This is a genomic window from Rossellomorea sp. FM04394, from assembly GCF_041889765.1.
GTDB lineage: Bacteria > Bacillota > Bacilli > Bacillales > Bacillaceae_B > Rossellomorea > Rossellomorea aquimaris_B.
Map to the genome: position 1 here is coordinate 2483497 of NZ_CP168654.1, position 56901 is coordinate 2540397.

Annotated in this window: 68 protein-coding genes and 1 other annotated feature (1 of these 69 only partly in view); of the genes, 21 read left to right on the forward strand and 47 right to left on the reverse strand. The window is 38.8% G+C overall.

Features of this window, described 5'->3' with window-relative positions; all coding sequences use genetic code 11:
• The 5 genes from ACCB35_RS12425 to ACCB35_RS12445 all read right to left on the reverse strand — a co-directional run bounded on the left by ACCB35_RS12425 (position 1) and on the right by ACCB35_RS12445 (position 6243).
• Positions 1-1575: a cation:proton antiporter gene (locus ACCB35_RS12425; protein WP_374057012.1), complete on the reverse strand. Its 1575-nt coding sequence runs from the start codon at positions 1573-1575 to the stop codon at positions 1-3.
• 490 nt (positions 1576-2065) lie between these two features.
• Positions 2066-3985, reverse strand: coding sequence for a nitric oxide reductase activation protein NorD (locus tag ACCB35_RS12430; RefSeq protein WP_374053988.1), 1920 nt, complete (start codon positions 3983-3985; stop codon positions 2066-2068).
• Positions 3986-3995: 10 nt separating this feature from the next.
• Positions 3996-4877, reverse strand: coding sequence for an AAA family ATPase (locus tag ACCB35_RS12435; protein ID WP_374053989.1), 882 nt, complete (start codon positions 4875-4877; stop codon positions 3996-3998).
• Positions 4878-5045: 168 nt separating this feature from the next.
• Complete coding sequence (locus ACCB35_RS12440; RefSeq protein WP_374053990.1) at positions 5046-5951, reverse strand: GNAT family N-acetyltransferase; 906 nt, start codon at positions 5949-5951, stop codon at positions 5046-5048.
• A gap of 88 nt (positions 5952-6039) precedes the next feature.
• Positions 6040-6243, reverse strand: a complete 204-nt coding sequence (locus ACCB35_RS12445; protein WP_044336767.1) for a DUF6501 family protein — start codon at positions 6241-6243, stop codon at positions 6040-6042.
• A 156-nt stretch (positions 6244-6399) separates the two neighbouring features.
• On the opposite strand from ACCB35_RS12445, the gene ACCB35_RS12450 reads away from it, so the two are divergent.
• Positions 6400-6738: a hypothetical protein gene (locus ACCB35_RS12450; protein WP_374053991.1), complete on the forward strand. Its 339-nt coding sequence runs from the start codon at positions 6400-6402 to the stop codon at positions 6736-6738.
• Between the two features lie 38 nt (positions 6739-6776).
• Here the strand turns inward: ACCB35_RS12450 and ACCB35_RS12455 are convergent, their stop codons facing one another.
• The 4 genes from ACCB35_RS12455 to ACCB35_RS12470 all read right to left on the reverse strand — a co-directional run bounded on the left by ACCB35_RS12455 (position 6777) and on the right by ACCB35_RS12470 (position 11001).
• Positions 6777-7403: a DedA family protein gene (locus ACCB35_RS12455; RefSeq protein ID WP_044336763.1), complete on the reverse strand. Its 627-nt coding sequence runs from the start codon at positions 7401-7403 to the stop codon at positions 6777-6779.
• Positions 7404-7434: 31 nt separating this feature from the next.
• Positions 7435-8265: a GNAT family N-acetyltransferase gene (locus tag ACCB35_RS12460; protein ID WP_374053992.1), complete on the reverse strand. Its 831-nt coding sequence runs from the start codon at positions 8263-8265 to the stop codon at positions 7435-7437.
• Between the two features lie 39 nt (positions 8266-8304).
• Positions 8305-9174, reverse strand: coding sequence for a gamma-glutamylcyclotransferase (locus ACCB35_RS12465; RefSeq protein WP_374053993.1), 870 nt, complete (start codon positions 9172-9174; stop codon positions 8305-8307).
• 186 nt (positions 9175-9360) lie between these two features.
• Positions 9361-11001: an AMP-binding protein gene (locus tag ACCB35_RS12470; RefSeq protein WP_374057013.1), complete on the reverse strand. Its 1641-nt coding sequence runs from the start codon at positions 10999-11001 to the stop codon at positions 9361-9363.
• A gap of 403 nt (positions 11002-11404) precedes the next feature.
• Between ACCB35_RS12470 and sda the strand changes: the two genes are divergently transcribed.
• Positions 11405-11539, forward strand: a complete 135-nt coding sequence (gene sda / locus ACCB35_RS12475) for a sporulation histidine kinase inhibitor Sda (RefSeq protein ID WP_044336757.1) — start codon at positions 11405-11407, stop codon at positions 11537-11539.
• Between the two features lie 106 nt (positions 11540-11645).
• Here the strand turns inward: sda and ACCB35_RS12480 are convergent, their stop codons facing one another.
• From ACCB35_RS12480 to ACCB35_RS12490, 3 genes are all read right to left on the reverse strand, one after another.
• Complete coding sequence (locus ACCB35_RS12480) at positions 11646-11774, reverse strand: hypothetical protein (protein ID WP_374053994.1); 129 nt, start codon at positions 11772-11774, stop codon at positions 11646-11648.
• 171 nt (positions 11775-11945) lie between these two features.
• Positions 11946-13181: a 2-oxoglutarate dehydrogenase complex dihydrolipoyllysine-residue succinyltransferase gene (gene odhB, locus ACCB35_RS12485; protein WP_044336755.1), complete on the reverse strand. Its 1236-nt coding sequence runs from the start codon at positions 13179-13181 to the stop codon at positions 11946-11948.
• Positions 13182-13200: 19 nt separating this feature from the next.
• Positions 13201-16047 carry a 2-oxoglutarate dehydrogenase E1 component gene (locus ACCB35_RS12490; RefSeq protein WP_374053995.1) on the reverse strand — a complete coding sequence of 949 codons (2847 nt, stop codon included), beginning with the start codon at positions 16045-16047 and terminating at the stop codon, positions 13201-13203.
• 540 nt (positions 16048-16587) lie between these two features.
• Between ACCB35_RS12490 and ACCB35_RS12495 the strand changes: the two genes are divergently transcribed.
• Entirely contained in the window at positions 16588-17100 is a 513-nt protein-coding gene (locus ACCB35_RS12495; RefSeq protein WP_374053996.1) for an Hsp20/alpha crystallin family protein, read from the forward strand.
• Positions 17101-17125: 25 nt separating this feature from the next.
• On the opposite strand, the gene ACCB35_RS12500 is transcribed toward ACCB35_RS12495, so the two are convergent.
• The 3 genes from ACCB35_RS12500 to ACCB35_RS12510 are packed head-to-tail and all read right to left on the reverse strand — an operon-like array spanning position 17126 to position 19370.
• Positions 17126-18535 carry an ATP-binding protein gene (locus ACCB35_RS12500; RefSeq protein WP_374053997.1) on the reverse strand — a complete coding sequence of 470 codons (1410 nt, stop codon included), beginning with the start codon at positions 18533-18535 and terminating at the stop codon, positions 17126-17128.
• Positions 18532-19212 carry a response regulator transcription factor gene (locus tag ACCB35_RS12505; RefSeq protein WP_374053998.1) on the reverse strand — a complete coding sequence of 227 codons (681 nt, stop codon included), beginning with the start codon at positions 19210-19212 and terminating at the stop codon, positions 18532-18534. The genes ACCB35_RS12500 and ACCB35_RS12505 overlap by 4 nt, the downstream gene beginning before the upstream one ends.
• A gap of 32 nt (positions 19213-19244) precedes the next feature.
• The gene (locus ACCB35_RS12510) at positions 19245-19370 is read right to left on the reverse strand and encodes a hypothetical protein (protein ID WP_262481760.1); all 126 of its coding nucleotides are present in this window, start codon (positions 19368-19370) and stop codon (positions 19245-19247) included.
• Between the two features lie 197 nt (positions 19371-19567).
• Between ACCB35_RS12510 and ACCB35_RS12515 the strand changes: the two genes are divergently transcribed.
• On the forward strand, positions 19568-20788 hold the full coding sequence (locus tag ACCB35_RS12515; protein ID WP_374053999.1) for an MFS transporter: 1221 nt from the start codon (positions 19568-19570) through the stop codon (positions 20786-20788).
• Between the two features lie 169 nt (positions 20789-20957).
• Entirely contained in the window at positions 20958-21149 is a 192-nt protein-coding gene (locus ACCB35_RS12520; protein ID WP_374054000.1) for a hypothetical protein, read from the forward strand.
• A 39-nt stretch (positions 21150-21188) separates the two neighbouring features.
• On the opposite strand, the gene ACCB35_RS12525 is transcribed toward ACCB35_RS12520, so the two are convergent.
• Positions 21189-21653 (reverse strand): NUDIX hydrolase, encoded by a 465-nt coding sequence (locus tag ACCB35_RS12525; RefSeq protein WP_374054001.1) that lies wholly within the window; start codon positions 21651-21653, stop codon positions 21189-21191.
• 386 nt (positions 21654-22039) lie between these two features.
• Here ACCB35_RS12525 and ACCB35_RS12530 point away from each other — a divergent pair, with 386 nt between their 5' ends.
• The 3 genes from ACCB35_RS12530 (at position 22040) to ACCB35_RS12540 (ending at position 23752) form a co-directional block, all read left to right on the forward strand.
• Positions 22040-22765 (forward strand): LamB/YcsF family protein, encoded by a 726-nt coding sequence (locus tag ACCB35_RS12530; RefSeq protein WP_374054002.1) that lies wholly within the window; start codon positions 22040-22042, stop codon positions 22763-22765.
• Between the two features lie 81 nt (positions 22766-22846).
• The gene (locus tag ACCB35_RS12535; RefSeq protein WP_374054003.1) at positions 22847-23137 is read left to right on the forward strand and encodes a hypothetical protein; all 291 of its coding nucleotides are present in this window, start codon (positions 22847-22849) and stop codon (positions 23135-23137) included.
• Positions 23138-23341: 204 nt separating this feature from the next.
• Positions 23342-23752 carry a secondary thiamine-phosphate synthase enzyme YjbQ gene (locus ACCB35_RS12540; protein WP_374054004.1) on the forward strand — a complete coding sequence of 137 codons (411 nt, stop codon included), beginning with the start codon at positions 23342-23344 and terminating at the stop codon, positions 23750-23752.
• An 82-nt stretch (positions 23753-23834) separates the two neighbouring features.
• Here ACCB35_RS12540 and ACCB35_RS12545 read toward each other — a convergent pair whose 3' ends face one another.
• Positions 23835-24242, reverse strand: coding sequence for a thiol-disulfide oxidoreductase DCC family protein (locus ACCB35_RS12545; RefSeq protein ID WP_374054005.1), 408 nt, complete (start codon positions 24240-24242; stop codon positions 23835-23837).
• A gap of 67 nt (positions 24243-24309) precedes the next feature.
• Positions 24310-24888 (reverse strand): histidine phosphatase family protein, encoded by a 579-nt coding sequence (locus ACCB35_RS12550; protein WP_374054006.1) that lies wholly within the window; start codon positions 24886-24888, stop codon positions 24310-24312.
• Between the two features lie 125 nt (positions 24889-25013).
• Here ACCB35_RS12550 and ACCB35_RS12555 point away from each other — a divergent pair, with 125 nt between their 5' ends.
• Complete coding sequence (locus ACCB35_RS12555; protein ID WP_374054007.1) at positions 25014-25868, forward strand: STAS domain-containing protein; 855 nt, start codon at positions 25014-25016, stop codon at positions 25866-25868.
• A 57-nt stretch (positions 25869-25925) separates the two neighbouring features.
• Here the strand turns inward: ACCB35_RS12555 and ACCB35_RS12560 are convergent, their stop codons facing one another.
• Together ACCB35_RS12560 and ACCB35_RS12565 are read right to left on the reverse strand one after the other, a co-directional pair.
• The gene (locus ACCB35_RS12560; protein WP_374054008.1) at positions 25926-26417 is read right to left on the reverse strand and encodes a hypothetical protein; all 492 of its coding nucleotides are present in this window, start codon (positions 26415-26417) and stop codon (positions 25926-25928) included.
• Positions 26401-26787: a hypothetical protein gene (locus ACCB35_RS12565; protein ID WP_374054009.1), complete on the reverse strand. Its 387-nt coding sequence runs from the start codon at positions 26785-26787 to the stop codon at positions 26401-26403. The genes ACCB35_RS12560 and ACCB35_RS12565 overlap by 17 nt, the downstream gene beginning before the upstream one ends.
• A 236-nt stretch (positions 26788-27023) precedes the next feature.
• Between ACCB35_RS12565 and ACCB35_RS12570 the strand changes: the two genes are divergently transcribed.
• Both ACCB35_RS12570 and ACCB35_RS12575 read left to right on the forward strand, forming a co-directional pair.
• Positions 27024-27218: a hypothetical protein gene (locus ACCB35_RS12570; protein WP_374054010.1), complete on the forward strand. Its 195-nt coding sequence runs from the start codon at positions 27024-27026 to the stop codon at positions 27216-27218.
• A 493-nt stretch (positions 27219-27711) separates the two neighbouring features.
• Positions 27712-27903 carry a hypothetical protein gene (locus tag ACCB35_RS12575; RefSeq protein WP_044336725.1) on the forward strand — a complete coding sequence of 64 codons (192 nt, stop codon included), beginning with the start codon at positions 27712-27714 and terminating at the stop codon, positions 27901-27903.
• Positions 27904-28080: 177 nt separating this feature from the next.
• Here ACCB35_RS12575 and ACCB35_RS12580 read toward each other — a convergent pair whose 3' ends face one another.
• From ACCB35_RS12580 to ACCB35_RS12595, 4 genes are all read right to left on the reverse strand, one after another.
• Positions 28081-28551: an NUDIX hydrolase gene (locus tag ACCB35_RS12580; RefSeq protein WP_374054011.1), complete on the reverse strand. Its 471-nt coding sequence runs from the start codon at positions 28549-28551 to the stop codon at positions 28081-28083.
• A gap of 49 nt (positions 28552-28600) precedes the next feature.
• The gene (locus ACCB35_RS12585) at positions 28601-28945 is read right to left on the reverse strand and encodes a VOC family protein (RefSeq protein WP_374054012.1); all 345 of its coding nucleotides are present in this window, start codon (positions 28943-28945) and stop codon (positions 28601-28603) included.
• Positions 28946-28967: 22 nt separating this feature from the next.
• Entirely contained in the window at positions 28968-29333 is a 366-nt protein-coding gene (locus ACCB35_RS12590; protein ID WP_374054013.1) for an aminoacyl-tRNA hydrolase, read from the reverse strand.
• A gap of 67 nt (positions 29334-29400) precedes the next feature.
• Positions 29401-29706 carry a hypothetical protein gene (locus ACCB35_RS12595; protein ID WP_374054014.1) on the reverse strand — a complete coding sequence of 102 codons (306 nt, stop codon included), beginning with the start codon at positions 29704-29706 and terminating at the stop codon, positions 29401-29403.
• Positions 29707-29898: 192 nt separating this feature from the next.
• Here ACCB35_RS12595 and ACCB35_RS12600 point away from each other — a divergent pair, with 192 nt between their 5' ends.
• Genes ACCB35_RS12600 through ACCB35_RS12610 form a run of 3 tightly spaced genes read left to right on the forward strand, consistent with a single transcriptional unit; the run spans position 29899 to position 31164 of the window.
• Complete coding sequence (locus ACCB35_RS12600; RefSeq protein WP_374054015.1) at positions 29899-30501, forward strand: TetR/AcrR family transcriptional regulator; 603 nt, start codon at positions 29899-29901, stop codon at positions 30499-30501.
• 4 nt (positions 30502-30505) lie between these two features.
• The gene (locus ACCB35_RS12605) at positions 30506-30850 is read left to right on the forward strand and encodes a multidrug efflux SMR transporter (RefSeq protein ID WP_374054016.1); all 345 of its coding nucleotides are present in this window, start codon (positions 30506-30508) and stop codon (positions 30848-30850) included.
• On the forward strand, positions 30850-31164 hold the full coding sequence (locus ACCB35_RS12610) for a multidrug efflux SMR transporter (protein WP_374054017.1): 315 nt from the start codon (positions 30850-30852) through the stop codon (positions 31162-31164). Before ACCB35_RS12605 ends, ACCB35_RS12610 begins: the two co-directional genes overlap by 1 nt.
• Positions 31165-31241: 77 nt before the next feature.
• Here the strand turns inward: ACCB35_RS12610 and ACCB35_RS12615 are convergent, their stop codons facing one another.
• The 4 genes from ACCB35_RS12615 to ACCB35_RS12630 all read right to left on the reverse strand — a co-directional run bounded on the left by ACCB35_RS12615 (position 31242) and on the right by ACCB35_RS12630 (position 35810).
• Positions 31242-32348 carry a Ger(x)C family spore germination protein gene (locus ACCB35_RS12615; protein WP_374054018.1) on the reverse strand — a complete coding sequence of 369 codons (1107 nt, stop codon included), beginning with the start codon at positions 32346-32348 and terminating at the stop codon, positions 31242-31244.
• Positions 32345-33448, reverse strand: a complete 1104-nt coding sequence (locus tag ACCB35_RS12620; RefSeq protein WP_374054019.1) for a GerAB/ArcD/ProY family transporter — start codon at positions 33446-33448, stop codon at positions 32345-32347. Before ACCB35_RS12620 ends, ACCB35_RS12615 begins: the two co-directional genes overlap by 4 nt.
• A complete protein-coding gene (locus tag ACCB35_RS12625; RefSeq protein WP_374054020.1) occupies positions 33432-34955 on the reverse strand; it encodes a spore germination protein in 1524 nt (507 codons plus the stop codon). The genes ACCB35_RS12620 and ACCB35_RS12625 overlap by 17 nt, the downstream gene beginning before the upstream one ends.
• Before the next feature lie 75 nt (positions 34956-35030).
• Positions 35031-35810: a DNA polymerase beta superfamily protein gene (locus ACCB35_RS12630; RefSeq protein ID WP_374054021.1), complete on the reverse strand. Its 780-nt coding sequence runs from the start codon at positions 35808-35810 to the stop codon at positions 35031-35033.
• A 97-nt stretch (positions 35811-35907) separates the two neighbouring features.
• Between ACCB35_RS12630 and ACCB35_RS12635 the strand changes: the two genes are divergently transcribed.
• Positions 35908-37002, forward strand: coding sequence for an AI-2E family transporter (locus ACCB35_RS12635; RefSeq protein ID WP_044336704.1), 1095 nt, complete (start codon positions 35908-35910; stop codon positions 37000-37002).
• 148 nt (positions 37003-37150) lie between these two features.
• Here the strand turns inward: ACCB35_RS12635 and ACCB35_RS12640 are convergent, their stop codons facing one another.
• From ACCB35_RS12640 to ACCB35_RS12650, 3 genes are all read right to left on the reverse strand, one after another.
• Complete coding sequence (locus ACCB35_RS12640) at positions 37151-37594, reverse strand: GNAT family N-acetyltransferase (RefSeq protein ID WP_374054022.1); 444 nt, start codon at positions 37592-37594, stop codon at positions 37151-37153.
• A 33-nt stretch (positions 37595-37627) separates the two neighbouring features.
• On the reverse strand, positions 37628-38326 hold the full coding sequence (locus ACCB35_RS12645; RefSeq protein WP_374054023.1) for a Type 1 glutamine amidotransferase-like domain-containing protein: 699 nt from the start codon (positions 38324-38326) through the stop codon (positions 37628-37630).
• A gap of 171 nt (positions 38327-38497) precedes the next feature.
• Positions 38498-40003, reverse strand: coding sequence for a BCCT family transporter (locus ACCB35_RS12650; protein WP_374054024.1), 1506 nt, complete (start codon positions 40001-40003; stop codon positions 38498-38500).
• A 277-nt stretch (positions 40004-40280) separates the two neighbouring features.
• On the opposite strand from ACCB35_RS12650, the gene ACCB35_RS12655 reads away from it, so the two are divergent.
• Positions 40281-40409 carry a hypothetical protein gene (locus ACCB35_RS12655; protein WP_374054025.1) on the forward strand — a complete coding sequence of 43 codons (129 nt, stop codon included), beginning with the start codon at positions 40281-40283 and terminating at the stop codon, positions 40407-40409.
• 347 nt (positions 40410-40756) lie between these two features.
• Here ACCB35_RS12655 and ACCB35_RS12660 read toward each other — a convergent pair whose 3' ends face one another.
• From ACCB35_RS12660 to mscL, 4 genes are all read right to left on the reverse strand, one after another.
• Positions 40757-40972, reverse strand: coding sequence for a hypothetical protein (locus ACCB35_RS12660; RefSeq protein ID WP_374054026.1), 216 nt, complete (start codon positions 40970-40972; stop codon positions 40757-40759).
• Between the two features lie 154 nt (positions 40973-41126).
• Positions 41127-41324, reverse strand: coding sequence for a cold-shock protein CspD (gene cspD / locus ACCB35_RS12665; protein WP_032088076.1), 198 nt, complete (start codon positions 41322-41324; stop codon positions 41127-41129).
• Positions 41325-41509: 185 nt separating this feature from the next.
• Positions 41510-42049, reverse strand: coding sequence for a DinB family protein (locus tag ACCB35_RS12670; protein WP_374057014.1), 540 nt, complete (start codon positions 42047-42049; stop codon positions 41510-41512).
• Between the two features lie 97 nt (positions 42050-42146).
• Entirely contained in the window at positions 42147-42530 is a 384-nt protein-coding gene (gene mscL / locus ACCB35_RS12675) for a large conductance mechanosensitive channel protein MscL (RefSeq protein WP_374054027.1), read from the reverse strand.
• Positions 42531-42801: 271 nt separating this feature from the next.
• On the opposite strand from mscL, the gene ACCB35_RS12680 reads away from it, so the two are divergent.
• Positions 42802-43449: a hypothetical protein gene (locus ACCB35_RS12680; RefSeq protein WP_374054028.1), complete on the forward strand. Its 648-nt coding sequence runs from the start codon at positions 42802-42804 to the stop codon at positions 43447-43449.
• On the forward strand, positions 43406-43654 hold the full coding sequence (locus tag ACCB35_RS12685; RefSeq protein ID WP_374054029.1) for a DUF2164 domain-containing protein: 249 nt from the start codon (positions 43406-43408) through the stop codon (positions 43652-43654). The genes ACCB35_RS12680 and ACCB35_RS12685 overlap by 44 nt, the downstream gene beginning before the upstream one ends.
• A 32-nt stretch (positions 43655-43686) precedes the next feature.
• Here the strand turns inward: ACCB35_RS12685 and ACCB35_RS12690 are convergent, their stop codons facing one another.
• From ACCB35_RS12690 to ACCB35_RS12700, 3 genes are all read right to left on the reverse strand, one after another.
• Positions 43687-44136, reverse strand: coding sequence for a hypothetical protein (locus ACCB35_RS12690; protein WP_374054030.1), 450 nt, complete (start codon positions 44134-44136; stop codon positions 43687-43689).
• Between the two features lie 971 nt (positions 44137-45107).
• On the reverse strand, positions 45108-45725 hold the full coding sequence (locus ACCB35_RS12695; RefSeq protein ID WP_374054031.1) for a CoA pyrophosphatase: 618 nt from the start codon (positions 45723-45725) through the stop codon (positions 45108-45110).
• Between the two features lie 197 nt (positions 45726-45922).
• Positions 45923-46903 carry a cation diffusion facilitator family transporter gene (locus tag ACCB35_RS12700; protein ID WP_374054032.1) on the reverse strand — a complete coding sequence of 327 codons (981 nt, stop codon included), beginning with the start codon at positions 46901-46903 and terminating at the stop codon, positions 45923-45925.
• A gap of 157 nt (positions 46904-47060) precedes the next feature.
• On the opposite strand from ACCB35_RS12700, the gene ACCB35_RS12705 reads away from it, so the two are divergent.
• Both ACCB35_RS12705 and ACCB35_RS12710 read left to right on the forward strand, forming a co-directional pair.
• Positions 47061-48122 carry a DUF3900 domain-containing protein gene (locus tag ACCB35_RS12705; RefSeq protein ID WP_374054033.1) on the forward strand — a complete coding sequence of 354 codons (1062 nt, stop codon included), beginning with the start codon at positions 47061-47063 and terminating at the stop codon, positions 48120-48122.
• A 112-nt stretch (positions 48123-48234) separates the two neighbouring features.
• Positions 48235-49059: a GNAT family N-acetyltransferase gene (locus tag ACCB35_RS12710; RefSeq protein WP_374054034.1), complete on the forward strand. Its 825-nt coding sequence runs from the start codon at positions 48235-48237 to the stop codon at positions 49057-49059.
• 53 nt (positions 49060-49112) lie between these two features.
• Here ACCB35_RS12710 and ACCB35_RS12715 read toward each other — a convergent pair whose 3' ends face one another.
• On the reverse strand, positions 49113-49601 hold the full coding sequence (locus ACCB35_RS12715) for a metallophosphoesterase (protein ID WP_374054035.1): 489 nt from the start codon (positions 49599-49601) through the stop codon (positions 49113-49115).
• 18 nt (positions 49602-49619) lie between these two features.
• Positions 49620-51278, reverse strand: coding sequence for a methionine--tRNA ligase (gene metG / locus ACCB35_RS12720; RefSeq protein ID WP_374057015.1), 1659 nt, complete (start codon positions 51276-51278; stop codon positions 49620-49622).
• Between the two features lie 35 nt (positions 51279-51313).
• Positions 51314-51577, reverse strand: a binding site (T-box leader).
• A gap of 136 nt (positions 51578-51713) precedes the next feature.
• On the opposite strand from metG, the gene ACCB35_RS12725 reads away from it, so the two are divergent.
• A complete protein-coding gene (locus ACCB35_RS12725; RefSeq protein ID WP_374054036.1) occupies positions 51714-52310 on the forward strand; it encodes a class I SAM-dependent methyltransferase in 597 nt (198 codons plus the stop codon).
• Positions 52311-52391: 81 nt separating this feature from the next.
• Here ACCB35_RS12725 and ACCB35_RS12730 read toward each other — a convergent pair whose 3' ends face one another.
• The 7 genes from ACCB35_RS12730 to trpD all read right to left on the reverse strand — a co-directional run.
• Positions 52392-52757, reverse strand: a complete 366-nt coding sequence (locus ACCB35_RS12730) for a VOC family protein (RefSeq protein ID WP_374054037.1) — start codon at positions 52755-52757, stop codon at positions 52392-52394.
• A gap of 189 nt (positions 52758-52946) precedes the next feature.
• Positions 52947-53108: a hypothetical protein gene (locus ACCB35_RS12735; RefSeq protein ID WP_374054038.1), complete on the reverse strand. Its 162-nt coding sequence runs from the start codon at positions 53106-53108 to the stop codon at positions 52947-52949.
• A 149-nt stretch (positions 53109-53257) separates the two neighbouring features.
• On the reverse strand, positions 53258-54049 hold the full coding sequence (trpA, locus tag ACCB35_RS12740) for a tryptophan synthase subunit alpha (RefSeq protein ID WP_374054039.1): 792 nt from the start codon (positions 54047-54049) through the stop codon (positions 53258-53260).
• Positions 54042-55244, reverse strand: coding sequence for a tryptophan synthase subunit beta (trpB, locus tag ACCB35_RS12745; RefSeq protein ID WP_374054040.1), 1203 nt, complete (start codon positions 55242-55244; stop codon positions 54042-54044). The genes trpA and trpB overlap by 8 nt, the downstream gene beginning before the upstream one ends.
• A 36-nt stretch (positions 55245-55280) precedes the next feature.
• Positions 55281-55886: a phosphoribosylanthranilate isomerase gene (locus ACCB35_RS12750; protein WP_374054041.1), complete on the reverse strand. Its 606-nt coding sequence runs from the start codon at positions 55884-55886 to the stop codon at positions 55281-55283.
• Positions 55883-56671, reverse strand: coding sequence for an indole-3-glycerol phosphate synthase TrpC (gene trpC / locus ACCB35_RS12755; protein ID WP_374054042.1), 789 nt, complete (start codon positions 56669-56671; stop codon positions 55883-55885). Before trpC ends, ACCB35_RS12750 begins: the two co-directional genes overlap by 4 nt.
• On the reverse strand, positions 56672-56901 hold the end of the coding sequence (trpD, locus tag ACCB35_RS12760) for an anthranilate phosphoribosyltransferase (protein ID WP_374054043.1). Its footprint extends 796 nt past the window's final position; 230 of the gene's 1026 nt are visible here — the last part of the coding sequence; its start codon lies off the right edge, out of view — the gene reads right to left on this strand; its stop codon occupies positions 56672-56674.

Here is a 56901-nt window from a genome sequence, read left to right on the forward strand (position 1 = left end):
CTATTTTTCCTCATTATGAACAATGCTATCGGTTATATCATCATATTCTTTTTCAGCGATGGAGCTTGTGATGATTTCTTCTTTTTCCAGTTTTGCAACGGCCTCATATTCTGCGTATAATGCGTGTTTTCTCAGTGTCGTAAGCTGATCTGCTTTTATGACTGGATTTTGTTCAAATAAATCATCCAACTGAGCTTTTAGCATATCAATTCTTTTTGTATACGTATCGATAAGCTCATTTGATACAGGATCTGTAATATAGAGCTTTTGTTTTACCCTATGGATTTCACCAATGGCTGTTTCATATCTGTGTAGTTGACTGAGCAATTTTTCAAATTCTGCATGTCCCTCTTCCTTTGGTTTAATGCCTAATACATTGATCAGTGGTTTAATCGTTAATCCTTGAATGACAAGGCTGAATAATACCACACTGAATCCAAGAATAAGGACGTCTTCCCTGCCCGGAAAGTCTCTTGGCAGGCTAAGTACCAATGCAATGGATAGCGACCCTTTCAAACCTCCCCAATTCAAAATATGCTTCCATTTATGAGGAAAATTCCCAATGAGAGATAGACTTGTATAGACGGCAATACTTCGTGCCAAGAGTACTAAGACAATGGCTGCGAAAATATAAGGCCACTTTTCAACTAGGTCAATCCTTGTTATTTCAAGGCCGACCATTAAAAAAACGAGGGAATTGGCCAGTAATGCGGCTACATCCCAAAAGCTATTAATATTCAACTTGGTCGTAGGACTCATACCAATTTTCCCGCCATAATTACCGAATATAAGAGCAGCGATTACGACCGCGATTACACCTGATGCATGGACACTCTCTGCAAGGAGAAATGAACCATAAAACAAAATCACACTAAAAATAATTTCCAAGGGATAGTCATCGAAGTACTTCGTTAAAACGGAAAATGCATAACCGAGGGAACTTCCAATTATGACACCCAGGGAAACTACCCGGATGAACTCCCAGACGCCACTCCCAAATCCCGCCCAGCCTGCATCAATATAGGATAGTAAATAATAAGCTGATATATTGAACAATACAACGGCTAAACCGTCATTAAATAAACTTTCGCCTTCAATGACAACGGCCAACCTTTTCTTTACTCCTACACTCTTGAATATAGATAGTACACTGACAGGGTCTGTCGCACTCATCAATGCCCCAAAAACAAATGCTGCCGGAATGGGAAAGTCAAAGAGGTAATACGCTGAAAAGCCGATAATTAAGAACGAAATGAATGTTCCTCCAAAAGCCAAGGCAATAATCGGCTCCTTGTTAGCACGCAGATGAGTGAAAGGCAGCTTCAAAGCAGCTTCTCCCAAAAGCGCTGGTAAAAATAATGTGATAATGACGAAATTAAATACTTCCCCTTCTGTTATAAAATCCTTGAGGGGCTCAAGGACTGGTATATTGAACAACCCGATAAGGGCACCTACAATAACAAGTGCAATTGGATACGGCTGTTTGAATTTCTTGGCTATCGCCGTTATGCCTGCTGCGATCATCACTAAAATAAGTCCCAGTTCAAAAATATGGTGCATATCCAACTCATGCATAATCACCGTGACCTCCCTTATTCTATAAATTTTTCCTCATCTTATTATTCATTAACCTTCCCTTTGTCATGAATACAACTCGCATTTATATGATTTTCACCATACAAAAAAGAATGACCTTCTACGATAAAGTGAGAATAGTCATTCTTTTTATTATACATTTTTTTCCTATTTTTCGAACATAACGAATTTTTCACCTACAGATTTTTAGCAAACCATGGTTGTTTCTTACAGGTTCTTTTTTGCCTCCATCCTTTTAGATTTAAGATATGATTCATTCTGTGATACTCTTGAATCGCCGCATTCATATCAGAAATATTGTTCATCCTACCCATCCCCTTTAATGTTATTACTTTTAGTATATTGCAGGGAAAGGGGAACCGAATGAGATGGATGATTGATTTTGTTTCAGTCTAAGGACTGATTTGAATTGCTCCTCCCCAAAAAAAGACGACTACATGTTTCCCATGTAATCGTCTTGGTTCTTCTTCTATATACTTTTATACAGAAGCTTTCGTAATAAAGGAAACAACACCTCAGGGAGTTCTTCTACATCTGATACAATAATGCTGTAATTCCCATATATATTCTGAATGGTTTTTCTTTGCCCCTCATCTATCTCGCCGTTCGCTAAAAAGACGTTGATGACTTCTATCCCTTGTTTTCTTGCGTCTAATACAGCCTCATGGGTATCAACAATCCCGTTTTGCTCATAATCCATGGCTGCTGGCTCACCATCTGAAAAAACAAGAAGGAATTTCTGTTTTTCGTTCCGTTTAACAATCCGTTCTGTCATTAACCGAATGGCAAAGCCATCCCTATTATCTTCTTCAGGCTGGAGCTGCATGATTTCTGAACCACTGTTAGGTTTTAAGGAAGAATAGAAATCCAGTACAGGATTCATATAATTGGGTTGACTGGTCTTTGTCGCCCTGTTAGTATCTTCCCAGAATCCCACTACCTCATGTGGTACACGAACCGATTTTAATGATTCATGAAATAACGTAATCCCCTGCTTCGTTTGATCCATTTTGTCATACATCGAACCTGAACAGTCCACTAATAATGAGAAAACAGCATCTATTTCAGATGAAGGGTTTTGCTTTTTATAGAAAAGTCTTGGGTTATCATCTGTGATAAAGCGCAATAATTTTTTGTTCAGCCTGCCGAAGTGCAAATCACTTCTAGGCTGAATTCGCTTATGCTCCAATGTTTTCTCGATCATTTTCTGAAGTTTCTTTTGATAAGGAGCAATTATTCCTTTGTTTAGGTTATACAAGTGCTTGTCTTCTGAAGTAGGAACTGTTGGTGAAATAAAGTGAGGTACAGCAAACCGATTGTCCTTTCCATACTCAGCTTCCCCTCCACCAAGTTCTTCTCTTTCTTGCTCCTGTGCCTTCACATTTTGATACTGCTCCTGCTCCGTTTCTTTGGCTGAGCCCTGTACCATAGCCATTGCCTGATCCCCATCATCTCCTTCACGGACACCTTCGCCCATAAGATCGGATTGAGACCCTTGATCTAAGTCAAACTGAAGGAATGACTCCCCTTTGTCACTCGTTTCCCGGTGCCAAGTTCGGAATTCTTCATCTATCACTTCTTCCTCCCCTGTGCTCTCTTCTTCCAACACATCCTGATTAGCAAGAGGATCTTTTCTTTTTAAATCGTCAAATGTTTCAGTAAACATTTCCTCAGTGTCATATACATCTTCTGGTAGATGGAAGTATTCATTTAACATATCTTTTTTAACAATCTCATCTATTACTTCTACCATTTCCAAGCAAATTCTTACCACATCTTTTGTGTTACAGGTTTCAAAGAAGCGGGTGATTTGCCGATGCAAAAAGGGCATTGCTAAATCAATATCCTCATTTATCAGAACAGGTTCTTCTAATGGAGATTGTGCATGGAGAAGAAGGAATATAGAATTAAATAATGCATCTGTAAAAACACTTTTCGTTATATTTACTTTAAGTTGTGCTTCGAAATGCTGGCGATATAATTTTCTTCTCGTTTCAAATGACTTCTTTGTTCCGGGACGCTTTGATTTACAGATTTCCTCTAAGCGAGCCTCTTCACCGATGACAAATAGCTGCTTGGCAAATCGGGGAACAGACGTTGCTTTCACCTTCTCAATATAACCGATAACCTCTTCGTTCATGGTTTCATGAAGATTACCGATCGTCCTTAAATAAATATCACTTTTCAATCCATGAATTTCTTCTTCTTTTTTCCGGTGATCCCAAAAATGACTGACATAAACCGTTCCTTCTTTATAATCCAGATAAGAAAACGGTCCGTATTTCAAGTTCATGTCGGCATTTTTGGAAAGTGTTTTCGTCAAATCAGCCATTTCCATCACTAAAAAAGAGTCAATGGTTTCATCATTAAATTGGATAAATCGATGCATTACATGTCCCTCATTCAAATAATGTTTCAGCTATATTTTGAATAGCCGCCTTTTCTCGTTCGTCTTCCAGTTTATCAACGATTCCACGTTTTATAGCCCTTTTTGCCGGCAAGTAAACGGCTAAATCACAGGCATCTAAAAGAGCACGTATGGATGCCGCTTCTTCTGAAATCTGACCATTTTTCACTTGAACCAATAAATCCGAAGACAGAGCTACAAACTGAGTAATAAGCTTAGAATCGGACAGCTTGCTTTGACTTTCAATCACACTCTTTAACGTTTCCCCTTCGATATACGGTACATCGATTACAACAAAACGATTTTTTAGTGCTTCATTTAATGGAACTGTGCCTACATATCCTTCATTAATTGCCGCTATCACACCGAATGTTGGCGCGGCTTTGACTATTTCCCCTGTAAATGGATTAGTTATACTTCTACGGTAATCCAACACACCATTTAAGATCGGCAGCGTTTCAGGCTTTGCCATATTGATTTCATCAATATAAAGAAGATGCCCATTTTTCATCGCTTGAATAACAGGCCCTTCGACGAATTCAATGACGTTTTTTCCGTCTCTTTCGCTGATTGTTTTATAGCCCAGTAATGATTCTGCATCTAAATCAACCGAGCAGTTTATACTGTGCATCGGTTGGGAGAATATGGATGACAAGGTATCTGATAGCTTCGTTTTCCCTGAACCAGTGGGTCCCTTAAGAAGAAGATTTTTCCCTAATGACAGAGAGATGATACTATCTTCAATAATATAGTCTTCACTAGCAGTATACCCCCCTTCTCCAATTAATGAAGAATGCTCAGGAGAAGAGAATAATTCTTTTCTCTCGTTTATTATATAAGTAACCGATTCTGGTAATAACCATTCAACATTCATGTTATGACATCCTTTCCATTTCACATACTAGACATTCTACATGTAATAACGCTTACACTGCAAAGGCTATGCCTAATTTTGTTTCAAAGCATTTATTTTAGTTCTGGATTAGCAACCAATTAATATCCCAAAATGTAAAAAAACACCCTATAATGGGTGTTTCAGCTTCTATACTTCTAAATCATATCGAGTGAACCCTCGATATACATACATTCCAGCATTTTGATAAACAATGGTTGCGTCTGTATAGCTATCACTGTCGACTGAAAGAGCGGCTGTCGTCATTCCTTGCTCTTTCAATTTTGAAAAAGCATAATTGAGCAAATAATGGGCGAGCCCTTTGCGACGCCACTTTTTGCGAATCCCCAAATGAGTGATTTCCCCTAATCTTGTTTCATTGTTAACCGAACAAAAGACAAAACCTACCAGGTCTTTTTCTTCTCTTAATACAAACCAGAGATCGGGGTCGAATGAGGGGCGAAGAAAACGTTTCATAAATTCATCCAGACTGGATGGATGATAATCAAAGTGGTCCGAGAACACCTCTTCAAATACCTGATGAAGACTCTCCGCTTCGGTATCGGGGTTGAAACTTGAAATACGATAAGATGAAGAGACTGATGCAACAGATAGATCTTTAAGGTCTTTTTTCATCTGAAACCAATATCGAGTTGGTGTAAACCCATGTTTCTCAAAAGCCTTTTTCTCTTTATCAAGATTTGCAGATAGGATAATGGTTTTTGAGTCCGAATTCGTTTCTTTCTTTCTCCTGGCTGATGTAAAAAGCTCTTCTGCCATCTCACCTATATAGAGCTCCATATGATCGTTAGGAAGGGCAAGGATTAACGAAGGTAAGCGGTGATCTTTTTCAGTAAGAATGGAGATAGCTACTAAATCCCCTTCATCCCAAAGCCCTCTTCGGTCAGCTTCAGGAATAGAATCCATCATTTCTTGAATATCAGCTTCACTGGTTTGAACCTCTCCATATACTTCAGTTTCATAACTCTTGAAAAGGTTATTCAGAGATGCTTGGTCCTCCATAGAAATGATTCGCTTACTAAACGAGTGTTTCATTCTCTTTTCCCCATTTGCACCATATTTTAGTAGCCATCAAAAAAGCCGGTTTCTCCTCATAAAAAGAAACCAGCCAGAAAGAAGTGGTTTATACCTCTTCAAAGTACACTTTGTAGAAGCCTCCCATTTTCCCACTCTCATCGATGACGAAGTAATACTCTTCAGATTCGTTTTTCACATCGTATTCTTTACCAATGGTTAAAACATTTTCAACTGTATATTTCTTAGCGTCCGTATGTACACATTTCACCTTTTTTCCGGTATTGTTTTCCGTCCAAGTTTTGTGAATCAATTCAATAGCCTCCTTTTTGAATATACTATGCTAATAGTATATTCTTACAAAGCTATAAGTTCAACTACTATCTCATTTGTCAGTTTTTTTATGATGTTCACATTCAACAAGGACATATGGTATATTATAGAAGGGATTTTCAGGAGAGGTTCGATTGTGATGATGAGAAGCGGATTAAGTAGAATAGGAATATTCACTTTGATTTTGATGGTTTTTTACATGAGTACCCACCGGCCTAATGAAGAACAGTTTTATATATGGCTTCTAGATGAATACAATATTGAATGTAATAAATCCATAACATGTTCAAAGAAAATTGAGGGAAATACTTACTCAACTCTTATTGAAACAGGCTCAAACATTAAAAACGGTTACTTGCTATTTAATACTATCGGTAAAATATACGAGGATGAAAATGGCTCAAGAACCACAATTAAAGCTTTGGGTATATTCGGTAAGTATTTTACTATTATGAAAGACGAACAAGACAGATAGACTGATTAAAGGAGATGACTTCTTTGATCAGTCCTTCTTTATTTTCGATAACGGACTTTTTTCCATTTCGAGGCATTATGAGTTTTTTTCAATGTCAAAACAATACTATACACGATAACCCCGATGAATAAAATGGAGAAAACAATTCCTGCCTTCACGCTCATTTCTTCCAACAATCCCTGAAAACTTTTTGGAAAGTACCTTCCAATCTGAAAATACGCAAATCCCCAAATAAAAGCAGATGGAAGCGCATATAAGAGAAACTTCATGAAAGAAATCCCTTTGGACGTTCCTGCAATATAAGGCATGAATAAACGAATGCCTGGTATAAAATAGCTGAAAGAAATCGCAAGCGGACCATACTTTTTAATCCAATTTTCACCGTTATCAATGAGTTTTCTTGATTTATCTCCCTTCATAAACCGAGAAATTAATTTAGTTCCGAAATATCGTCCATTTAAAAAGGCGAAGATTCCATAAGAGATCAATCCACTATACATAAAGAAAAAGGAGGTATACGGGTTGAAATTTCTCCATTCAGATAAATATCCCGATAGTGCAGCAGCCAGTTCATTAGGAACCGGTAATCCTAAAAAAACAATCCAGCTAAAAAGAAACATGGCGATATATCCAAATTGATCAACCAATTGTAGTAAAATATCCATCCATTGTATCACTCCATTTCACTCAAAGCGACTATTTATTCGCGCTTTCAAAACTTGCCCGGGCATTTCTATTCACTACCCAATATTGATAGGTTGAAAACGCTTGGAAGCCCAACCTCTTTAGAATGGGGGCTGAGTGGCCTACCCTGGCCTGACAGGTTACAAACCGACATTGCGCTCGTCTTGCCATTTTCAAACGATGGGCCACTAATGAAGAATATACCCCATCATGCCTTGCTTCTTGGAGCACCCCTCCTCCATTTAGGTAAAGGACTTCATGATCAGTGCTAAACCGATAATTTCCGTATCCAACGGGATGTCCTTCCTTATTGTAAGCCAGTGTGAACCCACCATCCGGTCCCCATTTCCTTATAAACTCTTTTCTTTGTTTGAAGATGACCGGCTTATCTTCTTCCCTATACCCCCATATAGAGGAACTGATTTGTACAAGATCATGGATGTGAAGATCACTTTCAACTGTAATGACTCTATGAATAGTTGGAGGGATGAATGTACTCTGATTTAGATCAAATACAAGCCCCTCATACCTCTCTTCCATTCTTCCATCCTTAGAATGGAAAAATTCCTCTTCTTGATCGATAAGCGGCTCCCTGATCCACATACTAAAGGATTCCTCCCCATAAAACGTTTCAATCTCTTTCCATTGCTCTTGAAGTTCATTCATGTTGTTCGCAATGAATTTTGGTACCTTATTGGCAAATACATTTTTCAACTGTCTATTTTTAATGGCAACGATTCCATCACTGTGTAAACTAACCACTTCACTGGGGATCAGTCTGTCTGGATAGTCCCAGTGATGGGATTCTATTGCAGAAAATAATGTATGATCATTTACCATCATTTCTTCTCCTCCCGGGACTCGTCCATGCATCTATTCGTCTTAGTCAAGAAGATTCTGTACCTGAACTTCTGTCATCCCTATTCCAAGTAATTGTTGCTGTAATTTTTCATGATAAGACTTGCTTACATGTGGTCGACTACCACGTAGGATCTCTTTTGCGTAATGTTCAGGTGGACACGTTTCCTCAAACTTACCTTTTACAATAAAGGTTAATACGTCGTGATAAAGCTTCCCGTCAATCTGTATGTCGATTAATGCTGCTCTATACCATCCAGGACCTACCCCCTCTCTTGTGAACAAGTATTCTACTGCTAGTTGAGGGATATCGTAGACTACCCCTTCCATTGTCCCTCCATCCTCGATGATATCTCCCCGGCCACCATCATGTACTTTAAAGAGATACTTCATGGAATATCCTTTTAACACTCCTGCACCAAGGCAGTTTTTAAAATGGTGATCTACTTGCGCTATTTTAAAACGCTCATCATCCATACACGAACCATACGCAAAATATAGTATTCTATCAGGCTTTTCATTTAGAAACTGATGTACTTTCCAATCTCCTGACAGAATTTCTTCCTTGAACAATTCTTCGTTCTCTGAATAATACACAAAAGCTTGCTGAGGTCCATCATCTGTGTCGACCAGCTTAAGCTTTCGTATATAAAGGTTGTCTTCACGTTCTTCTATGAAATCCTCCAACTCATCCAACGGTGATAATATACTGGAGTTAATTTTATATAATTCGCCATAAGTGGTCCCATTGCCTTCTTTCAGTGCAGGATATCCTCTTTTTGTATCGTAAAGAACACCTTCCACCCATGCTTGTTCCCTCACCAGAATAGCTTCTTTTAATAAAGAATGATTGCTTTCGTGTCTTCTTAACGTCCCATAAACAAAAACGTACACAAATAATCCCCTTCCTTTGTTTACATAACTAAATTATTGTTTATTAACGAGTGAATCTTTCCTTTATTTTATCAAATAGTCTTTGGAAATTCAGTTATATAATACTTCTATTATACTTCTATATCCGTAAGAAAAGGACATTCCCAATGAAATGGGCATGTCCTTTTTTAAGGAAGCGTTTTCAATTTATCGACTACTTTTAGGCAGAGCTGCTTCTTGCGCCTGCTCTCTTAAACGAAACTTTTGAATTTTCCCGGAGGCTGTCATTGGGTAGGAATCGGTAAACTCGATATACCTTGGAATTTTATGACGGGAAATCTTCCCTGTACAATATTCTCTGATCTCTTCTGGTGTTGACGTCTGACCTTCCTTCAAAATAATCCAGGCCATAACTTCTTCACCATAGACTTCATCAGGAATTCCAATGACTTGAACATCTAATACCTTTGGATGGGAATAAAGAAATTCTTCAATTTCTCTCGGATAAATATTCTCACCGCCTCGAATGATCATATCTTTTAATCTTCCTGTAATTCTACAATAGCCGTGTTCATCCATTACCGCTAAATCGCCAGTATGCAGCCAACCTTCATGATCTATGGCAAGCCTCGTAGCCTCTTCATTCTTGTAGTACCCTTTCATGACGTGATATCCACGAGTACACAACTCCCCCTGCACTCCATAAGGGACTTCCCGGTTTGAACCCGGCTCCACAATCTTCACCTCTACATTCGGTAAGGCTTTCCCTACCGTTTCTACCTTTAATTCAATCGGGTCATGGGTACGTGTCTGAGTAATGACAGGGGAAGATTCTGTCTGACCATAGGCAATGGTTATTTCATCAGCCCCCATTTTATCCATGACGCCTTTCATCACTTCAATCGGACAGTTACTTCCGGCCATAATTCCAGTACGCAGATGGGACAGATCATACCCATCAAAATCCGGAAGGTTTAACTCAGATATAAACATGGTTGGAACCCCATGAAGGCCTGTACATTTTTCATCCTGCACCGTTTGAAGTACCTGTTTCGGATTGAATTCCTGTAGTGGAACCATTGTAGCCCCAACCGATACACATGCAAGCGTACCCAATACACATCCAAAACAATGGAAGAATGGCACCGGGATACATAAACGGTCTTCGTTCGTCAATCTCATGCACCCGGCAATATTATAACCATTGTTTACAATGTTGGAGTGAGTAAGCATGACTCCTTTTGGAAATCCGGTCGTTCCTGACGTATATTGCATGTTGATGGCATCATGGGGTGAAAGGCTCGAAAGTCTTTCATCCAACATATCTTCCTCTACTTCATTCCCTCTGTCCATAATATCCTGCCAGCTATATGTACCTGGATATGATTTCTCTCCTAAGACAATTACATTTTTTAAGTAAGGAAGCTTTGAACTCTCCAATTCTCCGGGCTGGGACGTTTTCAATTCAGGACAAATTTCGTACAGCATGTCTATATAGGAAGCCCCCCTGAACTCTTCCATCAAGATAATCGTTTTACTGTCAGACTGCTTTAATAGGTATTCTAGTTCAGCGGTTCGATAATTTGTATTTACGGTTACCAGTACAGCTCCCATTTTGCCTGTTGAAAACTGACTAATTAACCATTCAGGAGTGTTTGAAGCCCATATCGCGATGTGATCCCCTTTATTGACCCCAAGATCCATTAACCCTTTTGCAGCTTGTCTGCACCGTTGGTTAAATTCATGATAAGTCCATCTTAACCCCCTGTCTGCGTAGACGACCGCTTCAACCTCAGGCTGAATTCGAGCTTTTTCTTCTAGTAATTCCCCGACAGTTACATGTAAAATCTCCGACAAATGAATATCCCCCTTTATCTGTTTCCTATTACAGCCTGGAACATTTTAATATATGTTGTAGTCAAAGAGGTTAAAAAATTACAGTTCCTTATGCGTGTAATATTATCATAAAAATGAAAATTTTCAAACTAATTAACCGGGATTTTCTTTTGTCTTATATCTAAAAGAATAGCTATTGACGGTAATGAGTTGACAAGTTTCTACATGACCTGTAAGGTACAACCATTTTATATAGACAAAAAACATCTTCTCTAAACCTTTTTCTACATAATAACTAAAAATACTACTTTAGACGTAATTTATGAAAAAACCCTTTTCAAATGAGGAATTTCTATGTAGAATAAATAGAAAATATAGAAAATTCTATATTTTACACATTCCTGGGAGGTTGGTCATGAAAATCTTAAGTAATGAACAGTTGGTGGCAGCTTATCGTGATGCTGAGAAACAAGGGAATGATCAAGACTGGATTTTACTTCTTAAGAAAGAAATTCGTAACCGAGGATTGAAACCTTTTAGGAAATCTTAACAGTGGGAATAAAAAATAAAACTAGCTTATCTCACCCCCTGAGATGCGATTATGGCGACAGACTCATTTTCACTTGAGTCTGTCTTTTTTCATTTTTAATCATACGTTAGTTATGCTTCTTAAACTTTGATCCATGGTATTCCTCGATTTGTTTGAATTGTTCATTATCCAGCAACCCCATTTTATGAAACAGATACGAATACTGAATCACTTTTTTTGAATTGAAGTTCTTCATTATTACATCCCCCCTTATTCATGTCCAAGAGTTTCCTTTGGCAAACTTTATTTTAGTTATCCATATTTTATTCTCCAGGTAAAAAAACGTGAAAAAAAAGCCGATCCACAATCCATTAATGGATGTATGAATCAGCCAAACATTCATCTATTCTTGTTCAATCAGGACTACTTAACCTTCAAGCAATAAATCTTCCGGATTCTCAAGTAAATCTTTCACCATTGCAAGGAATCCTACTGCTTCTTTTCCATCAATGATTCTATGATCATATGATAAAGCAATATACATCATCGGACGATTTTCCATTGTATCTTTATCAATGGCCACTGGGCGAAGTTGAATCTTATGCATTCCTAAAATACCAACTTGCGGTCCATTTAAGATCGGAGTGGATAGTAATGAACCGAATACTCCACCATTTGTAATCGTGAATGAACCACCTTGCAGATCCCCAAGAGATAATTTATTGTTTCTGGCCTTTGTAGCCAGATCCATGATTTCCCCTTCGATTTCCGCAAAGTTCTTGCGTTCACAATCGCGGACAACTGGTACTACCAGTCCATCATCAGTAGATACGGCTACGCCGACGTCATAGAATTTCTTAAGGACAATTTCATCCCCATCAATTTCAGCGTTCACATATGGGAATTTCTTAAGGGCTGCTACAACTGCTTTTGTAAAGAAGCTCATGAAACCAAGTCTAACATCGTGGTCATCAAAGAACTTATCCTTTTTACGTTTACGTAGTTCCATTACTTTACTCATATCAATTTCATTAAACGTTGTAAGCATGGCAGCTGTTTGCTGAACCTCGACTAAGCGTTTCGCAATCGTTTGACGACGGCGGGACATCTTCTCGCGAACCACTGGCTTTCCATCATCTTTTTTTGCAGGTGCCTTCTTTTCTTGAACAGAAGGTTTAGATGGAGCTTCTGCTGGCTTATTGCTATATGCTTCAATGTCCTGCTTACGAACACGGCCTAGAGGGTCTGTTGGCACATCGGAAAGATCGATACCTTTTTCACGTGCCAACTTACGAGCCGCGGGAGAAGCGATTGGACGATTTTTTTTATCCTCTTTCGCCGGTGCTGCTTCCGTTACCTCTTCTTTCTTCTCTTCCTGTTTAGGGGCAGGTGCTTCTTCTTTTGTTTCAGAAGTAGCTGGGGCTTCTCCTCCAGCACCAACAATGGCAATAACTTGACCGACTTCAACCGTATCCCCTTCATCGGCTTTCAGTTCTTGTATCGTACCTGCTTCTTCTGAAATGACTTCAACATTAACTTTATCTGTTTCAAGCTCAACGATGTATTCGCCCTTTTCCACGTAATCCCCCGGCTGTTTCAACCATTGAGCAATTGTACCTTCTGTAATTGATTCTGCTAATTCTGGAACTTTTATTTCTGCCACTGTGATGTCCTCCTCTTTCTTATCGAGTTAACGCTTCATTAATAATGCGTGATTGTTCTTTTTTGTGTACTGTTGGTTCACCTTCTGATGGACTGGAACGTCTGCGACGACCAACATAATGCACTTCAACACCTTCAGGGGCAATGTCGCGGAGTCTTGATTCTGCAAAAGTCCATGCTCCCATATTCTTAGGCTCTTCTTGAATCCATACAATTTCTTTAAGGTTTGAATATCTTTCAAGAATGGCTGATATATCACCTTTAGGGAAAGGATAAATTTCTTCTACTCTAAGAATGTGTAACCAATCTTTATCATTGATATCTTGAAGCTTCTCTTCCAAATCAATCGCTATCTTCCCACTGCACAGGACAACCCGTTCAACAGAATCAGGATTCTCACCAAGCCCTTTTTGCTCCAGGACTGAATGGAATTCTCCATGAGCTAATTCTTCAGCTGTGACAGCTGCGAATTGATTTCGGAGCAAGCTTTTCGGCGTCATGATGACAAGCGGCCTCACTTCCTCTTTTTGTAAAATGGCAGCCTGCCGTCTAAGAATATGGAAGTATTGACCAGCTGTAGAACAGTTGGCTACCGTCCAGTTATATTCTCCTCCCAGTTGCAGGAATCGTTCTAGGCGAGCACTTGAGTGTTCTGGACCTTGACCTTCATAGCCATGAGGCAGGAGCATGACAAGTCCGGTTTTTTGACCCCATTTAGCACGGCCTGCCGATATGAACTGATCAAACATCACCTGTGCCATATTGGAAAAATCTCCAAATTGAGCTTCCCAAAGAACCAGGGTTTCCGGTGCGAAGACATTATATCCATACTCATACCCTACAACTGCTGTTTCAGTGAGTGGACTGTTAAGGACAACAAACGAAGCATGACTGTCTTTCAGATTGTGTAAAGGAATGTATTCTTCACCGGATTTTTCATCATGAAGAACCAGGTGGCGTTGAGCGAATGTTCCACGCTCTGAATCCTGTCCCGTTAACCGGATCGGCGTACCATCCTTCAGGATAGAAGCGAACGCCAATGCCTCAGCATGTGCCCAGTCAATTTTCCCTTTACCTTCAAACACCTGACTTCGTCTTTTTAGGATGCGCTCAAGCTTCTTGAACACATTAAACCCTTCAGGCCATTGAAGCAGTTCATTGTTTATATCTTCAAGCTTATTAAAATCAACACTCGTATTAATTTCCGGTAAGCCATTTGCTACATACTCAGGTGGAGCAAGTACGGTGTCAGGATCATCGTCTTTTGCAGGTACTTTATCGTAAGCCGCTTTTAATTCTTCTTCGATGCCGGCATCCATTTTTTCCACATCTGCTTCTGTGACGATTCCTTCTGAGATTAATTTTTCGGCATATAGCTTTTTGACATTCGGATGGTTTTGAATGACAGAATACATTAATGGATTCGTCACCATCGGTTCATCCATTTCGTTATGACCAAAACGACGGTAGCCGATCAAATCAATGACAAAGTCTTTTCCAAATGTTTTACGATATTCATAGGCGAGCACCGCTGCAGCGAGACAAGCTTCGGGATCATCTGCATTGACATGGACAATCGGCACTTCAAAGCCTTTAGCTGTATCAGATGCATATTTGGTAGAACGAGAATCTCGGCTTTCAGTCGTGAAACCGATCATATTGTTCGCAATAAGATGGATGGATCCACCCGTATTATATCCACGCAATTGGCTCATATTTAATGTTTCAGCTACAACACCTTGTCCAGGGAAGGCAGCATCTCCGTGAATCATGATGGCATAGGAAGATTCAGGTGATTGCTCTGGATAACCTCTATCTTCACGAACTTCTTGTGCAGCACGTGTGTAACCAGCAACAATCGGGCTCACAACCTCTAAGTGACTTGGGTTATTCGCCAGAGTGACACGTGCTCTCGCTGTTGACGACTGTAGAGGTGAAATTTCACGATCAGCACCTAAATGATACTTAACATCACCTGTCCATCCAAATGTGATTCCAATTGATCCTTCTGAAGGAATCAGATCCTTGCTTGGAGCATGTTGGAATTCCGCAAAAATCATTTCATACGGTTTACCGATGACATGGGCAAGCACGTTTAAGCGCCCCCGGTGTGCCATCCCGATATTGACTGTTTTAGCACCTGATTCTACTGAATAACGAACCATTTCATCCAGTAAAGGCACCATAGAATCCAATCCTTCAATTGAGAAACGCTTTTGACCAACGAACGTACGGTGAACATATTTTTCAAATCCATCCACTTCGGCAAGTCGTTTTAACAACGCAAGTTTCTTATCGTTAGAAAGTGGAGTGAAATAGGATTCTGATTCAATCTTTTCTCTTAACCAATTCTTCTCTTCCAACTCATGAACATGTGCATATTCAAATGCCAATTTTTTAGTATAGACCTGTCTTAAATGATTGATTGCCTGCAACCCATCCTTTATGTGAGAAGGTGCATTGGGGCATAAAAAATCAACAGGTATCTGCTTTAAATCATCTTCAGATAAATTAAACTCAGTTAGTTCAATCCTTCTAGTGTCTTTGTTTCGGTCATTAAGGGGATTAATATCCGCAGCTAAATGACCATATGTACGAATATTGTCTGCCAATTTGACTGCAGCTACCATTTTGCTTAACGCAGTAGGTTGTGCTGGTAAAGTGAATGATGTATCCCCATGCTGAGCGCTTGCGATTACTTGTACGTCTTCAGCCGTAGGAGGGCCCCATTGTTCGAATAATTCTTTCAATTCAGGATCTACGTCTGTTGGATCCTCCAAGAATTGTTCATAAACCTCCATTACATATCCCAGGTTCGGTCCGTAAAACGATTGCCAAGGTTCCCCTTTTGCCGATTGTTTTTTCATTGTGAAAAACCTCCAACTATTTTGCCAGTTAGTATAATTTGGGTATCATGTATTCTTACAATTTCAAAGTCATATTTCATTATGCAAGAATAGTAATTTCAAACACATAAAAACGCTTACAAGGACATTTTATCACTGTGCAGTAGTAAGATAAAGTCTTTATAACAAATTTCTCAAAATTTTGTTTTTCGTATTATGCATATGGATATTACTTATATTCCCATAATAAATTACAAGAAAACCTTTTTGTGTATCGACTATTCTGAAATAATATTTTATTAAGCGCTTTCTCTTTCACCTTCTTGTATCCCTGATATGAGGGTACTTTTTTCATAAACCATCTTACTACTGTTACTAAAAAAAACCAAATATTTTTTGTTGTTTTTCATAAATTTTTATAGATTATAAGATTTTCAGAATGACAAATAGACCTTATGTATTTAATTTCTTCCATTTTGTAAATGAACTCATCGCCCATTCGTTGCATACAATGTAACAATTATGACGTTGGTCTATATAGATAAAAGCGAGGTGGTTCACATGTTCCCATGGAGTTTATTTCCTTTCAATAAAGACATGAAAGATCAAATGAATCAGATGAATCCAAAAGAAATGGATTCCTATATACAAGGTATGATGAAAAAAATGTTCCCGGGCGGATGGGAAGGTATGATGAATCCGAATGATATGATGAGCGGGGCGCAATCCTTTATGAATCCAATGGGCAATCAAGGGCAGAAATCCCAGCGGGGTCAGTCTTCGCCTTCTACTAATTCAATATCTGCAAACGTTTTTGAATCATTTGAGGATATTTACATCCGGTTTCAGGTTCCTAGTGAAGAGTGGATGAAGCAATTGAAAATTTTCCACACGTCGAACCAGGCAATTATCGAAAACATCCCTGAGAAGGGGGATAGACAGGTCATTACACTCCCTTGTCTAGTGAAAAAAAAGGGCGCAGAGGCTCAATACAAGGACGGCATATTAGAGCTGAAAATACCTAAGAGCATCGACATGCAATACACAGAAATAGACGTCTCAGATAAATACTGAGACGTCTTTTACTTGTAGAAAACATTTAATGAGCGTACTTAAGAGCGATGCGTATAATGGTACCTGCAGGTTCGTTCCTTAAGGCTTTAATTTCACCGTCGTAGTTTTGAATGATCTTCGATGCAATCGCCAACCCCAATCCATACCCGCCTTTTTCACGACTTCTTGCTTTATCCACGCGGTAGAACCGGTCAAAGATTTTTGGAAGATCTTCTTCTGGAATACCTATCCCTTCGTCTTTCACCTCGATCATCACTTCTTCTTCACGATTTGTTAACGTTATAACAATGTTTGAATGCTTTTCAGAGTATTTGACAGCATTATCTAACAGGATGATCATAATTTGTTCCAGATGCCTTGGCATAATAGTCACCATCGCTTTGTGATCCAATTCATCCATGCACAAAAAAGTGTGTTCTTGATGTAGAAATTTAAAGTCCCTAATAACCTTATCAACCACTTTTTGTGGATTGGCACGAGCTTTTTGAAGATCAAATGTCTCCCGGTCCGCCCTGGAGAGTTCTAACAATTCACCTACAAGCCTTTTCACTCTTTCAAGTTCTTCCAATGACACCTGTAAAGATTCTTCTAGTATCGTCGGATCTTTTTTTCCCCACCTGTTCAAAAGAGCCAGATGCCCTTCTAATACCTGTATGGGCGTTCTTAATTCATGTGATGCATCTTCAACAAATTGCTGTTGTTGCTGAAACGATTTCTCAATTTGGCTCATCATCTTATTAAATATTTGCGATAGGTCACTGATTTCATCATGGGCCTTCACAATCTCTACTCTTTCGTGAAATCCTTTTCTTTCAATGGATCTCATTGTTTCAGAAAGCTTATTTAATGGACTCACAAAGTTTCTGGCCATGAAATAGCCGATAACTGCACTGATCAAGAGGGCTAACACTCCCGTGATGGTCATCATCCAGAACAGGTTCTTCATAATCTTTTCATATCGGTTTAAAGGCTGGATAATTTCAACATATCCGTTGAATTGACTTGATCGTATCGGTGATCTTCCAATAAGCATTTGTATTCCCTCAGATTCAATGAGTGTAACAGACTTATCCCTAACAGGTTGAAAAGGAACGTAAAAAGCCGATTCATTTTCACCCCTGATTTCCAATACTTCATTCCCCTGACCACCTAAAATACGTATAGTCTGGTCCTTTTCAGCTATTTGTTTCATATAATCCCGACTATCATATATGTCCTGAAGCTGTATATTTGGCCCACTTTGTTTAAAAAACACCGTAATTTCATCCAGCACACGGCTAAAATTCTTTTCTTCTTCATCCACCATCCACTTACTGATTGCATGATATTGAAAAAAACTAAATAAGAAAAATGCGAGGAATATGGCTGATCCAGCGGCTAATGCCCACTTCACTTTAAGGGAAGAGGGTTTTAAACGATTCATGAATGTATTCATGTCCTCATCACATATCCGGTACCGCGTACAGTTTGGATATAGCTATCTTCGTCCGGTGAGTCAATTTTATTTCGTAAGTATCTTACATAAACATCCACTACGTTCGTTTCAACCTCAGTATCATACCCCCACACTTTATTGAGAAGGACTTCACGGGTTAATACAATATTTATATTTTCTAAAAAAGCGAGTAAAAGGTCATACTCCCTTTTCGTAACCTCGATTTCATGATCAAGCTTAAATACTTGCCGGGACTCCTTTAGAACGGTGATATCACGGTAATGATAAGTTGTTTGAGTAGAAGCTGCTTCATCATTTCCAGATCGTCTGAATACGGCCCTCAACCTAGCTAACAGCTCTTCAATAGCAAAAGGCTTCACAATATAATCATCTGCACCGCTGTCCAATCCTGATACACGGTCCATTACGCTATCCCTTGCCGTGATCATGACGATTGGAATAGCTTTCACTTGCCGGATTCTTCTGCATACCTCAAGTCCATTTAAATTCGGCAGCATTAGATCCAATAAGATTATGTCCCAATCCTCGTTTAAAGCTTTCTCTAACCCCCCTCTTCCATCATAGGCAAGACCCACTTGATATCCTTCATATTTAAGTTCCAGTTCAATGAACCGGGAGAGATTTTTTTCATCTTCTATGACTAATATCCTTTTCACCTAAATCACCTGCTCTAAATGCTTAATACGTCTTATTTTATTTTACTTTTGCTGAAAATAAAATCATTAAGCGCTTGAAAGATTTCAATGCCTTGATACGTCATTAATGTAATGGCAGTAAAACTGAAAAATAAAATAGGAATTATTCGAATCCACATGGTTCTTACCTCCCTTTTATCAATACTGCCATTTTCCTCCTCTTTCATTAAAATTGGGTGAGAAAGAGGTAAGGTTTTAGTTAGAAAAGATAAAAGTCATCAGTTACATAACGATATTCCAATCAAATAATTTAATAGTATGAAATTGCTCCTGTTGAAGAAAATAAATGTGTATAAATAAGAATGAGGTGCACGAAATGGAGAGTAAGAAAAAATTAGATTTACTGGCATTATCCTCTATTCCTTTAGTCATGACACTCGGGAATTCAATGTTGATCCCTGTTCTTCCTCAATTGGAAAAGGAGCTAAATATTACGGGATTTCAATCAAGCTTAATCATCACCGTATACTCTATAATTGCTATTCTTTGCATTCCAATTGCCGGTTATTTATCCGATCGTTTCGGAAGGAAAAATATTCTGATACCCAGCTTGATCATTGCAGGAATCGGTGGCCTCATTTGTGGATTTGCTTCAATTTACGGTTCGAATGCCTATATTTTTGTTATTGTAGGAAGGGTTGTTCAAGGAATTGGAGCAGCCGGTGCTTTCCCGGTCGTCATTCCTACAGTGGGAGATCTATACGAGGATGATGATCAAATCACCAAGGGATTGGGCTTAATCGAAACATCCAATACATTCGGCAAGGTGCTAAGCCCGATACTCGGTGCGTTATTTGCTGCATGGATCTGGTTTATACCATTCTTTTCCATACCTGTATTTTCAACTCTTTCGATTCTTCTGATTGTCGTCTTTGTGAAAGTTCCACCAAAAAAAGGAGAAGATGCGAAACAATCAATTAAGGAATTTGTTCATGAGGTGGGAATCGTCCTTGGGAAGGAAAAGAAATGGATTTTTGGCATCTTCATCATCGGAATCATTTCCATGTTTATCTTATTTGGCTTTTTATATTATTTATCAACCAGATTAGAGCAAGCCTATGGAATTAACGGAGTAATCAAGGGACTATATTTAGCTATTCCACTCCTTTTTTTATGTCTTACCTCCTATATAACCGGGAAGGTGATTGGTAAGAGTAAAGAGAAGATGAAGTGGGTCATCGTCTTTGGTTCCCTTATGAGTTCAGTTGCATTCCTTCCTTTGATTTTCACTGAAGGCAAATGGGTTATATTGAGTATTTTTTCTATTGCAGGAATTGGGATGGGAGCAGCCCTGCCTTGTTTGGATGCATTGATTACAGAAGGGATTGAAAAAGAACATCGTGGAACCATCACCTCTATTTACAGTTCAATGAGGTTTACAGGTGTCGCTTTAGGGCCGCCTATAGTAGCATTAATTGAACCTTTGAGTACCTTTGTCCTTTTCATTGTCCTAAGTATCCTATCCAGCCTTGTAGGAATGTTTTTCATTAGGATTCCAGAAACACCCCAACAGGCAGTCTCACCTAAAAAGGCTTAGGGAGACCTGTATCTAAAAAGGAGCTGAATCTCAGCTCCTTTTTTTCTTTACATATCCGCCTGAATAAAATAACAATATCTCTTTCTTTATTACCTCACATGTTTATTTCCATTCATAATGTGGTAGATATATCCATAAACATGATAGGGATTGTAAAGGAGGAATATGTATGACTTGGATAATCGTGATTGTTTCTCTTTTTGTATTTCTCGTTCTGGCTGAAGAAATCATTAATTTCTTTTTACGCACCAGAGTAATAAACCATCACACTAAAACTGAAAGAAGCGATAGAAAGCTGAAATCCATGTATAATAAAGTAAAGCTGAAGATCACTCATTCACTGTTAAGCGATCGTACATAGTTTAAAAGGTGGAGAATATTTCTCTGCCTCTTTAATAAATCAGTTCTTTGACACGGAATGCTGTGTTTCATTCGATTGATGTAATAACATGTCTTTAATCTCTTCAGGATATATTTCTAGTGTTGAAAGTTCCTCGGTTGGAATCCATTTGTACAATAGACGGTCCCCTTCCAACCCATGAAAAGCGCCTTTTTGAAAAATAGACCGACCTGATGCTTTCACACTGTAATAGAAGCCGATTTCATGAAAATCCCATTCCTTAAACGTAAAGAAATTTTCATTCACCATTACTAATTGTTCCACTTTAACATCAATACCTAATTCTTCTCGCATTTCTCTCTTCAAACTTTCCTGTGATGCTTCTCCGATAACGACTCTCCCACCAGGCAATGACCAATAAGTGTCTTCCATTTGTTTATGTAATAAAACATGTTCATTTTCCATCCATACGGCAACCACCCTATAATTAAAAACGTCTTTGTTATGTTTGAACACAATATCCATAAAACCCCTCCTTTTCTTTCATTCTACTCCCCAAAAAACTACTTTTGTTAAATTATCCAAAAAAATAGGAGACAAAAGCTTCAGCAAGACTTTTGTCTCCAAAGGAAAGAAATTAGAATGGGTCTTACATAATAAAGATTTAAACAAAAAGAAAGCTACCCCACTTTCTTTTTGTTTAGGAGTGATAAATCCTTATTCATAAGCAAGATTCATTGTAACCGGTGAAAAAGTGAACTCTATTAGAACAAGATTAAAATTTGATGAGAAAATCACTTCCCACTGATTCTCCACTACTCTATCAGAAAAGCATCCAAATTAAATTTGTGATATGATAAATAAGAATTCAGAATGTTACAATACATTCTAATGCATGAAAGGATGGAAAAATGAAAATCGATTTAAACTGTGATTTAGGAGAAAGTTTTGGTACATATACTATCGGACAGGATGAAGAAATGATGAAATTCGTTTCCTCCGTCAATGTCGCTTGCGGATTTCATGCAGGAGATCCCCTCGTAATGAAACAAACCGTTACAAATGCATTAAACCACAATCTAAAGATTGGTGCTCATCCTGGATTACCTGACCTTCAAGGGTTTGGAAGAAGGATGATACATGTCACCCCCGAGGAAGCATATGCCCTTGTACAATATCAGATCGGCGCCCTCCTCGCTTTTGTCAAGGCTCAAGGAGGAATGTTATCTCACGTAAAACCTCATGGTGCACTTTATAATATGGCAGCGAAGGATTTCAGTCTCGCAACCTCGATTGCTGAAGCCGTATACGATCTTGACCCCGAATTAATTTTATTCGGCCTTTCTCAAAGTGAGTTGACAAAAGCTGGAGAAGAAACCGGATTGCGAGTCGCTCATGAAGTATTTGCCGATCGAACCTATCAATCTGACGGCTCACTCACTCCGCGTTCGCTTCCCAATGCCGTCATACATGATGAAAACGAAGTGGAAAAGCAGGTATTACGAATGGTGGAGAAGCAAGAGGTAGTTTCAACAAATGGTGAGGTATTGTCAATTAAAGCAGATACCATTTGTCTTCATGGTGACAACACAGCTGCGTTAAACCTTGCTAAGAGATTGCATGAAAAGTTAAGTTGAATTATAAAAGGGCTACACCAGCCCTTTTTCATACCTTTACATAAATATTTATATTTCTTTAGAAGATAGGAGTATTTTCTGATGAATAAGACGTTACTACTGGAAGGGTTCCGCTGGATGTTCATCTTACTTGTTGCCTGCGTTATTATTTTATATGGCTATCAGCGCTTCCTTTTACACTCAAGCATTGAAACCTCTCTACAAACTGTAGTTCCCGATTCTACCATCATCGGCATCATTCAGACTCATACCACTGACAATAAAGAAAAAGTGTATGAAGCTCTATACAAGACAAAAGACGGAAAATGTTTCAGGGCTTCTTTCAAACGTAAAAGCCATATTTTCATAGGAGATCAAGAGGAATCCTGTTGAGAAAAAGGGGTATAGTGTGATGAGCCCTTCATATTTTCCTTCAACTTGAATCAGCAGCTGTCAGAAGAGCCCACGACCCATTATGGGATATAATCCTCCCCATTTTAAACCCGTATTTCCATTCCCGTTAAGTATTTGACAGGTTTTAACGAAGTCATTTAGTGGAATAATTTTTACATTGAAAACAGAAAGGGGAATGTTACGATGAAAACGCTTACAATAGATACAAAAAAACGCGATGAAATGATTGATATTACCACTTATGTCCAGGATATTATCACCAAAGCAGAAATGAAGGAAGGTCTTGTGGTGGTTCAATCCCTGCACACAACAGCCGGAATCACGGTGAATGAAAATGCCGATCCGGATGTGAAAACAGATTTTCTACGTCGATTAGATGAGGTGTATCCATGGGAACATACTCTGGATCTTCATGGAGAAGGCAACACAGCCGCTCACTTAAAGACTAGTACGGTCGGCCACTCCCAAACAATCATCGTTACCAATGGTGAACTTCATTTGGGAACCTGGCAAGGTATTTACCTTTGTGAGTTTGATGGACCGCGTTCAAGAAGAAAAGTTTCGGTTAAAACGATTCAAAGTCACCAATCTTAAAAAAGCGGAATCGGCCTGGAAATGGCAACAATAATGATAAATTTATATACGAAAAGACTCGAGGACGTTTCCTCGAGTCTTTCTATTCTATAAAACGATCTCTCATGTTTTGCGAAGGCAGCATACAAGATTCTTGTTTTCCGAACCACCTATATCTATTTCCGGCAATCCACCTGTATACCCTGTCCCTTAGGGGCTTGGGAATGATCATGCAGACAACGAAAAGCTTCCAGGGCCATGTTAGACGAGAGCACACCTTTAAAGCCGCAGTTGATTCAATATACGCTTTAGGATCGTCGATCAAAACGAAGCTATCTGTAGTTTGCGGAATGTTATGCTTCTTTAATAATTCTTGACCAATCTCACTTTGTAAGGAAGCAAATTGAAAGAAACCATTTGGATCACGATTAATAATGAACTGGACGCTACTATTACAGAAATTACATATACCATCAAACAAAATAATTGCCAATAAAATCACACCATTCACTTCTAATTATACTAGAATTCTTTACATCCCTTTGATGAGGTAAACGCTCCCGTTCTCACTCACATCTTTATGCATGCTCCGATAAATGACTTACTTCATTATAGGAATGGACATTCCATCGTCCATTTGTGAAATGGAGATTGGTAAGGCAGCCGTTAAATAGTTTCACGTGCCTCTCACCTACCTCCTCTTTATGAAACTCTCGCAATATTGCGCTGATGACCGCACCGTGAGCAACCAGTAATACCTCCTGGTCAGGAAACTGATTATAAATCTCTTTCATTCCCTCCTGGACCCTATCTGTCAAGACTTCGTACGTTTCCATATTCGGAAAGATAAAATCAGGATATTGCTTTTCTCTTTCTTCACGAGACATCCCCTCCCCATCTCCAAAATAGCGTTCCTTGAAATGGTCCATCTTAACAATCGGCAGTTTCAAGGCTTCATTGATAATATCTGCCGTTTTGCTGGCTCTCACCAAAGAAGTGGTGATCAGAACATCCCAATGTGATTTCTTTAAAAATTCTCGGCATTCTTCTGCTTGAAGTTTTCCTGTTTCATTTAATGGAATATCCGTTTGACCTTGTAATTTCCCTTTAAGATTCCAATCAGTTTGACCATGGCGTACTAAACATATATGAGTCAATTCATTTACTCCTTCTTTTGTAAGCTATAATTCTTATAGAATTTATGATATACTATATTACCATTAATAGAGATTATTTCGAAAGTTTTAAATAAATAAGCAGTATAAGGAGTTGGCTGAGGAGAATGAGAGATGAATTAGTGTATCTAGGACAAGAAATTGTTGCACATAAGTCCGATATTGCTCAGGGTGTGATTGAATATCAGCAAAAACAGTATTCTGAACAACTAAAGTTCTCTGGAGTGAAAATGGAGCAAGTTACAGAATGGAGAATTGAGTTGATTGAAATGCTGGGAGTATCTTTACAAGAAGAGCAAAAAGACTCTCTCATTAAGATAAGCGAGTGGACTCAAAAAGTGGGAAAAATAGCAATTGAAAAAGGCATTTCACTAAATGAATCCATAAAAACACTATCAGCATTCCGTACTGCTATTTGGGATATTTTTAATAAACAGATCAGTGATAATCAAATAGCAGCTTCTCTTATGTTGCAAGTAAACAAAAAGATTAACCCATTACTGGATGAAATTGCATATCTTTTCAATGAGTTATTTATTAGTCAGCAAAAAGATCAGTTAGCTCTTATTCATACTGCTATGGATGAACTCTCGGCACCGATTGTGCCAATTGCAAATAAAATTGCAATCCTTCCTCTCATTGGTGAAATTGATACTCATAGAGCCAGCTCGGTTATGGAAACGGCTTTAAAGAAAAGCTCTGATTTAGAATTGGACTATTTATTTATTGACATATCCGGCGTGGCAATAATGGACACAATGGTTTCTCATAATATCTATCAAATCATCAACGCTCTTAAGATGATGGGCGTACAATCGGTATTGACAGGTATCCGACCTGAAGTTGCCCATACTTTAGGAAATCTCGGCATTACCTTCGACGATTTAAAAACAAGCTCTAGCTTAAAACAAGCCCTTGAAGACATCGGATTCACTCAATATGAAGTGATTCTTCCTCTATAATGTAAAACCAGAAGCCCTATATAAAATGGTTTCTGGTTTTTTCATTACTTCTATCCATTAGTTACCTCCCCTCTTTATTTTATGATGAAATAATAGTTGAATACTTTGGACGGCCATGTATATTGGAATGGACCAATACATTTCATACCCTTTATCGAAATGAAAAAAGCCAATCTTTACCGTGAACCATTCCATCAAGAGAGAAAAAGATGTCCAAATCAATAGATAAGCAAGATTCTTGATCCCCCTTATCTTTAACTTTTTATAGATGTATATGAAAAAATAACTGTAAGGGCCATACATGATATAACTAATAAAATCGATCGCCTGGTATGCTGAACTATCATTTACATCATAAAAATCCCAAGGTGGAATACTGATTGTATGGTCATAAAACATGCCTATTGCAATGCCATAAATAAAGTAACTTAGCCCTTCAAGGAATGAGAATATTTTTGGAGTAATCCAAATTAAAATAAGGAGTGCAAGAAGACTGATAATGATAAACCATTCGTTTAAGTCAAATGATCTTTCATATATTTTGTCCACTATTTCTCTCCTCCTTTTTCTGCATATGATATAGCCCCTTGCCTATCCCAATACAAATGATTAAATAGATAATATTAATGATGGTTGTATTTAATAGGCTCCATTGAGGATAATCAAGCGTTTTAAAGTGAATATGAAGGACATCCAAAACAGTGATAAAGAATAAAAGGCTTAAGAAGAATATGATTTTATGAGTTCTATGTCCGTAATTCAAGTAGCCATTTATCATGATAATTCCAATCAATGGGAAAATACATTCCCGATTGATCAGTAAGCTAATGAATTGAGTGACGTCCTGTGAAGCCCTTATAAACTCCAGCTTGGTAGTCATAATCGTTATATAATTCGTTGAAACAATCGATAACAACATAAATTGTATGGAATTTGCGGTGAATGAAAGCTTTCTTTGCATGAAAATCACAATATAAATCAGGATAATTAATATTGATATAAAGAAAGGAAGCGCCATTGTTTTCTCCTTTATCTTTTCTCTATATCCTTTCCTTAATCGCCTCATCACATAACCATTTTCTCGGTTGGAGAGTTTAGATGTTTGGATTATTTTGCAAGGGGAAAAGAGTTAAGGAGAATAAAGGAGGAAATTGTATGAAATTTGAATCTATCACCCCCAATGCAAAAGATGAAATAAAAGAAGTTTTTGTCGATGGTTTACAGCGAGACCTATCACCTGAAGAAGAAGGACTTATCACAGAATGGACTCAAACCTTTAACAAAAGCGAACGTGCCACCATCATAAATATGCTAAAAGAACTACTAAACAAACATAAAAGACATGACTAAACCAAAAGCGGAGGCGGCCCTGAACAGAGGCGACAAGCATAAGCAATCTCTTCATTCATGCAAGCAAAAAGAAAAGGCAAGCCCTGACACAGGCTTGCCTTTTCTCATTTATAGTAAAGTTCTTCTTACATATCACTCGTCAAATCTAGTAGTTTATCAATGTCGACGCGATAGATTGGGCGATTTATATCCTCTTGTCCAAGTTCTACGGTATCTTCTAGTACATCATCGATATTCATACTTTTAAATACCTCCCAAGTTGTGTGTTAAATCAGAATGTCATTGATCCTCGCCGATCATTCTTATCATAGAATACGAATGAGTGATTTTTTTCTTGGGGGTTCTTTTCAATAATTTTTTACTAACAGGAATTGTATGTAATAATCAGAAAGTTGAATCAAATGAGCCACTATGATATGGTTAAACAACTATTGATTCTACTTAAATAATAATAGATGGGTAGAATAGCTTTCTCCTCAAAGGAGGCATTACATTGAAACGATTTTCTATGCTTCACGTACCTAAGGATTTCAGGCATAGAGGGCGTCCAGCTGTTACCGTTCACGTTCTACCTGTTCATAAAGAATTTTTCGCGATAGGTAAATCATTAAAAGGTAACGGAAAAGCTGCCAACAACAACGAAAAACTAGCCGCATATTATGCGTATCTAGATACTTTAAAATAAACGCTTATCTCTATAGAATAAATCATAAAAAGCTGATCAGACAAAGCCTGATCAGCTTTTTCCATCTTCAAATGTTCTATTGCCCTTAAGGATCTTATACATTGAATTTTTTGTAAATATTATTGCTTTTTAACTAAAATGGGGTAGTGGCTGGCTACACAATCTTTATCTCTAACACTACTCATCCATAGGTATGTATTCATGTTGTTCGAAGTCATATACCATACGCTGGTGACTTCTCACCATAGTATCAGGTAATTCATCAAAATGATAAAACTTCAGTTGAATGGATTCAGAGTGTTCTGCCTCCATCTCTCCATCGTAGTCATCTGTAAAGTAGGCTGTGGTGACTACATAAAACTCATCTCCATTTTCAGCTTTAATGTATTGATCCGCACCAGAGTACACGTTTAATAAATTCAACTTACCTAGAGTCAGATTCGTCTCTTCCTTCACTTCTCTTCTCGCGGTTTCTTCCGTTGATTCTGCCAATTCCATTAATCCACCAGGCAGTCCCCATGAACCATTTGGAAACCTTCTTTGCTGTAGAAGTACTTGCTTTTTCTCATTCAAGATAATGACGACAGACCCGACTAAAATAAGGGGACGGGTTCCAACCACTTCTCTTATTTCTTCTATGTAGCCCATTGATCAATCTCCTCACTGGATCTGATTATGTTATGAGACTCGGACCGAATTAGAACGTTATATACTGACAAGCCTCAAAACCATTTCCATCTAAATCCCAGAACTCAAAAAATGTAACCTCCCCATCCTCTTGTATCTCCCCAACCTTTACTTCTTTTTCCACAAGCTTTAATCGGGTCTCTTCCAACGCATCAGAAAAGAGAATCGGCTTGACGGATGAGCGACGCACCTCTCCCTCTTGAATGGTGAGAGTAGTGTCTCCTTGGCCTATCTGAAACACAACATAATTACCTGAATGAAAAATCTGCTCAAACTCCAATACTTCTATATACCATTGAATAGACTTTTTCAAATCTTTTACACGCATATGTATTGTATCCAGTTTAGAAAACAATGCGATACCTCCTTCTGCTTAACTAGTTTTTTAATAGGGTTAAATGGCCCACAAGCACTTTTGCTTCAAACTTATCCAAGGGTGGTAGTGCCACGACGGTTAAGGATCCCTCTTTAATTTCAGTTAACCCGCTATCATGAATGCTGAAATATCCATCAGCCTCTAATTTCTCCAGCTCAACGGCTTTTCCCTTTAGGACAATTTTTTTCATTCCTGTTTGGACCCATTCCACAAAGTCTGCTTGTCGATCTTGAAAAGGTGAATCAGATGACAGCATTGTCAGCGTGCTAAGAGTAGCAGCATGTGCCACTTGTGCTGCTGTTTTCCCCTTTGACATATTCAGTTCCTTATTAACAATAAAATATTGAACGAGATCCCGCTTGTTCATACGTCTAATCATCCCTCTGTATTATTTAATACCTGTAATTTTACCATGGAAAGTACCCCAGTATTATTTACTTCCTTCTTAGTATCACATAATTATTTTCAATTGAAACGATTTTGACCTTCTCTCCTATATTAAAATCTAAATATTGGTCACAATCCACGTTATAAGTGTGGCCGTTATCAAACTTCATAGAGCATGACGGATCGCTTTTGTTTTCATCTATAACCTCACCTGATGTAATTCCTTCCGCTCCTTTTCTATCATTTGCAGGAAAATACTTTTCCTCAATCATTACCCAATCTTCATGACTGATAACCACCAGCTTCAGAATAAAGAGCCCCACAAGAAAAACAAGTAACAGAATAAGTATCACCAATTTAGCCCGCAACCCCATCATGTATATCCCTTTCCTTTCATATAAAATCAACAGATGATTATATGTAAGGAATCTGAAATATATTCGACCATTCTGAAGATAAGAGGATTATTTTTTCCCCCTTGCATTTATTTAAAAAGGGATTTAAAATAAAACTAACGACCGTTAGTTAGTCTCAGGAGAAGGTGAATGGTTTTGAAGAATGAAAATAAACAACTTATCAAAAATATTGCATTGGATTTATTTGGGCAAAAAGGGTATGAGGATACCTCGTTAAAGGAAATTGCAACCGCGGTGGGTATTAAAAAACCATCTATTTACAACCATTTCCAAAGCAAAGAGGACTTATTTATGGAAGTAATTGAGGATTTAAGTGTGTCAGAAGTAACGGCCTACAAGAGCGCAGAGGAAAAAATGAATCCACAAGAACCGCTAACGAATATAAGAACACTCTTTGACTTATTTTGTCACCGATTAGTGACAACAAAAGAAGCACTTTTATGGAAAAGAGTCACATTCTTTCCTCCAGAAGTGTTTAAAGACCTTATTCAAAAACAATTCATTCATTTTGAACAGGTTACAACAGCCATTTTGGTATCCATTTACCAGGAAGGCCTAAAACAAGAACTGTTTAGTGAAATCAAGGAGGATGAATTTATTGCCTCCTTTTTATGTTTAGTTGATGGTGTTTTTTTAGAGCATCACTATTACACAGAGGAAATTTTCAGGCAACGAATCGAATCGGCTTGGAAGGTTTTCGAACTAGGTATATCAAGTCGTAAAGGAGAGTAGCATCATGGGTTGGATTTACGTTATTATTGGGGGAATTTTGGAAATAGGCTGGGCAACCGGGTTATCCCTTTCAGAGGGGTTTACCAAACCTGTCACAAGTATTGTCACTGCAATTCTCATCTTGATCAGTTTTTATTTTTTCTCTAATTCGATGAGATTATTGCCTATTGGAACTGCTTATGCTGTCTTCACAGGTATTGGTGCAGCTGGAACTGCCATAGTTGGGATGGTATTTCTAAATGAGGGAATTAGCATCATGAAAGTTGCTTTTATCACACTACTCATTTTCGGAGTGATTGGTCTCAAAATGAGTGATAAAGATAAGCAAGAAACAGGGAGGTCATACTAATGGCATGGATATTTCTCATTTTTGCGGGATTTTCGGAAGTTGTCATGGTAACGTTCATGAAGCTCTCTGAAGGCTACAAGAAATTGGCCCCTTCCATCATGAGTTTTGCTGCAGGAGCTCTGAGCTTTTATTTATTATCTCTTTCTCTACTTGACATTCCAGTAAGTACGGGATATGGAATTTGGACCGGGATTGGTTCTGCAGGAGCGGTTATCATCGGGATGATCTTTTTCAAGGAAACAAAGGATTTGAAGAGGTTGTTTTTTATTACATGCATTATTGGAAGTATTATTGGATTAAAGATTGTTTCATGACCGAACTAAAAGTGTCCAGCCTTTGAGGAAAAGAGCTCTCAAAGGCTGGACACTTTTTAATTAATGAAAGGTACTGGTTAATTAATAATCCCGTGTCCTACAATATCCACTTTTATAGTCGGGACAATGGTAATGGAGGGGTATGTTTCTTCCCAATTAATTTTTTCCCATGTCTTTGGATGAAAAGCAATCAACTCTCTCCCAATTCCAAATAAATCTGAGTTGGCAAGTTGAATTTTTTCAATCATTTTTTGGGCATCCTCTGTTAGGTGCTTTGAAATTTCTTTATTTAGTTTCTTGAGTTCATTCTTGTCGGTTAATTTGTCCTGAGGATACTCTACGATTGAAATATCCATTTTCACGTCGATTTGCACCTGAATATTTCCTGGTGTGTCGGAAACAATTTTAAGCTTAGATTTAGATTTAGAAATATTGTACGTAATATAATTGTCAATGTTCATTTTATTATCATTTGCTATCTTTGAAACAAACCGAGCCGACTTTGCTTTTTGATTGTTCAAGAGCAGATATAAAGATGATTCTTTAAAGGAAAGAGTACCCGTAAGTGAATGCTTATGAAAAATTCCTGTTCCATCTAATACAACTTCTCCGTCTTTCATTTTAATGAGGGGCAATGCGAAATCCTTTCCTTCATCAAACATCACTGTACAGATCGTTTGTAAATTTTGTTTAGGAATTCCAGTTGAGATTTCAGCACTTGTAATTAATTCAATGATAAACTCAGATATCAATACATTTTTCTCACTCAATTTAGTGAGGATATCTCCCCCATTCCCTTCCACCACAGCCAATTTGGCAGAAATCGAGCTATTGGGATCCCGATAAAAAATATCTAAAAATTTATAGATATCTTTCTTAGCTAATTCTTCTCCCAATAAAAATACCCGGTTTTTTGAGGGTTCAAATACTCCCGAGATTTTCCTATCCATATTCATTCTTGTTTCACGAAGCGTTTTTCCTTCACCTTGTACCAAAACATTAGTTGGATTTCGATCCTTAAAGTCCCGAATAATGGCAGTCGCTCTTATGGTTTCCTCATCAACCATATCAAATGCAGAGGAAAACACGAGTCTGCCGTTTTTCAGTAACCGTTGATCCCAACATCCTGCCAAACAAAGGTTTATGATGAGGAGGAATGATACTAAAATGTACTTTTTCCTCATGCGCTCTCCCCTCTTTCCTTTTTCTTGAAAACAAAAGAGATTCCTAATAAAAGAAATGGAATGACAAGTATGAATAGATAGGATGTATTAATCACCCATTTGTTGTACAGCTCCATTTCTGCTGCTTTATTGGGAACTAAGGCAATGATAAAAGATAGACTGCCAAAGAAAATGGTTATGACAGAACGTTTGATTCGTTTAAAGGTATGGGCGATTCCCTCGGTCGATAAGAAAAGGTAGCTTGTTAGAGAAGTTATAACACTTACCACCCAAAGTGAAACAAATACCAAATCTATTCTCTCGACAATTTGCAAATACAGGGATTTCACATAATATAGAACGGGCTGAGGAACAATGGCTAATTCCTCGGGACTGAACGTTATAAGACTGACAATGGTAAGAAATGTATAGATCAATGTCACAGAGAGATTGGCCATTGATGCTGAGAATAAGACGGACCGTTCCCCATTATGCTGAAAATAAGGAAAAAGAAACAAAAGCAATTCAAACCCAAGCATCGAAAAATATGCTTCTTTTACCCCTTTAAGAATATTGATTCCACCTGAATGTCCAATCGGCAGCAGATACCTCCAATCAACAGGGTAAACGATCAATACTACGATAGTGATTATAATCAGAAAGAAGATCAGCCCTGATACAACCACATAAACATTGCAAATATCAGATAATAATTCCTTTCCTAAATAGATTGCCGTTCCCATTAAAAGAAACATGATGATCCATTTTGGTGTTAGTGTAAGTACCCACGTTTTGATGATGGCAGTCGAATACATTAGTATAAGGCTAGTTACAAGCATCCCATAAAAGACGTAGGAAAGATTAATGAATGTCCCCCCTGCTTTTCCTACCAATTTCACTGAATACTGGAAAAGGGATTTAGCAGGGAATCTCCTGCCCAATACCCAGAAGATCATTATAAGCAACTGAACTACAATACCAGCTAGTAATACCGATATCCAAGCATCACCTTTCGAAATGGAGAATACGCTGAATGGAAGGCCAAGAACCCCTACTCCAATTTGTGTTTGAATTATGAATAAAATCAATTGTATGGAAGTAAGATTAGTCTGATTCTTCATTTTTTTTCCATCCTCGAGGATCTGTCGTTTTCCACTTATACTGTGGTCTCAAATCCTTTGGTCTTTCTTTCATCAGCCACATAGGTACACGGATAAAGGTGTCAGTTAGCGACTTGAAATCCAAAGGTGCAACAGGGTATAAATAATACTGACCCAATGATTTAAGCGTCGACATATGAATCAACAAAAGCATCAACCCGATCACTATTCCGAGAACCCCAAATAAAGCAGCAAAGATCATGAGAGGAAACCCTAAGATCCTTACCGATGTGCTCAATTCATTTGATGGAATGACGAAGGAAGAAATGGCTGTGATAGCGACGACAATGACCATCGTATTCGAAACGAGATTCGCTTCTACTACAGCTGTTCCAATCACCAGACCTCCTACCACCCCAATCGTTTGTGCTATGGGATTGGGTAGCCGAATGGCTGCTTCCCGGAGCAATTCCAATGTTAACTGCATAATGGCCGCTTCAATCAATGGAGGAAATGGAACATATTCAAGAGAGCTTTTTATCGAAAAAATGATTTCCACAGGGATGATTTCATAATTGTAGGAAATGACGGCGATATAAAAAGCGGGTAAACAAAGTGTTGCAATAAAACTGATTAATCTTATGAATCGGACAAATGAGCCGATAAATGCCCGATTATTATAGTCTTCTGAAGTTTGAAAGAAAGAGAAGAAATTTACAGGCAAAAGTAAAACGGTAGGACTTCCTTCCATTAACAGTGCTATTCTCCCCTCCATTAAATTACCCGCTACCCGATCCGGTCGTTCCGTATTTAAAAACTGTGGAAATGGAGAATACGAATTATCTTCTAAAAATTCCTCAAAGTATCCAGGTGACTGAATCGAATCTGCTTGAACATAATTGATCCGGTCCTCAATCGTTTTCAACAATTCCGGATTTGTTAAATGAGATAAATAAACCAAAGCGTACTTTGTTCTTGTTGTTTCTCCGATACTGGAGTATTTCACAGTCAGTTTCGGACTTGAAACCCTTTCTCTTATTAAATGCACATTTTCTGTGATATTTTCACTGAATCCTTGATGAGACCCCCTAATCACTTTTTCATTTAGTGGTTCTAACCGATTACTAAGAATTTTAGGCATGGAGATTATGGTCAGGATTTCACTGTCTTCCGCAAGTATAAGACAGTGACCATCCACCATTGCACTGAGTGCCTCATCTAAATACAATGTTTCTTTGACACTATTACTACTTACGACATCACGTATTTCGCCGGAGCCTTTTTCTAATATAGGTTTGATAATATACGTCTGTAAGCTCCTATTATCAATGACTGAATCAATAAACATAATGGTCAATATTTTACTGTTAAAGTTCAATTCTCTTATTTTTAAATCATCTGTATTAAAAAGACCATTTCGAAAATAAGAGATCTTCTCTTCCATAGTGAGAAATTCAGGAACCACTTCTTCTTTTTCTGAAATCAGCTGCTTAGGTATTCTTCTATTCCTTTTATTAAACGAGCTCATCTTAGCACCTTCAGTAAGAATCTTTTTTTCTATGCTTCCCAAAGTAGGTGCTTTTATGTATGCCCCATGCCCGTGTTAACGTTCCTTCCCCTCCAGATGGACACCCCATACCTCTTCTAAAATGGATATGAACGTTTTATTAATTTCTCTCCATTGATAAGAGTCATTGCTATATGATTCGTCCAAATCCCTGTCCATCTTTAGTAAATCCCCCTCTATATACTCTTCTAAATGTTTTAGGTTAGGAACCTCCTTCCCTTTGACTCTTGATGTCACCATTGAAGTAATCGTATTTTTTATATCTTCATTTATATTAAGATGCTCAATCATTTCGTTGATTAAATTTGGTGGAAATGTTCGATACTTCATTATCCACTCAAAAGCAAGCCACGGCCTGATGATGGCCATCCATTTCTTCGTACTGAATGGTTCGTCTTTCAACTTCTCCATATTGCGTTTTGTCATGTGATAGTAATGAATTAGACAACGGTTTGGAGAAAAAGTCAGATCTCGCACCTTCCTTATTACCTCCATAGTCGGGTGCTCAATATACACGTTCTCATCGGTTAACCACTCCAGTAGAGATGGGTTTGATTTACGAAGAAGTTTCAGAGATTTACTCAGGTCCCATCCAGTGAATTCAAAGGCATGGTGTGTAGTTTTTTCAATTACGTCCTTTGTCTCTTGAAGATTTAGATACGCGGTTGTCTCTCGTATATATATGAACCTGACATCATAATCGCTGTCCTCTGTATGATACCCCCATGCGCGACTTCCAGCTTCGACGGCATACAATATCTTGACCCCCTCTTCTCTTTCTATACACCTAAGGTCTTCTAATATGATTCTTCTCAAAAATAATTCTCCTTCCCTTTGTATATTAGTAGGGTTTTCCTTTCTGTTTTTGATATACTTATTCACACAAACAAGTCGATAGGTAGAGGTGAACAGCTTGACCAAGAAAAAGATGTATTCGTGGAGCTTGCAAATTCTTATTATTCTTACCATTATTTATGTTTCAACCAAGATTTCATTTTTATTTGAACCGATTGTCGTATTTGCTTCAACATTATTTTTCCCCATCATCATTTCAGGATTTCTGTATTTTTTATTAAATCCTTTAGTCAATCTCCTGGAGAAAGCAAGACTGCCGAGAACCATCGCCATTATCGTGCTTTACGCTGCTATCGTTGGTCTGATGGTGCTGATTATAGGAAATATCGCTCCTATTCTCTCAAAACAAATAACAGGGCTGTTCAATGAACTTCCGGAGTATGCAAGACAAACGAGGAATTTTATCGAATACTTATCTGAGACTCAACAATTCAAATGGATGATGAGTCAAGATTATGTGTCACTTAAAGATGTGGAAAATCAGTTAGTGGAGTTTGCCAATACGTTACCTGATAATATCACCACTGCACTTAAAGGATTAGTAAGTGTTCTGACCAGTATTACGATCCTGATTGTAACCGTACCTTTTCTATTATTCTTTATGTTTAAAGACGGCCATAAATTTCCCAAGGCCATCTCAAAATTCCTTCCTCCTGCCTACCGGGAAGAAGGAATCAACACGTTAAAGGATACAAGTGATACACTTGCTGCCTACATACAAGGACAATTAACGGTTGCTTCATTTGTAGGGACGCTTACGTTTATCGGGTATTTGATCATTGGTCTGCCATATGCACTGGTTATGGCATTAATAGGTGCCGTCACCAATATCATTCCTTTTATTGGACCGTTCATCGGTGCTGCGCCGGCTATCATAGTAGCATTGTTCGATTCACCAACAAAGGCCATATTGGTCGTGGTGGTTGTAACAATCGCTCAGCAAATTGAAGGAAACCTCCTTTCACCTCTAATTTTAGGAAAGCGTTTGGATACACACCCAGCGACCATAATCATTTTATTACTTGTTGCAGGAAACTTAGCTGGTATCCTTGGAATGATCCTGGCCGTCCCATTTTACGCTGTGACGAAAACCGTTGTATTGAATTTAGTGAAGTTTATTAAACTGAGAAGATCTACGATTCAGAATGATTGAGAAAAGACAACCGGGCAAGCCCGGTTGTCTTTTCTTGGAGTGTGGCATAAGAGTATTGTTTAGATACTAAGATGGTTTGAGTGACTATCTATGGAATTAGGACTGGGGATGAGTATAGACATCATCCATTCCCGTCCAGCCCTTACACTCAAACCATATGTTTATACATTATAACATGTGGCCCGATTGGTTCTATTTCAAATACGTCCCCCAATTGGGTTAAGCCCAATTTCTCATAATAAGGACCCGCAGAAGTTCTGGCATTGCACCACCACAATTCACAACCTTTTTCATTTAATACTTCCTCACTGTAAGCAATGAGTTGCTTCCCTACGCCTTTCCCTCTATAATCGGGAAGCGTGGCCATCCCTCTTAAACGGTAATGCAGATGACCATTCAACTCTTTACGTGCTTCCTGATAAAAGGAAGCGATGCTGATCAGTAACTCTCCATCAAATACTCCGACGTGAAAGGAACTCTTGGCTAAATCCCCTTCATACTGACACTCCTCTATCGATTGAGTCGGCCTTAAGATCTTTTGCCTTATCGTATATGTATCAGTAGCTGAAATAAAACAAATATGATTCACCATTCTCCCCCCTTGTTTTGAATCGGATTTTTTTTATTAACTTCCTAAATATTCCGTCGATAAGACTGTTTCATGCATACCGCCTTCTCTCTTTTCAACCCAATAGGCGGAAGCTCGTTCCCTGGAACTTACTACTTTAAAGAGATTTTCATCGATAAAATGTAAAGCGGCACCATCATCCACTCCATAGCCGGCTTGTAGTTTCCCTTTGTCAATAAACGAATGATAAAGGGGACGCCGTTTTTCTTCACCGTCATAATGCGGGGAGTGACTTCCCTTAACCATTCCCAACCCTTTGATCTTCTCTAAGTCTTCTCCATAAGAATCAGTAATCCCTTCTTCAAACCAACAGATCGAACCTGCGCTCAAACCTGCAAGAACGGTCCCTGATTCCCATGATTCCCTAAGGATGGAATCAATCCCCCATTCTCTCCAAAGGGCAAGCATACTCTTTGTATTGCCTCCACCCACATAGATAACATCCTTATCAAGAAGGAACCCCTCCAAATCCCGTGTAGGCAATTTGAATAATGATAAATGTGAAGGCTCACACGGAAGCGAGTGAAAAGCTTTATAAAATCGCTCTATATACCCATCTGCATCTCCACTGGCTGTAGGCAAAAAACAAACCTTTGGTTTTGACTCCCCAGCCTGATTTAGAATGTATTGGTCTAACAGCAGGTTCTCTGGCTCCATCGAAAACCCGCCTCCACCCATTGCGATAATCTGTTTCATTGAATCACCACTCTCCCTCTATTCAAAATTTCCCGATAAGTATCTTAATCCTATCAAAATCATTAACGATGGAATACATTTTTTTCAATCAATCAAAAAAAACAATTGAAAAACCCTCTATACAAAATAGAGGGCTTTTGATTTAGAATATTACTTTTCCCATTGATAAAATCACTTACCAGTACCAGACGTTTTGTTCTTTTTCATTTTCATCTCTTTCTGGAATGAAAGAATCAATCCATATGTCATGACAAATAAGATGATGCCTAATGGTAAGGCGGTGATGATGGTGGCGGCTTGCAATCCGCTGATTCCACCAGTCCCCATTAAAATCGCTGCAATGGCAGCTAATACAATTCCCCAGCTGAACTTCACGAAGAATGGAGGATTCAAACTTCCATTAGACGTTTGCATCCCCAGCACAAATGTTGCCGAGTCAGCGGACGTCACAAAGAAAGTGATAATCAAGAAAAGGGAAATAATCGACAGGACTCCACTTAGAGGCATTTGATCATAAACATAAAATAATGCCGTCTCCAAACTTTGACCGGTCACATCTATACCTTGAACAAAGTCGTAATACAAGCCTGTTCCTCCGAATACTCCAAACCAGAGGGCACAAACAATCGTAGGCACAATGATGACTGCGATGATAAACTCTCTGACAGTCCTTCCTTTTGAAACCCTGGCAATAAATGTTCCCACAAAAGGTGTCCATGAGATCCACCAGGCCCAATAAAAAATAGTCCAATCCTTCACCCACTGGTTATTCTCCACATTAAATGGTGAAAAGCGTAAACCCATACTAGGAAGGTTCTGAACATAGCTCCCAAAAGTGGTCAAAAACAATTCCAGAACAAATTGTGTGGGTCCTACTATGAGAAAGACAATGAATAATAAGACCGCCAATACCATATTGGCATTGCTCAAATATTTAATACCCTTTGATAATCCAGTAGCAGCAGAAGTAATGAATAGTACCGTTGCAACTCCCATGATGATAAGCTGAACTCTAAAGTCAATGGGGGTTCCCATCAGGTAATTGAGTCCGCTGTTAATTTGTTGTGCCCCAATCCCAAGTGATATTGCTACACCAAAAATAGTGGCAAACACAGCGACAATATCTACAATATACCCTATAGGTCCTTTCACTCTATCTCCGATGACAGGATATAACGTGGCGCTCATTAGTCCTGGCATGCCCTTCCTGAATTTATAATAGGCAAGGGCCAAAGCAACAACTGCATAAATTGCCCACGCATGGAATCCCCAGTGAAGATAGGTATATCGCAAACCGATCTTAGCTGATTCAATGGTTCCACCTTCTCCGTATGGTGGAGTGGAATAATGAGAAACAGGTTCCGAGACCCCGTAGAAAAGGAGTCCGATTCCCATCCCTGCACTAAAGAGCATTGCAAACCATGTCAAAGTGGAATATTCCGGTCTATCAGTGTCTTTCCCTAAACGAATCTTTCCGTATTTGCTAATTGCAAAAAAGATAGCGATTATAAAAAAGAACGTGGCCGAGAATTGGTAAAACCATCCAAACTTGTCCAGAAGTACTCCTTGGGTATTGGTCATAATATCGATCAAAGCCTGAGGAAAAATAACTCCCCACGCCACAAATATTACTCCGATTGAAATCGCAATCCAAAACATTGGTGTGAAATTCTTCAACTAGCTTCCCCCTTAATTCATTGTTGTTATTTACATGCAGAATTAGGTATGTAAAGAAAATAAATGCACGAAATTAGTAATACCCTCCAAGTCCTGGCGTTAAACTAGTAAGTAACTGGAAAGAGAGAGGGAAGGACCTTGACATGGTCCTTCCCTCTCTCCTCTAACATATAATCTATCGGAGACTGTTTAGAATTAAAAATTCCCAGGTTAAATTTATTTTTTACGTATCTTTTTTTCATTTCCGGGCAAATTATTGTAGACGGAGGTGATAAAGATGACAAACAATAACAACAAACAACCACAACAAAAAAACGAAGCAGAATTTGCTCAAGAGCAAAACGCTGCTGAAAGAGCTAAAAAAGCTGCTAAACAACAAAATCAACAAAACCAACAAAATAAATAATAACATAGTGACGAAATTAAATACTTACAAAGAGACTAGTCTACTGACTAGTCTCTTTCCATGAGTCCCTCTTAATGTTGGAACCCCCATCTATGACAACGCTCCTTATCATTGATTACTCCCCTTTTGAACTGTTGAATCGAAAATAAAATAGATATCCTTATATAATTAATAATCATTTCCCCTCATACATCTTACATCTTTAACAAGGAAAAACCTCCCCGGATTGTTCCGGAAAGGTTAATATGTTAGCTTATTCATACTGGGACTAAATGTGCACATATAAAGAAGAAGATAAATTCATAATATGAAGGATAGAAAAAACTCCAACGATACACCCTGCCTAGTTAAGCTTGATTTTTCTTTTTAAACGGTTTATACGCAACAAAAATCGCAAGTACTGCGGATGCAACATTGATAAAGGTTCCGATAACGGGTGACCCTATAAAACCACCATTATGATACAAATTTGTTAAGATCAGACCAGCAACAAGACTTAGAATGATATTACTCCCTATAAAAACTCCAATAAACACAAAAAATTTCTTAGCGTTTTTCCACAAAATTCAGCACTCCAATATATAAGATATCGTTTAATAGTACAGTAACAGTGATATTTAGGAAAGGATAAGAGCCGAGTATCCACGTAAATGTATGAAGTCGTAAAAAAACAGAGTACGTCAGCTGACGTACTCTGTTTGGAGTTTTACAATTGAATTACTTTTGAACGTTGGCTGCTTGTGGTCCACGAGCACCTTCAACGATTTCAAATGTAACGTCTTGACCTTCTTCTAATGATTTGTATCCTTCACCTTGGATAGCGGAGAAGTGAACAAAAACATCGTCTTGACCTTCAACTTCGATGAAACCGAAACCTTTTTCAGCGTTAAACCATTTAACTTTACCTTGTAACATAAAACAAGTACCTCCTAGTGCAGTTGCACATAAAAATATTTATATTCCTGCTCTGATTAAGATTCAAGACGGATGTTCATCAATCATGTATATTAACCGAACAAAAATAACTACCCTTACTATAACAGATTCTAACGGGAAACTCAAGAAATGATTGGGTCTATTTGTAAAATGCAAAGGTAAATCTACTCTACAATTGTAGGAGTATGTTCTTTTGCATAGAGTTTTTTGATCATACGAATTTGCCCTCTATGATTGATCTCATCTTCAAATACATGAAACCATTTAAAAAAGTTATTTCCTTTTTCCCCATACCACCAATCGGTTTCCTCATACAACCAGGGTTCATCAAGTTGTTTGAACTGCTCCACGGTTTTGGACCTGGTTATCTGTAAATTCTTCAGGTAGAATTCAACTGTATTTCCTTTTATCACTTCAGCTGCTCTACTGCCTAAGCTTAACGCAGGTTCCAGGGTTTCTGCATACTCTTCAATTTCATCATCACTTAATTTCTCAAAGGTAAGTACCTGATAAATTTTTTCAACTGCATCAAAATGCGAAAGAAGCATCCCTATTGAATTTGCTTCATCGTGACATCGGTAGTCGAGCACTTCCACCGGTAAGCCCTCCACTTCGCTGATAGAAGTGAACCGTGCATAGTCCATCATTGAAAGGAGTAAAGAAAAGTCTTTTTTCATTCCATTTTTTTCTTTAATTAAATACATTGAGTTGATTTCCATGTTTCTCCCCCTCTAGTTCTTCTCTCTACTATATATTGGATAAATGATGGGAATCTCCTTGTTTATTTTGTCGATTATCCATTTATTGAGAACTGTGCCGGGAATCCTTCAATAAATCTCGTATCTCTTTAAGCAGCTCTTCCTTCTGATCGACCTTCACTTCCGATTTGATCTCTTCTTTGCGTTCTATTTTCTTATATAGCCGTACAATAAAGAATATGACGAGGGCTATGAGGAAGAAATCCACTACGTTTTGCATGAACACTCCATATGTAATGACAGCGTCTCCTACCGTTACTTTTAAATTCGTAAAGCTGATGCCACCAAGCACTATACCTAAAAGTGGCATAATGATATCATCCACAAGGGATTTGACGATTTTACCAAAAGCAGCACCTATAATGACGGCCACTGCAAGATCTATGACATTTCCTTTCACAGCAAACTTTTTAAACTCCTGCCACATTCGCATTCTCCTTTAGTTTATAAATATGTACAGAACTTGGCCTGTCAGGATTTAGTTTGCCACAATTATACAATTTTATATGGTAAGGAGACGTTCTTTCTGCTGCGCCAGTCTTTTAGTATTACTGGGAAAAGGGGAGATTGTCCAATTATAATTAAGCTGGTAGCATTCATCGAAGAATATGAAATTATCAAGCAATGATCTATTTTATACATCCATTTATCAACAAAGCCCTTTACATTTGATACAATTTTCTCGAGGAGGGATAACATTGTTTTGGATATGGTCCGGATTCATTATTTATACATTATTTCTTGCACCTGGAAGAGGGTTTACAAGAGATCCCATCGTACAGGATTTGCTTTCCGGTAACTTTTCTGAGGTGGATCCACTTGTTGTCACTGTTTTCAACTTCCTTGGCCTTTTTCCATTATTGTTTGCCTCATTATTGATCCCCGTCGAACGGGACAAGATCCCTGTATGGCCATTTGTTCTGGGATCATTCGTTCTGGGGGCATTCAGTCTTCTTCCTTATTTCTTCTTACAAAAGAGAAGCACCCCTACATCAATGAGAAAAACTAATTGGATTCAAAAAATTCTAAAATCCAACGTTTACAGTATTCTACTTATACTATTAGCATTCTCATTGTCCATCTATCTTCTAAATGGATTTTCACTGCTCACTTATTGGGAAGCGTTCAATAATTCAAAACTTGTAAGTGTCATGACCATTGATTTCTTCATTCTTCTCTGGCTTTCATCCTATGTAATGAAGAATATATACAATGTCACTCGTTATAGTATGCTTAGCTTCATCCCTATAATCGGTCCGCTTATGTTACGATGGATGAAACACAATGGGAGGGAATCATTTCATGTTTACGAAGATACCAAAAGAACAGAAAGACACAATGATTGAAAAAATCCAGACATTTTATTATGAGCAGACCGGGGATGAAATTGGAGATTTAGGTGCTGAGAATTGGTTTGATTTCTTTATGAAAGAAATCGGTCCCTATCTCTATAATCAGGGAGTGATGGATTCTAAACATGTATTGATGGATAAGATGCTTCTTCTCGAAGATGATTTGTATGCCTTAAAAAGACCGGTCAATACTAGATGATCAATACATGCAAAGGAGCAGGACATTACGCCCTACTCCTTTGTTACGTTATGAAGAACTCGATCATCAATTCGACCATTATCATTAACAAGTTCAATCGTGACGGCTTCTTCCTCTTCGTCCTTAATTTCACTTATCAACTTGTCAATCTCTTCCGGTTTTTTTATGTCTATTGTTTTCTTAACCTCAAACTCTTTTGGTGATTCTCCCTGTTTCCTGCTCTTTAGCTCCTCATCTATATAAATCAAATCGGTTCCCAAGGCGCTTTTAATCGTGGTTCCCTGCAGGAAGAAACGGGTTTGAAACGGAGTATTCGGTTCAAGTGCTTTGTCTGTGAGCACTCCTCTGAATGTAATCGTATTGGCCTTTTCATCTATTGTCACTCCACCATCCACGACCATTTCAGCAGCATTCCGGTTACATGCACTTAATAGAACGGCCATAAGAATTCCGGCCATGATGACTACTTTTTTTCCTTTCACTAAGGTGTCCTCCTTATATGTATGTGCTACTTCATTTTACCAAATGTTAAATGCAAAGTGCCAGAAACAATTGTTCCCGGCACTTTCCTTCCTGATTTTTTCATGCAAGAGAAGTGGAATATAATGATAGGGGATTTTATGAAAATGTTAAATAGAGATAGCTCAGGGGACTAATTAAGGTGAGGTGTAAATTTTTTTAGAAATTAAAGGCTGGTGCTGAAAGTTAGCCATCCGATTTTAATCATTTAATCACAATATAAAAAACACTTGGTGGCTGGATCAAAAGTCGCCAAGTTCACTCTTGGTTTTAGCACACAGTGTGTACTGATTTTCGATAAGCTTTTTTGGATCTTCATTTTCGGTTTGATCTTACCACCAATCGATTACATCCAATAAATCTACCTTACGATTGTTATGTTAACGTTAGATCAATCATTACTAATAGACAAGCAAAAAATTTTAGATGAACGGGATAGGAATTCAGTTTTATATTGGCCTGATGACTTCACGAACTTGATGAAATTTGAATTTTTTAAATAACATAAAAAGAACTCCTACTCTTTACTTTTTGAGATGCTTATTACATACAGCTTTAAGGATAAACAATTTTTCCTGTACACTTAACATTCTCCAGCATTTAGCACGAATAATCATTATTATTTCCCCTCTCCTTAATTTCATCTTTTACTTACTTCTCTTTACCTCCATTCAAACCATTACAAACACTTCAATTTGCTACATATTTACAAACAAAAATACTTTCTCCGACATGTTGCCCTATCGAAAAAAGTATTAATTGAAAATGAATGTCAATACGTATAGGTAATTGTAGAATTTCTTTTTTAGAAAGAATTTGTTTAAAGTTGAAATCATGTTTAAAGAAATTAGTAGTTTATTTCTGCTCCAATCAACTTTCTAAGCATGATGTTTTGTAAATCTACTTTTAGAATTCCGCTTATTAAAAGGACGAATTACGAAAGAAGTTTCACAAAATGGTGAAGGACTCTTGCTGTTAGCCCCCATATGACTTTGTCTTCGTAATAGTAAAAATGTTCTTTCATATTTCTTGCCTGCCAGTTGTAATTTTCTCCACCCGGGATTTGTTTGAACGGAAAGCTCTCTTCTGGCTCCATCTTGAACTTTATGTTATACAAGTCCGGTTCCCTTTCCTGAAGATACGTTAACGGTGTAGTAAAGATTTCTTCCACCTCGGCTTGATTGGGTTTTAATTCTTTTAAGGATACATTTATCTTGCCTACATATGGATAAATGATCGTCCCGAACGGAGATACAATATAATCGAGTGGATAAACCTCAGTTATGGTATCCATATGAATTCCAAGTTCTTCTGATGTCTCCCGAATAGCTGCTGCTTTCTCATCTGAATCGCTTCGGTCAATCCGCCCTCCCGGAAAACAAATTTCTCCTGGTTGTCTTCTCATGTTTAAGGAACGGACTTCAAATAAGACATGCGTTTGGCCGTCCACCTCAATCAAAGGAAGTAGAATAGCATATTCAGAAAATGTTTCGCTTCCAAGTACTTTAGGTGTTCTTTCTTTAATTAGCTGCAGTATCTCATTCACATCCATCCTATCCCCCCCTTTAATATAATCTATCCTATGATTTTCTTTATTATAGTATGAACAAGATCCAAGACCAAACTATACGTATTCCCATTCTATCTATGACTCTATTTTGCCATGAATGCATCTTATAAAAAGGCTTATTGATTTTAATCCTAAACGAATAAACATCCTGCCGAATTTTCGGCAGGATGTTTTGTTCCTTATTGAAGTTCCGGACTACTGCCTTTCCATTCCTGAATTCCATCATCCTCGATGATCCCCAACGTTACGTCCGCAATATCCGGATCACTCATTAATTTATCCTGTATGGCGAACTTAATATCATCTGCTTCTGAAAGTGGTAATCCTCTTTTCAGTTCAAGATACGATTCAACATGATAGTATCGTCCTTCCTGAGTGATTCTCAGTTTAAAGATATCAATTACTGCTTCGTGCTCAAATATCGTACTTGCGATTCGGTCCTCGACTTCCTTCGGGGCAGCAACTCCTATCAGACCGACCATGTTGTCATAACCGACCCTAAAGGCCACTCCTACCATGAGGAATCCAATGACAATGGTGACGATTCCATCCAAAAGCTGATAGACAGTGAAGTAGGACACCAATACAGCAATCAGGGCTAAGATAGCCCCTGAAACAGCAACCAAATCTTCATAAAATACGAGCCTTGTCGGTGGTGAAGCACGCTTTACGTTTTTAAACGCTCCTGAGAAAATTCCCAAACCCGTGCTTTCTGCCCTTGCTTCCTGTCCAATTTCCTTCATTACTTTATAGAGAATGGCACCATCGATAAGGATATTCAGTAATAATACCGACACATTCAGCCAAATGCCCTTTACCTCAGCGGGATGTTTTAGTAAATGAATCCCTTCCCGTATGGTTTCATAGGCCATAATGGAAACAACGATAACCGCAACCATGCAAAAAAGATTGATGACCCTTCCGAATCCGGTCGGAAATTTCTCCGTTGGTTGCTTCTCAGAAAGAACACTTCCAATGAATACAAAGCCTTGATTCACTGCATCAGCCAATGAATGCATCGCCGAGGCGAACATTGCTCCACTTCCACTAATGAAGTAAGCAATACCTTTTGCAATTGCCAGGATCCCGTTCCCCACCATGGCGAAAAAAGATGACTTGTTTCCTTTCTTCACCAAAGAAAAAAATGAATCATTACTCACTTAGCACACCACCTATTTTTAATGCCCATGTAAGTAGTATCTCACCAGAAATAACTTTCATAAGTCAATTGACGAACCTTTTCAGCTTTTCTATACTGAACAATGAATGTATAGAAGATTACGTAAAGCGAATTTATTTAGGTCAGGAGAACAAAACATGGATTTTACAATTCAATACCTTTCCTTCTATTTAATACAAGTAGAGGGTAAAGGCGAAGAAGCTGATAAACGGCATAAGCATTTTCAGACGTTAACTGGAACCGAGTATGAAGAAAGTCCATTAAAAAGCTTTTTAGATGGGGAACTAACCAAAATTGTGAAGCGGAAAGTAGACCGACATTCAAAATCAGAGTCTGCCCCAACAAAAATTGGACGATTTGTAGTGGAACCAGGTCATGAACTGACTTCCAATCCAAACTATAATTTATTTCACCGCACACGTTATGCCGAAAACAAAGAGGATTTTCGCGAAGCCTGCGATCAAATCGTTCAAATGTACATAGAAGCCAGCGCTATTCGCGGTGGTGCATTCCTGGTTGCTACTGCAAAGCTCACGAAATTTTTTGATGATCCGTTTGTGTTCATTATGAAATGTGATTTCGAGCCTAAGGTTGCAACCATTACCGATGAAGCGACCCTGATTCACAATGTCGAAATGGCAATTACCACCAAGAATATGAAATCCATTCAATATCCCTATATGCCGGAAGAAGGCATGATGGATTCAGCCGAAATCAAGATCCATCAAGCATCACATGCGAGATACTTTGAGGATTTCCTGAAATGGGTGGAATATGAAAAGTCCATGCCTGAGATCGTCAAATCACAAGTATACGGCATGGTAAAGGAACATATTTCTGAAACCTATGCGGAAGAAAGTGACGAACGTGTTGAATTTGAAGAAGCGGTGGAAGAATGGGCAATTAGCCCAAAGCGGGAGCTTCAGGAAAGATTCACGACGGAACAAGTGGTGGAAGCCACCTCCCAAATCGTCGAGCAATCCCCTGATGTTGAATTGAAGGTGAAGCTCGATCATGTCTCTATTAAAGCTCTTCTTTCCGACTTTGGCGACAGCATTCATTTGGCAAAAGTAAACGGCCGATATGTACTGATGATTGAAAGCGAGTCCGTCATGTTTGAAAAAGGCTTCTCCCCGCTGGAATTTTTAAAACCTGATGAGCTGCATGAAGTGATACAGCGAATACAAGATAAAGAATAAGCACGACCCATGTACACGGGTCTTTTTTTCATAAAAACCTTGTGTGGATGAAAGAATTTTCATAAAATTTAGTAAGGGAATTCTTTTCATTTTGATTAATAGGGGATGAAACATGCTTACTTCAAAACAGCTTCAAGACATTAAAAACCTGCAGATCGTCTGCGAAAAACACGAAGATATTCATTTAAAGATGAACTGGGATATGCTTAAAAACCGTACAAACAGCCTGGATGATTTCCTTCACTACAAAGGGGATCATCTGATTGGATTTTTAGGTTTGTACGGCTTTGGTGAAACCTATGAATTATGTGGGATGATTCACCCGGATTACCGTAAACAGCAGCTATTTCAAGAACTATTTCAGGAAGCCATACAGTCTCTAAGATCACGATCTGTTCAAAAGCTCTTACTTAACTCTCCCGGCTCATCGGCTTCCGGAAAAGAATTTGTTGAGAAAATAAAAGCCTCTTATGATTTTACAGAATATGAAATGAAGTGGAATAAGAAAAGCTTGTCTATAAACGCTGCTGATGTCCAACTAAGAAGTACGACTGAAGAGGATATTGAAACCATCATTGACCTTGATGCAAAATGCTTCCAGGTTGTAAGATCTGATGCTGAATCCTATACCAAGAGATTGCTTGAAGAATCAGGGGAAGGCAACTTAATGATTGAATATAATGGAACAACCGTAGGGAAGATTAGAATTCAACGAGTGGATAATCAAAGCTTTATTTATGGCTTCGCTATCCATCCCTCCCATCAGGGAAAAGGCATCGGTAGAAATGCCCTGTCTAAAGTCGTCATGATGGAATCCGAATGGTCCAGCGATATTTACCTGGATGTTGCCGCTACAAACAGGAATGCACTCAAGCTTTATGAATCAAGTGGATTTCAAACCTTCTATAGTCAGGATTACTACCAGTATCCTTTATAAGGTTCGGGTCATAGTAAAGTGTAAAGCACAGAGGTTAACACCCCTGTGCTTTTTTAACGGTAAAATTTATGTTCTATTTTCCAAGTGTCTTCAATGGTCAAAACACCGTGGGAGAAGTAAGGGAGTTTACGTTTATCCGTGGGAGAACCGGGATTAAACAAAAAGCTCCCTTTCATATAGCGGGAATATGGGATATGCGAGTGACCAAATATAATCAAGTCAACTTCATCAGGTTGGAATGCTTCGAGGGCTCTTTTTTCCGTTGTTTTTCCCATACCGTCTCCATGCACCACCCCAATCCTAAGTCCTTTTTTCATAATGATTCTTTTTTGGGGAAGTAACGCCTGAAGATCTGGATCATCAACATTTCCTACAACGGCAACCAGTTCTCCGTACTCCATAAACTCGTTATAAACATCAAGGGTTTGAAAATCTCCGGCGTGAATGATTAAATCACTTTTCTTGAGGTCTTCCTTCAGAATTTCTGGAAGCCCTCTCCTAACTTTAGGCATATGAGTATCTGACACGACTATAATCCTCATTTCATGCTCCTTTTGGTTTCACTCGGCTTTCTCTTTCAAATGATTCCTTTCCATCTCAATTCTCTCAAGGTCAATTCGATTGAATAATGGTGTGGTCGCTTCAATGCTGAGCTTCACCGGCAAAGATACCGGCGCCCACCCTGTTTGACTGGCCTTCCCCAGCTGAACTGCCAGTTTTGAAGAAGTGAAGGGTAAAAACGGCTGAATAAGAATCCTTACATTACATAATACGTACAGGAATTCTTCCAGTACCTTTTTCCCTTCCTCCCTATCCTCTTTTATAACATTCCACGGTTTCTTTTCATCAAAACGCTTATTCGACCATCGAATAAATTCGAATGCTTCTTCCAGTCCCTGTCGAGTTTTCCCTTCTTCAATCGCTTGACCGACAGAAAGAAACGTATCCCCTATTTTTTGCTTAATTTCATTTGGGACAACAGAAAGTGTAAGTTCCTGACCAAATTCTTTCCCATAAAATTTTAACGTTCGTTGAACCAGATTCCCCAGAGCCCCCAGCAGTTCACTGTTATGACTATAAATGAATTCTCTCCAGGAGAAATCTGCATCTCTCTTCTCCGGGGCATTAATGGTGAGAAAATACCGAATGGAATCTGGATGATAGTCGTTGAGAAGATCCTTCACCCAAACAGCCCAATTGCCGCTCGTTGAAATTTTCCTTTTCTCAAGCGTCAGGTATTCATTTGAGACAATATAGTCAGGAAGATTTCTTTCTCCAATTCCTATGAGAATGGCCGGCCAAATAATACTATGAAAAGGTATATTATCTTTCCCATGAACATAATAGGACGTGGCTGCCTCCTGCCAAAAGTCTTTCCAATCACGCTGGTGATCCCTCGCCCACTTTTTTGACGCACTCAAATAACCGCTCACTGCTTCTATCCATACATAAATTTTCTTATCTTGAAAACCTTGAATCGGGACACTTACACCATTTTCTATATCCCTTGTCACCGGACGGTCATGCAAACCCTCATTTAAATAGCGTCTCGTGAGCTGTAGGGCATTATCCCTCCACCCCGTGCCGTTATCCAACAGTAATCGTTGTAGAGGTCCCTCCAATTTAGAAAGAGAGAAATATAAATGCTTTGTCGTTCTAAGCACAGGTTCATGACCACAGAGCTTGCAGGTTTTATCCCTTAAATCCGTCGGGTCTAAAACCGTCGAGCATTGATCACACTGATCACCCCTTGCCCTCGAACCACAAACGGGACAGACTCCTTCCACAAACCGATCCGGCAAAAATTGCTGATCATGTTCACAATACGTTTGCTCCACTTCTTTTTCATAAAGCCAGCCCCGTTGATAAAGGGTGGTAAAGATGTTTCGAACTTCTTCATGATGATGTGAGTGATCAGTTCTTGTATACTCATCATAACTAAAGCCTAAGGCGTGAAAACACTCCAGGAACTCGTGGTGATATCGATTCGCGACCTCTTCAATACTTGTTCCTTCCTGTCTGGCCCGAATACCAATAGGGGTTCCATTACAGTCACTTCCTGACACATAGAGAACATCCTCTCCTTTTAAACGGTAATATCGTGCAATAATGTCCCCTGGCAATAGGGCTGCGATATGCCCTAAATGTAACGAGCCATTTGCGTATGGCCAAGCGCCACCAATAAATATAGTCATGACCTTTTCCTCCTCCTGAACAATATAAAAAACCCCTCGTCCTTAGATATCAATCGACATCTAAGGACGAGGGGTTGAACTCGTGGTACCACCTTAGTTTATAGCTTGCTCACACAAGTCTATCTCAGCAAGTACGGAGCATAAAAAGCTCTTATACCGTGACATGGATAACGGATGCCCACTCCCGTCCTACCCTACACCAAAGTGGTTCGAATAGAATGCTCCGAGACCATTTTCCATAACGAGTTATCCTGCTTCTTTTCAGCTTCCGAAGCTCTCTGATAAGGGGCTCATCTATGTACTCTTCTCATCAACGCAAATTAGATTTGTTTATATTATGCCACTTTTTCAAAAAATTGCAATATTACTTTCGAGGTTTTATTTGTGTCTATTAGTGGAAAGGTGAATAGACAATACTATTTTTTTAGGACAGATTTCAACAAAAGAGGTGATGCCCTGTTGTTTTCATTACAAAAGCAATTCAAGCGTCCGAATGGATTGCTTGGCTGGTTAGTCGGAAAAGTAATGGAATTTGATAATCGAAAAATTAACAATTGGTCCATTAAGCAATTATCCATTAAAGATGGCGATCATATTCTGGAAGTAGGCTATGGACCTGGATATTGTATTCATCGGATTTCCAGTCGTTTTCCTAAATCGCTTGTAGATGGGGTTGATATCTCTGAGACAATGAAGAGTGCTGCACAGAATAAGAATGAAAAAGCCATTGAGAACGGAAGAGTTCGCTTATTTGTTCATGATATTAGTCAATTTGAATTGAACAACGTAGAGTACGATCGGATCTTTTCCGTCAATAACTACCCCCTATGGAAGGACCAGAAAAAATCACTTTCACATTTATATAATATGCTAAAAAAGGGCGGCATCCTTCTCATCACCGTCCAGCCACGTGGGGATGAAGAAAGGGATAGCCGGGCGAAACACTATGGAGAAAGTATTTCTGAAGCATTGCATGAAGCTGGCTTTAAAGATATCACTCTTTCTTATAAGAATGTAAAACCCGCTTTAACGGTATGTGTGAAGTGTGTGAAGTGAATTTGCAAATATAAAAAACCTCCTGAAGAACAATTCTTCAGGAGGTTTTTTACTATACTGTTTACATGTTTTTAATCAACATTAACCCGTACAAATCATTAATAAATTCCCGTTGATATCTCTAAAATTAAAATAAGAGAAGTCGGGGAACGTGATGATCCCGGATTCAAATGTGACTTTCTTTTCGTAGAAGTCTTCTCTTACCTTTTCAATTTGAGTGGTATGGAAATTGCATATTGGAACATTTGAAGCAGATGGAGTGAATCCTTTTTCCTCTTCCAGAGTCAGGGATGTTTCCCCCATCTGAAAAGTATAGACGGGAAGCTCCTCAATCTCTTTATACTGCACGGGATCGATTTCAAAACCTAGCACTTTTCCGTACCAATCCACAGACTCCTTTAGATTAGCCACGGGGATAAACACTGTATTCAGTTTTCTATGAATCACCTGAATCCCTCCTTATGTAGCCGGCTTTTTCATAGAATGAAAATCCTTTTATTTATCGTGAACTTGAAGTGGGGCTCGAATCCCTATATTGTCAGATTAATAGAAATAATTGTATATTACAACCTAAACCTTCGCATTTCTGATCAAAATACAAAACAGTCAGCCCGCATAGAACTGACTGTTACCATTTTACTCTTCAGTGTTGCTTTCTTCAGTATTGCTTTCTTCTTCCATGTTTTCTTCCGTTTCAGTACCTGTGTCTTCCTCTGTGTCGCCACTGCATCCGGCTGCAAATGTTACTACTGATAGAGCTGTCATTAACATTAATAACCACTTTTTCATACTTTTCATTTTAATAGCCTCCTGTTATGATGCTTTGTTTACTACATCTCTATCATACTGATTTCAGGAGGAAAAAGAAGGCTATTTACCTTTATTTAACATACATTTAGAATCTGTTAATCTAGGCGTTCATTTATTTACGAATAATTCAGTAATCTTTACAAATTTAATGCTTTAGCCTTTGAAGCATTGATTAATTCTTTTATTTCATCAAATGATTCATGCTGAATCAAATCGATTATTTTGCTTCCAACGACCACTCCATCACAGTACTTACTCATAGTACGCACATGGTCAGGGGTGGATATTCCAAACCCGGCAAGTACTGGGACTTGACTGTTTTCTTTCAATTTATTCAGGTGGGCTGAAATAGTGTTGCCAAATCCTTCTCTACTTCCAGTAATACCATTAATCGTAACCGCATAAAGGAAACCTTCGGTGACGGAAGCCAATTCCTGGATTCTCTCTAAAGGACTCGTTAGCGTTGCTAATTGAATAATGGCGATTCCATTTTCTTGAGATGGTTCCCGGACCAAGTCATGATGTTCAAGCGGCAGATCAGGAATGATCACACCGTCCACCCCTGCATTCTCACAATCTAGAAAGAAACGCTCTACTCCATATTTGTAAATGGGGTTAAAATAGGTCATAAAGACTAACGGGATGCCTATTTCCTTTCTGCTTTCCTTTAGCACTTCAAACACTTTTTGCAGTGTCGTCCCATTCTCAAGTGCCCGCTTCCCTGCCTCCTGGATGGTCGGGCCATCGGCAACGGGATCCGAGAACGGGATCCCGACTTCTATGGCCGTCGCCCCTCTTTCTTCGAGCATTTTCAGGGTCGTTATCAAGGTCTCTATCCCCCCATCGCCTGCCATCACGTAAGGAATGAATAGTTTGTTCCCTTTACCCAGTTCAGCTTTAAACGTATTTTCAAGAAATGATTTACCCATGTTGATTACCTCCCAGTAACTCTTTCACTTGTTCCACATCTTTATCTCCTCTGCCGGATAAACAAATCACTACTGACTCTTCTTCTCTCATTTTCCCAGCTAACTTCACCGCATAGGCGACTGCGTGTGAGCTTTCAAGTGCTGGTATAATTCCTTCTGTCTGGGACAACTGCTTAAATGCATCTAATGCTTCCCCGTCTGAAATAGACGTATATTCCACTCTATCCATGTCTTTCAAATAGCTATGCTCCGGCCCGACACCAGGGTAATCAAGGCCAGCTGAAACAGAGTGGGCTTCCTGAATCTGCCCTTCATCATTTTGCAGCAGGTACATCATGCTGCCATGAAGAATACCGACGGACCCCTTTGTTAATGTGGCTGCATGTTTGTCGGTTTCAACCCCGCTTCCAGCCGCTTCCACGCCGTATAAGTCAACTTCCCTATCATCTATGAACGGGTGGAACATCCCGATGGCATTGCTCCCGCCTCCAACACAAGCGACGATTGCCTTTGGCAGGCGTTTTTCCTTTTCGAAGAACTGTCGCTTTGTTTCTTTTCCGATCACACTTTGAAAATCCCGTACCATTTTAGGGAATGGGTGTGGCCCTAACACGGAGCCGATAATATAGTGTGTGTCCTCTACATTTGCGACCCAGTAGCGCAGGGCTTCATTGACTGCATCTTTTAGTGTGGCGCTTCCCTGGGTTATACTTACCACTTTCGCTCCCAGTAGCTCCATTCTGAAAACGTTGAGCTTCTGTCTGCGAATATCTTCCTCCCCCATAAAAATGACGCAATCCAGGTTTAATAGGGCGCATACGGTTGCCGTTGCGACACCATGCTGCCCTGCTCCAGTTTCCGCCACGATTTTTCTTTTGCCCATCCGTTCGGCGAGCAGGGCCTGACCAATTGTATTATTGATTTTATGAGCACCCGTATGATTGAGGTCCTCACGTTTTAAGTAGATTTTCGCTCCCCCCACCTGTTTGCTCAGATTTTCAGCAAAGTAGAGAGGATTTTCTCTTCCTACATAATCCTTTAAATAGCTTTGAAGTTTCGCTTGGAATTCTTCATCCTTAGAGGCTTCATCATAAGCCTTTTCCAATTCTTGAACAGCCCTCATCAATGATTCCGGAACGAACCTTCCCCCGAATTGCCCGAATAACCCTTTTTGATCTGGTTGTGCGTATATCATCTCAATTCCTCCATTCACTTATTAATCAATCAATCGTTATACCGACTTCGCCTCTCGAATAAATGCTTCTATCTTTCTTCTATCCTTCTTCCCATCCGTCTCCACACCACTAGAAACATCCACCATATAGGGACGGACCTTTGTGATTGCCTCCCGAATATTATCCAGATTCAATCCACCGGCAAGAATCAAGCGCTGAGGGATGTTTAGTGCATGGACATAACCCCAATTAAACGTTGTCCCATTCCCTCCACGATGAGGCCCCTTTCCACTGTCCACCAAAATCATCTCTCCGCCAAAGTGTTCGATCCCATCTAAGTCTTCTTTTTCCTTTATCGAAACCGCCTTGATAAAAGGAAGATTGAGATTATTACAAAATTGAACTGATTCATCGCCATGAAGCTGCACGTAATCTAGATTTACTGTTCTGAATATTTCTTCCATCTTCTTTTGAGATTCATTTACAAACACGCCAATTTTTAATACATGAGAAGGAAGTGAAGCACTTATAAGTGCTGCTGATTCCACGTCAATTTTTCTTTTACTTTCTGCGAATACGAATCCTATCGCATCAACTCCTGCTTCAAGTGCCCACAGAGCCTCTTCTTGCCTTCTTATTCCACACACCTTTACTTTGGTCATTTCACCACGCCTTTTCTTACTTGTAAGGAAGCAAGCTTAGTTGCCGGGTCATCACTTCTCATTAACGTCTCTCCTACCAGGACCCCATCCGCTCCAGCGTTTACGACTCGATGACAGTCTTCTACATTTCTTATTCCACTTTCGCTTATGAACACGATATCTGTTCCATTTACCATGGAGCCGAGAGTTTCTGTGATCAGTAGATTGACTTCAAATGTTTTCAGGTTACGATTATTTACACCAATTATAGTTGCCCCTAATTCCATAGCGACATTCATTTCTTCTGCATTATGAACTTCTACAAGAACTTCCAGGCCAAGCTCCGTTGCATAAGAATATAATTCTTGTAATCTGTTTACATCTAAAGCAGCCACGATAAGAAGAATGACATTTGCCCCAGCGTCCTTGGCACGATCTATCTGAATTTCATCGATTATAAAGTCCTTACAAAGAATTGGGATGGATACTTCTTTTCGAACATTTGCGAGATCCTCCATACTTCCTTTAAAGAAAGGAGCATCGGTTAATACCGATATGGCACAGGCTCCCGCTTCTTCATACTTCTTTGCTTGGATCACGGGATCCACATCTGTCCGGATATCCCCTTTTGATGGAGATGCCCGCTTAATTTCAGCAATCACCTGTAATTTGGAAGCTGATTTTAATGCTTTATATAAGGAATGACTGGGACTTCCATTATAATAATAGGATTCATACCCTCCATTCTTTAACACTTTCACTTCCTCTTTCTTTTTTTCAAGAATGGTTTGTAGAATGGTAGACACTTAAATCACCTGCTTTCGACGTTGTTGACTATAACGAACCAATGAGTGGAGCTTTTCTTTTGCACGGCCGCTTTCAATACTTTCTCTGGCAAGCTCTACACCTTCTACAAAGCTGGCCGCCTTGCCTTGAGCGTACAGGCCGATTCCGGCATTGAATAACACCGTATCAGTGTAAGCACCTTCCTTCCCATTTAATACTTCTTCTAAAATGATGGCATTGTCTCCCGCGT

Coding starts and splice junctions, on each gene's coding strand:
- ACCB35_RS12425 (WP_374057012.1), bottom strand. CDS start 1,575: ATGCATGAGTTGGATATGCACCATATTTTTGAACTGGGACTTATTTTA.
- ACCB35_RS12430 (WP_374053988.1), bottom strand. CDS start 3,985: ATGCATCGATTTATCCAATTTAATGATGAAACCATTGACTCTTTTTTA.
- ACCB35_RS12435 (WP_374053989.1), bottom strand. CDS start 4,877: ATGAATGTTGAATGGTTATTACCAGAATCGGTTACTTATATAATAAAC.
- ACCB35_RS12440 (WP_374053990.1), bottom strand. CDS start 5,951: ATGAAACACTCGTTTAGTAAGCGAATCATTTCTATGGAGGACCAAGCA.
- ACCB35_RS12455 (WP_044336763.1), bottom strand. CDS start 7,403: ATGGATATTTTACTACAATTGGTTGATCAATTTGGATATATCGCCATG.
- ACCB35_RS12460 (WP_374053992.1), bottom strand. CDS start 8,265: ATGATGGTAAATGATCATACATTATTTTCTGCAATAGAATCCCATCAC.
- sda (WP_044336757.1), top strand. CDS start 11,405: ATGAAAATCTTAAGTAATGAACAGTTGGTGGCAGCTTATCGTGATGCT.
- ACCB35_RS12480 (WP_374053994.1), bottom strand. CDS start 11,774: ATGAAGAACTTCAATTCAAAAAAAGTGATTCAGTATTCGTATCTGTTT.
- ACCB35_RS12490 (WP_374053995.1), bottom strand. CDS start 16,047: ATGAAAAAACAATCGGCAAAAGGGGAACCTTGGCAATCGTTTTACGGA.
- ACCB35_RS12495 (WP_374053996.1), top strand. CDS start 16,588: ATGTTCCCATGGAGTTTATTTCCTTTCAATAAAGACATGAAAGATCAA.
- ACCB35_RS12500 (WP_374053997.1), bottom strand. CDS start 18,535: ATGAATACATTCATGAATCGTTTAAAACCCTCTTCCCTTAAAGTGAAG.
- ACCB35_RS12510 (WP_262481760.1), bottom strand. CDS start 19,370: ATGTGGATTCGAATAATTCCTATTTTATTTTTCAGTTTTACTGCCATT.
- ACCB35_RS12515 (WP_374053999.1), top strand. CDS start 19,568: ATGGAGAGTAAGAAAAAATTAGATTTACTGGCATTATCCTCTATTCCT.
- ACCB35_RS12520 (WP_374054000.1), top strand. CDS start 20,958: ATGACTTGGATAATCGTGATTGTTTCTCTTTTTGTATTTCTCGTTCTG.
- ACCB35_RS12525 (WP_374054001.1), bottom strand. CDS start 21,653: ATGGATATTGTGTTCAAACATAACAAAGACGTTTTTAATTATAGGGTG.
- ACCB35_RS12530 (WP_374054002.1), top strand. CDS start 22,040: ATGAAAATCGATTTAAACTGTGATTTAGGAGAAAGTTTTGGTACATAT.
- ACCB35_RS12535 (WP_374054003.1), top strand. CDS start 22,847: ATGAATAAGACGTTACTACTGGAAGGGTTCCGCTGGATGTTCATCTTA.
- ACCB35_RS12540 (WP_374054004.1), top strand. CDS start 23,342: ATGAAAACGCTTACAATAGATACAAAAAAACGCGATGAAATGATTGAT.
- ACCB35_RS12555 (WP_374054007.1), top strand. CDS start 25,014: ATGAGAGATGAATTAGTGTATCTAGGACAAGAAATTGTTGCACATAAG.
- ACCB35_RS12565 (WP_374054009.1), bottom strand. CDS start 26,787: ATGTTGTTATCGATTGTTTCAACGAATTATATAACGATTATGACTACC.
- ACCB35_RS12570 (WP_374054010.1), top strand. CDS start 27,024: ATGAAATTTGAATCTATCACCCCCAATGCAAAAGATGAAATAAAAGAA.
- ACCB35_RS12580 (WP_374054011.1), bottom strand. CDS start 28,551: ATGGGCTACATAGAAGAAATAAGAGAAGTGGTTGGAACCCGTCCCCTT.
- ACCB35_RS12590 (WP_374054013.1), bottom strand. CDS start 29,333: ATGAACAAGCGGGATCTCGTTCAATATTTTATTGTTAATAAGGAACTG.
- ACCB35_RS12600 (WP_374054015.1), top strand. CDS start 29,899: ATGGTTTTGAAGAATGAAAATAAACAACTTATCAAAAATATTGCATTG.
- ACCB35_RS12605 (WP_374054016.1), top strand. CDS start 30,506: ATGGGTTGGATTTACGTTATTATTGGGGGAATTTTGGAAATAGGCTGG.
- ACCB35_RS12610 (WP_374054017.1), top strand. CDS start 30,850: ATGGCATGGATATTTCTCATTTTTGCGGGATTTTCGGAAGTTGTCATG.
- ACCB35_RS12615 (WP_374054018.1), bottom strand. CDS start 32,348: ATGAGGAAAAAGTACATTTTAGTATCATTCCTCCTCATCATAAACCTT.
- ACCB35_RS12620 (WP_374054019.1), bottom strand. CDS start 33,448: ATGAAGAATCAGACTAATCTTACTTCCATACAATTGATTTTATTCATA.
- ACCB35_RS12625 (WP_374054020.1), bottom strand. CDS start 34,955: ATGAGCTCGTTTAATAAAAGGAATAGAAGAATACCTAAGCAGCTGATT.
- ACCB35_RS12640 (WP_374054022.1), bottom strand. CDS start 37,594: ATGGTGAATCATATTTGTTTTATTTCAGCTACTGATACATATACGATA.
- ACCB35_RS12645 (WP_374054023.1), bottom strand. CDS start 38,326: ATGAAACAGATTATCGCAATGGGTGGAGGCGGGTTTTCGATGGAGCCA.
- ACCB35_RS12655 (WP_374054025.1), top strand. CDS start 40,281: ATGACAAACAATAACAACAAACAACCACAACAAAAAAACGAAGCAGAA.
- cspD (WP_032088076.1), bottom strand. CDS start 41,324: ATGTTACAAGGTAAAGTTAAATGGTTTAACGCTGAAAAAGGTTTCGGT.
- ACCB35_RS12670 (WP_374057014.1), bottom strand. CDS start 42,049: ATGTATTTAATTAAAGAAAAAAATGGAATGAAAAAAGACTTTTCTTTA.
- mscL (WP_374054027.1), bottom strand. CDS start 42,530: ATGTGGCAGGAGTTTAAAAAGTTTGCTGTGAAAGGAAATGTCATAGAT.
- ACCB35_RS12685 (WP_374054029.1), top strand. CDS start 43,406: ATGTTTACGAAGATACCAAAAGAACAGAAAGACACAATGATTGAAAAA.
- ACCB35_RS12695 (WP_374054031.1), bottom strand. CDS start 45,725: ATGGATGTGAATGAGATACTGCAGCTAATTAAAGAAAGAACACCTAAA.
- ACCB35_RS12705 (WP_374054033.1), top strand. CDS start 47,061: ATGGATTTTACAATTCAATACCTTTCCTTCTATTTAATACAAGTAGAG.
- ACCB35_RS12710 (WP_374054034.1), top strand. CDS start 48,235: ATGCTTACTTCAAAACAGCTTCAAGACATTAAAAACCTGCAGATCGTC.
- ACCB35_RS12715 (WP_374054035.1), bottom strand. CDS start 49,601: ATGAGGATTATAGTCGTGTCAGATACTCATATGCCTAAAGTTAGGAGA.
- ACCB35_RS12735 (WP_374054038.1), bottom strand. CDS start 53,108: ATGAAAAGTATGAAAAAGTGGTTATTAATGTTAATGACAGCTCTATCA.
- trpA (WP_374054039.1), bottom strand. CDS start 54,049: ATGGGTAAATCATTTCTTGAAAATACGTTTAAAGCTGAACTGGGTAAA.
- trpB (WP_374054040.1), bottom strand. CDS start 55,244: ATGATATACGCACAACCAGATCAAAAAGGGTTATTCGGGCAATTCGGG.
- ACCB35_RS12750 (WP_374054041.1), bottom strand. CDS start 55,886: ATGACCAAAGTAAAGGTGTGTGGAATAAGAAGGCAAGAAGAGGCTCTG.